Raw genomic sequence first — 56015 nt, forward strand, 5'->3', positions numbered from 1 at the left:
GGTTAATATTCCGCAGCCTGGTGGTGTGTGACGGATGGTGTGTGTTGTACGGCCTTAACGGATTGGCCGTGCTTCGAAACTGTCCCGGGAAATAGCCCCACCGTATAGACCGTACCCGAAACCGACACAGGTGGTCTGGTAGAGTATACCAAGGCGCTTGAGAGAAGTGTCCTGAAGGAACTCGGCAAATTGCCTCCGTACCTTCGGAAGAAGGAGGCCCTGTATGAGCGCAAGCTTTTGCAGGGGGCACAGGCCAGGGGGGTAGCGACTGTTTAGCAAAAACACAGGGCTCTGCTAAGTCGGCTTCAAGACGACGTATAGGGCCTGACGCCTGCCCGGTGCCTGAAGGTTAAGTGGAGGGGTGCAAGCTCTGAAATGAAGCCCAGGTAAACGGCGGCCGTAACTATAACGGTCCTAAGGTAGCGAAATTCCTTGTCGGGTAAGTTCCGACCTGCACGAATGGCGTAACGACTTCCCCACTGTCTCCAGGACATGCTCAGCGAAATTGAATTCTCCGTGAAGATGCGGAGTACCCGCGGTTAGACGGAAAGACCCCGTGCACCTTTACTGCAGCTTCAGAGTGGCATTAGGAAAGAACTGTGTAGCATAGGTGGGAGGCTTTGAAGCATTGGCGCCAGCCGGTGTGGAGCCATAGGTGAAATACCACCCTGTTGTTTTCTGATGTCTAACCTCGTTCCGTGAAGCCGGAACAGGGACCCTCTGTGGCGGGTAGTTTGACTGGGGCGGTCGCCTCCTAAAGAGTAACGGAGGCGCGCGATGGTGGGCTCAGGTCGGTTGGAAACCGACTGTTAGAGTGCAATGGCATAAGCCCGCCTGACTGCGAGACTGACAAGTCGAGCAGAGACGAAAGTCGGTCATAGTGATCCGGTGGTCCCTCGTGGAAGGGCCATCGCTCAACGGATAAAAGGTACGCCGGGGATAACAGGCTGATAACCCCCAAGAGCTCATATCGACGGGGTTGTTTGGCACCTCGATGTCGGCTCATCACATCCTGGGGCTGGAGCAGGTCCCAAGGGTTTGGCTGTTCGCCAATTAAAGTGGTACGTGAGCTGGGTTCAGAACGTCGCGAGACAGTTTGGTCCCTATCTGCCGTGGGCGTCGAAATTTGAGAGGAGTTGACCCTAGTACGAGAGGACCGGGTTGAACGTACCTCTGGTGTACCTGTCGTCGTGCCAACGGCGCAGCAGGGTAGCTATGTACGGACGGGATAACCGCTGAAAGCATCTAAGCGGGAAGCCTCCCTCGAGATAAGATTTCACAGGACGGTGAAAGACCATCACCTCGATAGATCGGATGTGGAAGTGCGGTAACGCATGGAGCTAACCGATACTAATCGTCCTATTCGCGCTTGAGAGCTCCACACCCCCAACATCAACGTTGGTGGCAGTGTCAGCCTCACCCAGATACAAGAGTGCATCGATTTTGACCCACACGCTCCCCGGCCCCACAGCCGGGAAGCGCGATACGCGACGCTTCATTGCCTGGTGGCCATAGCGTCGGTGAACCACCCGATCCCATCCCGAACTCGGCCGTGAAACCCGACCGCGCCAATGGTACTACTGCCTAAGCAGTGGAAGAGTAGGTCGCTGCCAGGCATTGAAGCCTCGCGTATCCAAAGAACCCATCCACATCGTCACAACACGCCCTCGGAGCCAAAAACTCCCGGCGCGGGGTGGAGCAGCCCGGTAGCTCGTCAGGCTCATAACCTGAAGGTCACAGGTTCAAATCCTGTCCCCGCAACCATCTTGATCTGTTCAGCCTCGAACGCTCCAGCGTTCGGGGCTTTTTTCTTTTTAGAGCCGTTTGTCATCTGACGGGCTCATAGCCTGCGTGGCGAAGGTAGTTGGCGCATTCGGCGGGCGGGAAGTCGTCGAGAAGGCGGCCGATGCGGTTCCACAGGCCATCTCGGGTTGACGTGACCCCCGCCTTTCATCCAGCGGCAACCAGAGACCGACCGGTGTTGTCGCGCATGAGCGCAGGTGAAGCAACGGGCGGGGTTAACCCCGCCCGTTGCTGTTCGAGCCCGGCAGCGAACGCAGCCGGGGTATCGTAGCCGAGCGAGGAGTGTGGCCGCTCGGTGTTGTAGTCGTCGACCCAGCGCGTCAGGATCGAGCGGGCCTGACCGATGGTGAAGAACAGCGTCTCGTTGAGCAGCTCATCGCGCATGCGACCATTGAAGCTCTCGACGAACCCGTTCTGCGTCGGCTTGCCCGGCGCGATGTAATGCCACTCGATGCCGGTATCGCCGGACCAGGCGAGCACCGCGTTGGAGGTCAGTTCGGTCCCATTGTCGCTGACGATCATCTTCGGCCTGCCACGCTCGGCGATCAGATCGGCCAGCTCGCGCACGACGCGCCGGCCCGAGATCGACGTGTCCACCACCGCCCGGAGGCATTCGCGCGTCACGTCGTCGACGATGTTGAGCACGCGGAACCGCCGGCCGGTGACGAGCTGGTCGTGCACGAAGTCCAGGCTCCAGCGCTGGTTCGGGAGCGCCAGCACCGGCGCGGGTGCCCGGCTGCCTGTAGCACGCCTTCGTCCTTTACGGCGACGCACCGTCAGTCATGCCGGGTCATCGATCCCCCGGATCGATGCCTGTTCCGGCACGATCCTCGCGGTAGAGCCGCTGGGTCTTCTTGCGGTTGATCGTGATGCCGTCCCGGCGAAGCAGGATGTGCAGCCGCCGATAGCCGAACCGCCGGCGCTGCTGCGCCAGCTCGCGCAGCCGCGACCGCAGGTCGCCATCATCTGCCCGGCACGAGCGATACCGCATGCTCGTGCGATCCGCTCCGACAACGGTACACGCCCGCCGCTCGCTCATCCCCAACGTCGCCTGGAGATGCGCGACCGCTTGTCGCTTCGCGGCGGGCGTCACCACTTTTTTGACAGCAGGTCTTTCAACCCCGCATTGTCGAGCATCGTGTCCGCAAGCAGCCGCTTGAGCCGGGCATTCTCTTCCTCGAGCGACCTCAGCCGCTTCGCGTCGGATACCTCCAGACCGCCGAACTTCGCCTTCCAGGCGTAGTAGGTCGCGCTCGACATGCCGTGCTTGCGGCACAGCTCCGTCACCACCGCACCCGCCTCGGCCTCCTTCAGGATCCCGATGATCTGCTCTTCCGAAAACTGCTTCCGCTTCATTCCGTCCGTCCCTTCAAGGGCCGGTCTCTAGGTCCAGGTGGATGAAGAAACGGGGGTCACGTCAGTCCCTCCTTAGAAGCGGAACTGCGCCGAGACGCCGACCAGTCGGAAGGAATTCTCGCTGACGATCTGGGCGGTGGTGTGATAAGCCGGGGTCGTAGCCGTCGCGGCCGCCTGGCCGATGGGAGAGTCGAACAGCAGCACCGGCTCGCGCACGTCGAACAGGTTCTTGGCGAAGATCGCGAATTCGAATCTGTCGTCCGCGGAGCGGAGGCCGACCCGGCTGCCGACGATCCAGTGCGGGCGGAAGGTCACGCGCTCGGTCGAGGTCGTGTCGTAGCGCACCCGCGACCGATAGGTGCCGTCGCTCCCGACGAAGAAGTTCAGCGCGCCGGTCACCGGCACTTGATACTGGCCGGCCAGCGACGCCTTCCACCGCGGGCTGTTGATCAGCTGCTGACCGCCCAGATTGCCGCCGTCGGTGCCGCGATAGCCGGCCGGATAGACGGCATGCGTGTAGGCCACGCCGGCATTGAAGGTCAGCCCCTCGAACAGCTCGCCAAACGCGGAGACCTCGACGCCCTTGCTGCGGACCTTGTCGATGTTCTGCGGCGTGCAGACCTGGCCCGCGGTCGCACTCGCCTGACAGATCTGCGCCTGATAATTCTTCACGTCGACGAGGAAGGCATTGAGGTCGTAGCCCCATTTGCCGGCGAACAGCGATCCCTTCAGTCCCAGTTCGTAGGCAGTCGGAATCTCGGGCTTGATGTAGATCGGAATCGCCGCAGGGGTCGAGGTGTCGTTGAAGGTCTGCCCCTTGAAGCCTTCGCTCACCGTCGCATACAGCGTCTGGCGCGGCGCGACGTCATACTGGCCGCCGAGGCGCCACGAGAAGTCGGTCACCCCGCGGCGCGCGCTGAAGACGCGGCCAGTGGTCGGGATATAGTTGGTCGCCGAGACGGTGTTGCGCGTCAGCCGCCCGCCGACGATCGCGCGCAGCGAACCGGCGAGGTGGATGGTGGCCTGTCCGAAGCCGGCGACGGACTCCGTCGAGGGCGTCTGGATATAACGCGTGACGACCGGCGCCGGCAAGAAGAACAGCGACAGAGCGCTGGTGTAGTCATACTTCTGCGAGAAGCGGCTGTAGAAGCCGCCCGCGACCCATTCGACCATATTGCCGGTCGGCGAGGTCAGTCGCAGCTCCTGCGAGTAGAGTTCCTGATTGCGCGGCGTCGGCCCGAACTTGATGTTCGCGAAGGGGACGGAGGGCGAGCTGGTCGGCAGGTGGTCGATCGTGCGTTGCGCCGTGTTGTCCGACGCGCGATAGGCGGAGATGGAGGTGAGCGTCAGGCCACCAATGTCGAGGTCGATCTGGCCCGAGAAGCCATAGAGGTCCTCGCGGACGAAGTCGGGCGTGGGCGTGCAGACGTCGGCGTTCTTGGGACCGATCGCAACGCCGCAATTGGCGAGGACGCGAAGCAGCGTCGGGTTGTTGGTCTCGCGGTAGGAGAAGAAGGGCGTGTTGTTCGCGACTGTTCGATTGTATTCGGCGGCTAGATTGATGGTGACGGCATCGTTCGGCTGCACCAGCAGCCGTGCGCGCAGGCCAAAATCGTCGTTGTCGCCATCCTTGCCGAGCAGGACGTTGCGGTTGAGGCCGTTGACGTTGTCGTAATGGCCCGCGAGGCGCAACGCGGCCTGATCGCCAAGCGGCACGTTAAGCGACAGCTGGTTGATCCACCGTCCGTAACGCGAGCCGGCGAAATCGTCGCCGGACACTTCCGTGCGGTACATGCCGGAAAATTCGCCGATCTTGGGCGCGGTCGTCGTGATGTTGATGACGCCGGCGGACACGCTCTGGCCAAACAGCGTTCCTTGCGGGCCGCGCAGCACCTCGACACGGGCGACGTCGAACAGGTTGAGTAGGGGAATATTGCCCTGCGGAACGCCATCGATGACGAGGCTGGTCGACGGCTCGCCCGACGAGGCGGTGATCGTCGTGCCGAGGCCGCGAATGAACGCGCCACCGCCGGGTGACTGGCCGGGTGCGCCGAACTCGAGCGCGGGGGCAACGCGCTTCAGATCGGTGACCGAGGTGATCTGCTGGCGCTCGAGCTGCGACTGGTCGACGACGGTGATGGCGATCGGCACGTCGCGCACCGACTGCGACCTTTTCTGCGCGGTGACGATGATGTCACCGTTCTCGACCTGATTTTCGGCCGCCGCGCCGGTGGTGACGGTGGTCGACTGATCCTGCGCCAGTGCCGGCGACGCGGCGAGCAACCCGGCGGCAGTCGAGGTCAGGAACATCGCGCGAAGCGCCATCATACATCCTCCCATGTTCGATCATAGCGCCATGATGCGCTCTTGATCAGAAGTACTATTCTAGTTCTTATTTGTCGTCAACGGCTGACGTCGCGTCTTCCGGTTCACCGGGGAGAGGCACGTCGCCCTCGGCGTGAGATGGCTGCCGGACGACGCGCTGATCGATCCGGCCGAATGCCTCGCCCGCCTGCATCGCGACGCGGTCGCCGAACAACAGAAAGGGCGTGCGCGGCGTGCCATGCGCGATCATCTCGATCGCGCGCCGCTCCGAGAGGCAGGTTGAGCCGACTCGTTCGTGGTCCGGGTTGGACACCGTGCCGGAACCGATGATCGTCCCCGCCGGAAGATCGCGGGTACGGGCGGCATGGGCGATCAGCTCATGAAAGCCAAACTCCATCGCGCTGCCATGTGGATGGCCGAATGGCTGACCGTTGACCTCGACCGTAAGCGGCAGGCAGACGCGTCCGTCGCGCCACGCTTCGCACAGCCCATCCGGCGTGACCGCGAAGGGCGCGACCGAACAAGCGGGCTTGGCCTGTATCCAGCCGAACCCTGTCTTCATCTCGACGGGCGCGATCGCGCGCAGCGACCAATCGTTGACGAGCAGGATCAGCCGGACATGCGCCAGCGCCTCGTCCGCGGTGCAGCCCATCCGCACGTCGCCGGTGACGACCGCGAATTCGCCCTCGAAGTCGATACCGTCGGCTTCGCTTGGGAACGGCACGTCCTCGCGGCCAGACATGAAACGGTGCGACATGCCCTGATACATGAGCGGGCGGTCGATTTCGATTGGGGGCAGGCCGAACGCCCGCTGCATCAGCGCGCCGTGCGTCGGAAAGGCGGAGCCGTCGAGCCATTGCCATGCGCGCGGCAGCGGCGCGAGCAGGGTGGCCGGGTCGAGCGGTTCGCCCTGACCCGCATCCAGCCGCTCCGCCAGCGCGCGCAACATCGGCTCGTTGTGCGCCCAGTCGTCGAGCGCGGTTTGGAGGCTCGTGCCTGCGGGAAGGCAGCGTTCGGCATCGCCGGACACCACGACCAGCGCACCGTCTCGGCTGCCATCGGCGCGTGTCGCGAGCCTCACTGGCCGTCCTCGAAGATCGCGACGGCGCGCGTCCAGCCGGCCGAGCCGCGCTTCACCTTTGCGGGGAAGCAGGAGACGGTGAAGCCGTGATAGGGCAGCTGGTCGAGGTTCGTCAGCTTTTCCATGTGGCAATAGCCGATGTCGCGACCCGCCTTGTGCCCTTCCCAGATCAGCGAAGTGTCGCCCGTTTCGGCGACCTTGCGCGCGGTCGCGGCGAAGGGCGCATCCCAGCTCCAGGCGTCGGTGCCGGTGACGCGCACGCCGCGCGTCGTCAGCCACATCGTCGCCTCATAGCCGATGCCGCACCCCTTGCCGAGGAAGTCGGGCCGGCCGAGCGCCGCACCGGCGGCGGTGTTGACCAGCACGATGTCGAGCGGCTGCACCGCATAGCCGATCCGGTCGAACTCGGCCGCCATCTCATCCGCGGTGACGACATGGCCATCGGGGAAGTGGCGGAAATCGAGCTTCACACCGGGTCGGAAGCACCAGTCGAGCGGCACCTCGTCGATGGTGATCGCCGGCCGCCCGCCAGCGATCAGCGCCTCGTCCATCGTCGGGTGATAATGCCACGGCGCGTCGAGGTGCGTGCCGTTGTGCGTGGTCAGCGTCAGTGTTTCCGACGCCGCGAAACCCTGGGCGCCGGGGATCTGTTCGGCAGTGACGCCGGGAAAGAAGGTCTGCACCTCCGCCACCGTCTGCTCATGCGTCTGATAGGCGATGCTGGGGCGCATGAAGGGGGGATCGGTCACTACTTCAGGATCGAGGGTGATCGACAGGTCCAGAAAGCGACGGGCCATGGTGGCGTCCTTCGTGATCGAGGGGTCAGCGTTTGGGGGTGGTCGCCAGCCGCCGGTTCTGCTCGCGCCAGCGTAGGAAGGCGTCGAACCAGCCGGCCGTCGACGTGCCCGGACGGCCGAGGCCGAAGCCATGGCCGGCCTGCTGATAGAGGTGGAACTCGACCGGCCGCTTGGCGCGATACCATGACGAGATGAGCCCCAGCGACGGGTCCATCAGGAAATCGTCGGCGGCGATCGCCACGAACATCGGCGGCGCGTCGGCGGGCACGTCGCGTGCGGTCATCCGCGGATAGATCGGCGCGATGAAGGCGGGGCGATCCGCCGGCGGCAGCTTCAGCACCGTGGTCAGGGTCAGGAATGCGCCGGCGGAGAAACCCATCATGCCGACGCGCGCCGGATCGATCCCATAGTCGTCGGCATGCGCGCGGACGTAGCGCAGCCCGGCTGCGGCGTCCTCCAATGCCCGGTCGGGCGTGTCGGCGGGAGGGGGGAAGGCGGAGGGCTTGCCCACCATGGCCGCGGCGACGCCGTCGCGGAACGCGTCGAAGGACGTCGGCGTCGGCAAGAGCCGATATTTCAGCACGAACGCCGCGATGCCGCGATCGGCGAGCGCCTGCGCCACCGCCCAGCCTTCGTTCTCGATCGCCAGTCCGCGAAAGCCGCCGCCGGGCGCAACGATGACCGCTTCGCCGGTGGCGAGGTTGGCCGGCGGGATGAAGGGCAGGAGCGTCGCCTGTCCGACGTTGCGGACCTGATAATAGCCGCCGTCGCGGAACCAGTTCTCCGCCGGCAGATCGCGTGAGCGTGGCGTGGACAACGTGATCTCACCGGCCTTCACCGGCGTCGGCGCCGGCGCGAAATGGGGCACTGGCACCTGCGCCGCGGCGGCGGCGAGCGGTGTTGCGATCAAGGCCGCCAGCGCCACATGGTTCATCATCCTGCGCATCGATTGCCCCTCCTTCTCGTCGTTTTTTTTCAGCGTGCTCAGGCGGTGTGACAGCCCAGCGTCTCGGCGAACCAGTCGGAAATCAGGTCGCGGCCATAGGCCATGTTGTCCGCGCCGACATGTTCGACGCCCCCTTCCCGGGGGGTGAAGATCACCTTTTCCCGGCGAGGCGAGTTGACGAGCTGGTCGTAGAGGTCGTCGGCATATTTCGGGCTGATCTGGCGATCGTTGACGCCGTGGGTGACGAGGAACGGCACCCTGATCCGGTCCATGTGGCCGTTGAGGTTCATCGCCTCCGACCGGCGCAGGAAATCCTGCTGATCGCTCGCGCCGAACGCCCAATGTACGTGCTTCCAGTAATGGGGAACCGGGTTCTCGCCCTCGCGGGCCATGCGCCTGTCCTGCACCTCGCGCCAATTGTGGTTTGCGCCCCAGACGGCGCCGCTTGCGAAGCGGGGTTCGTAGGCGACCGCGCGCGGCGCGAAATGACCGCCGAGCGAGATGCCGGTCATGCCGATCCGGGCAGGATCGACATCGTCCTGCGTTTCCAGCCAGTCCACCGCACGGCTCGCCCAGTGTTCGCTGTGCGGATCGACCGGCAGGTTCTGGAGGCGCAGCGCCTCGCCGGAGCCGGGCTGGTCGACGCAGAGCGTGGAGATGCCGCGCCGGGCGAGCTCCTGCGGCAGCCGCGTCCAGTATAGCAGCTCCTTGCAGCTATCGAGGCCGTTGCAGAACACCACCACCGGCTTGCGTCCTTCGCCCGGCGCACGGGTGAACAGCGCCGGCATGGTGCCGATCGCGAGCGGTATCTCGACCCGCTCGCGATTGAGCTGCCCGAGCTTTGTCGAGCGGGCGAAGGCGTCGAGGGCCGCGGCATAGGTCGCCTCCCGTCCCGGCGCGCCATGGCCCTGCATGCGCTCCGCCGTGATTAAGTACAGGCTGGCGCGTTCGAGCTTGTTGGAGGCGGAGAAGGCGCGGCCCTTAGCCTCGTCCTCGGCGGCGAGCGCGACCAGCTTCTCGCCCATCGCCGCCCATTGCTTCATGAAGGCGGGCGTGCCCGCATCCGCGCCGTTCGCGGCGGCGTCGCGGATCGGCTGGCACATGTCGATGATCTCGCCGAGCTGAGCGCCCGATTCCATCGCGATCGCGACCGACAGGTTCCAGATATAATTGGGAAAATATTCGAAGAGCGCCATCGTCGTTACACCACTGCCGCCTGCCACAGCCCGGCATCGGGCGATGGCTTGGGCATGGTCTGCGGGCCGCCATAGCCCGAGCCCCATTGGTCCATCTTCTCGGGCGAGGGCACATGGACGGTGTGCTCGTGGTGGTCGTCGTCGACCTCCTCCAGCTCCGACGTATATTCGACGACATTCTCGTTGGGCGTGGTAAAGTAGCTGAAGGTGTTGTTGCCCGCGGTATGGCGGCCCGGCCCCCATTTGATGTCGACCGCGTTCTTCTTCAGCCGGCCGATCCCGCGCATCATGTCGTCGAGCGTCAGCACGTCATAGGCGACATGGTTGAAGCAGGGCGGCCCCGGCAGGAAGGCGAGCCGGTGGTGCCAGCTGTTGCAGCGCATGAAGCACATGAAATCGCCCAGCCAGTCCGACACGCGGAAACCCAGCGCCCTTTCGTACCAGGCGACCAGCGCCTTGTGGTCGGGGGAATGCATGACGACGTGGCTGATCTTGACCGGGATCGCCTCGCCGCGGGTCACCTCGCGCTTGGCGCCGCGCTCGACATCGGCTGAGATCTGGAGCGTGAAGCCGTTGGGATCGAAGAAGCGGAAGCCATAGCCGCCGCCCAGCGTCTCCAATTCATGCGGTTCGCTGATGATCTTGCCGTCGTTCGCCTTCACCTGCTCGAACAAGGCGTCGACATCGCCGCGCGTCTCCGCCGCCCAGCCGATCACGTCGATCCGCTGCGTGGCGTCCTGGCGCAGGCGGACGACGTATTTCTCGTCAGTGCCGGCAGCGGCGAAATAGGCCATGCCGTCGTCGGACGGCACTTCGGTGAGGCCCCAGACCTCGCTGTAGAATCGGCGCTCGGCCTCCAGATCGGGGACGGCATAACCGACGAAACGGATTTCGGACACGCGGGCCATTGGCACTCTCCTCGGCTATTATAGAATTGCTATTCTAGTTGAAATGCAGGTCGATGTGGAGAGGCAAATCGTCGCTCGCCGTGCCGATCAGCAGGCGGTGCGAGCCGGACGGGCGATGCCACTCGCCATCGCGCCAGCGACGCAGGGCGAAGGGGTCGACATGGATCGACACAGACCGGCCATCACCGGCTGCGACCATTGCCTTGGCGAAGCCGGCCAGCGCGCCATCCTCGCGATAGACCTGCACGACCGCGGCGGTGTCGCGCGGACCGTCGTTGGCACAGTCTACGGTCAGCGTTGCGCCGCCCTCGCGCGTCGCCGCGCCGTGCACAGCCGTCGGACGCACACGGCCGTAGCCGAGGCCGCTGCCGAAGGCGTGAGCCGGGGCGATGCCCCGCGCGGTGAAGCCGCGATGGCCGACGTCCAGCCCTTCCGCATAGCGGACGCGTCCTTCGGCATCGGGAATTGCGTCGAAGGCGGGATAGTCCGCATCGTGTGCGGCGATGGTCAGCGGCAGCCGGCCGGAGGGTTCGCGGGCGCCGGTCAGTACGTCGGCCAGCGCGGGGCCGAAGGCTTCGCCGGGATACCAGATCACCATCAGCGCCGCCGCGCCATCCGCCATCGCTGAATCGAAGGCATGGGCGACGTTGACCGCAACCGCGACGCGCGGGTTGGCGGCGATCACCTTCGCCGCCAGCCGCTGCTGATCCGCGGGAAGGGCGTTGGTATCGCGGTCCTTGCTCTCCACGCCCGAGTCCGCGGTTTCGCCCAGAACGAGCAGCACCGCATCCGCCTCTTGCGCCAGCGCCTCCGCCTCGGCGAGCAAAGTCTCCGCGTCGCCGGGGGCACGCAGCCCGTACCACAGGCCCTGCGCGCGGGCCGGCTCGAAGCGCAGCTCGGCATCGATGCGTACCGGCATGCCCGCGACGAGATCGACATCGACCGTCTCGCTGTCGCCACCCTTGAGCACGCCCATGATGTCGGCCGGCGCGATATGGCGGTCGGCGGCGAAGATCTCGCGTCCGTCGAGCAGCAGGCGCACCGAGCCGGTGCCGCCGATATGCAGGCGGTGCGTGCCCGATACGGCGGGCGTGACGATCCCGCTCGCCCGCACCCCGCCGGCGCGGTCGAAGGCGCCCACGCCCGGCATTCCGCCGAACCAGGTCAGCGAGTTGGTGTTGCGCGTCTCGCTGCCCAGCGGCGCGGCGGTGAAATCATGGCCGGCGAAATAGTCGACGGTCATGCCCGGGGCCCCGTCGCCGGTCGCCTTCGCACGCATCGCCGGCAGCCGGGGCGAGGGATCGCAGCCGGGCGCGAAGCGGACCCTGTCGGCGCCGTAGGCGTTGGCCAGCGCGTCGAGCGCGGACACGGCATCGGGGCGCGGCGACACCTTGGCGAAGGTGCCGCCCTGAAGACAGGGCGCGGCGGCGTTGGGGCCGATCACCGCGAGCGTGCGGACGCTGCCCGGCGCGATCGGCAACAGGCCGCCCTCGTTGCGCAGCAGCACGAAGCTGGCCGCGGTCGCCTCGGTCAGGATCGCGTCACGGTCGCCTGGTTCGGGACCGGAATCGCCGCCTGCGTACAGACTCGCGGCCTCGGCGACGCGCCGCGCCGCGTCGGTCACCACATCGGCGTCCACCGCACCCGCGTCGATCGCCGCGGCCAGCTTCGCGCCGTAGAAACGGGCGGGGCCGGGCATTTCGAGGTCGAGCCCCGCCGCCATCGCCGGTGCGGTGGAGACGGTGCCGAACCAGTCGCTGACGGTGAAACCGCGATAGCCCCAGTCCCTGCGAACGATCGTCGTCAGCAGGTGCGCATGCTCCGCACAGTGCGTGCCGTTCAGCTTGTTGTACGCCGCCATCAGCCCGGCGCTGCCCGCCCGCGCGGCCATCTCGAACGGCAGCAGATAGATTTCGCGCAACGGCGCTTCGTCGATCTCCGCGCTGAATCGGTCGCGGGCGGTCTCGCTGTCGTTGCACACCAGATGCTTGGCGACGGCGCCGACACGCCGGCTCTGCAATCCGCCGAGCCATGCCACGCCGAGCGTGCCCGCGAGCAACGGGTCCTCACCGAACAGCTCGAAGGCGCGGCCGCCGGTGGGCGTGCGCTGGAGGTTGAGGTTGGGCGCGAGCAGCAGGTCGACACCCTGTCGCTTGGCCTCGCCGCCGACCAGCGCGCCGACCTTGGCGACCAGATCGCGGTCCCAGGTCGCCGCCAGCGCGACGGGGGCAGGGGTGAGGATCGAGATGTCGCGTTCGTCGACGCGCCCGCTCGCTATCCCCATCGGGCCATCTGCCATGCGCGCGGAGGGTGCGCCGGCGGCCGCGGCCGTCGACCACATGTCCCGCCCGACGGTCAGCGTGATCGCCTCGTCCCGGGTCATCGCGCGGCGCCCGCAAGGAACAGGATCTGCTCCGCCTGCAACGCGACCTGTCGCGTCAGCGCATTGTCGATCAGTCGCCCGTCCTCGTCGAAGGGCCGTTGCTCCGCGCTGTTCAAGGCGATGCCGATCGGTGTGGGCCAGCCACGCATCGCATGGACGATGCCGCGCAGCGCCTGAAGCGTGACGCCGCACGCCTGCCAGCCGGCGGCCGACACGACCAGGCCGACGGCGCGTCGATCGAAATAGACGCGGGTGTCCGCGTTCAGATCCTCGAGCAGGTCGATCGCATTCTTGACCAGCCCCGACACGCCGCCGTGATAACCGGGCGTGCCGATGACGAGGCCGTCGCATTCGCGAACCGCCGCCACGAAGTCGCGCTGTGCCTCCGTGCGCTCCGGGATTTCGGGTGCGAAATGCGGCAGCGCCGCGAGGTCCGCGCCGCCGAACATGCGCGTCGTCGCCCCGCGATCCTCACAGGCCGCAAGAACCGCCCGCACCAGCCGCTCGCCGGAGGAGCCGGGGCGGGTGGTGCCGCCGATGCCGACGACGCGCGGGCCGCTCATCGGCCGTTGCCAAGCGCGGGCATGACCTCGCGCGCCAGCAGGTCGAGCGTGCGATTGCCCCATTCCAGCCGCTGCGGCGTCACCGGGCCCGTGGTGGTGCCGCACAGGATGTTGCCGATGCCGAGTTCGGCGTAAGGCTGAAGATGCTCGCGCACCGTCTTCGCGCTGCCATACAGGCACCAGGTCGCGATCCAGTCCTCCGTCAGCGCCTGTGGGGTCTTGTCGGTCTTGGTGTTGGCGGCATCGACCTCGGCCTTGTCGCCGTACAGCTTCTCGCGATCGAGTGCCGCCTGATAGGCGGTCAGGATCTGTTCCAGCTCCTCGCGCGCCTGTTCGTCGCTCTCGGCGATATGGACGCACTGATAGGAATGCGTCGTCCAGGACAGCGCGTCGGCGACCGTCGCCTCGTCATGGCCGGCGGCCAGCAGCATGTCCCGATAGGCGGTGAAATATTTTGTGACGTGCTTCAGCGGCTCGGTGCCGCCGATGTTGGGTGGGGTGAAGGCCGGGATAAAGGCGGGCCAGCCATTCTCCGCGGCGCGGCGCGCGCTCGTCTCCTTCATCGCGACCGGCATCAGCCGGGCGTGACGCGGCGTGTAGGCGGCCGGCGCGATGCGTTGCAGCACCGTGCCCTTGTGCGGACCGTTCTCGAACTCGACCGGCGCGTCGGTCAGCTTCTTCGCCCACAGTTGCTCGGCGATCGCCAGGTTCGCCTCGGAGACGGCGGACGCCTCCTTGTAGTTGACGCCGAAGCCGATCATCTCCTCCGGCGTGGTGCCCGATCCGACGCCGACCAGGATCTTGCCGCCGGTCAGCTGGTCGAGGATGTTGATCCGTTCGACGAAGCGTACCGGACTGTGCAGCGGCACCGAGGTGACCGAAAAGCCGTAGTGCAGCCTGGGGAAACGCGCGGCAAGATAGGCCGCGAACATCATCGGGTCGCTGGCGACCGGCATATAGCCCGTGAAGTGATGGTCGGGCAGGAACACCGCATCGAAGCCCAGCGCCTCGGCACGTCCGGCATGATCGATATTGTCCAGGATGAACTGCCGGTCCTGCTCCGGCGCGGTGACGCGGCCATTCAGGAATACGGAAAAGCGCATATTGTCCTCCCCTTCTGTGCGCGGCGCTGTCACCGGCCTTGGTTGGCCGTAATTTATAGAACGAAAATTCTGATTAGCAAGCCTGTTCCGCCGACATGATTCGCCGGGCGTGGAAACGATCCAGCGCCGCTAACGGTAGCACGTTGACCAAGTGCGTCGAACAAAATAGAGTGACCATTACAAAATAGAGGACGAGGGTGTTCATGGAGCGCGAATCGGGGATACGGCCGCAGCGTCGGGCGGGGGCGATGCAGGGCATCACGCTGGCATTCGCGGGCTTCCTGCCGATCCTGTCGATCCTGTCGCTGGCCCCGGCAGTGCCGACCTTGATCGCGCACTTTCGCGACGTGCCCAATGCGGGGTTGATCGTGCCCTTGCTGGTCACCACGCCGGGACTGATGGTCGCGCTGTTGTCGCCGATCGCAGGGTTCATCGCCGATCGTTTCGGCCGCCGCCGGCCGATCCTGCTCGCGACCTTCTTCTATGCCTTCGCCGGCGCCGCGCCCGTTGTCTTCGGCGACCTGTGGGCGGTGCTGGTCTCGCGCGTGTTCGTCGGCCTTGCCGAGACGTTCGTGCTGGTGATCGTCAACGCGCTCTTCGCCGATTATTACGACGACCGGCAACGCCGGACGTGGATCACGGTGCAGGGGCTGCTCGGCCCGCTGCTCGGCGCGGCCTCGATCGCGAGCGCCGGGGCACTGGCCGGCATTCAGTGGAGCTACGTGTTCCTCGTCTACCTGCTCGCAGCTCCGATCTTTCTTGCGATGCTGTTGTGCTTCTTCGAGCCGGAGCGGACGCAGCATGGAGGTGGGACGACGGCGCGGGCTGGCAGCGCCTTCTCGTGGGGCACCGCCGCGGCCTATTGTTCGGTGACGATCTTCGCATCGATCATCTACTATGTCTTTACCGTCAACGGCGGCCTCGCGTTTCAGGCGATCGGCGTCGCCTCGCCCGCCAAGATCGGCGCGATCATGGGCGCGGCAGGGTTGGCGGTGCTGCCCGGCGCGCTGCTGTTCAACCTCCTGTCGCGGCGCTGGCCGGGCGAGCGGGTGATCGCCACCTTCCTGCTGCTGCTCGGTATCGGCACCGGCGGCATGGGCCTGTCGACGAATGTCGAGATGATGACCGTCTTCGCCTTCGTGCAGCAATTCGGTGCCGGCATGACCGTTGCCGGGCTGATCTTCTGGGTGTCGCGCCTGCTGCCGCCGCAACATCGCGGTCGCGGCTTCGGCCTCTGGACCTCCGCCTTCTTCGCCGCGCAGTTCATCAGTCCGGCGATCGTCGGCATCATCGGTGGCGCGGCGGGCGGGATCCTCGTCGCCTTTGCGGTGCTCGGCGGCCTCAGCATCCTGATGTCCGGCGTGATCCTGATGCTGGCGCACCGGCTGCCGCCGCCGCTCGCCTTCGAGCACGCCTGAGGGACGGCGAGAGGAGGACATCGCCATGCTGGCGCTGATCGGGGCGATCGCCATTGCGGGATTGCTCGCCGCCATCCTGTCGGGGCGTGTTTCGCCGATCGCGGCGCTGATCCTCGTACCGCTGGTGGCCGCCGCGATCGCGGGGCAGGGCAGCGCGATCCCCGGACAGATGATCGCGGGGATCGCTAAGATCGCGCCGGTTGCCGGCATGTTCGTCTTCGCCATCCTGTTCTTCGGCATCATGACCGATGTCGGGTTGCTTGCCCCGCTGGTCACGCTGACGCTCAGGATCGTCGGGGAAAGCCCGCCGCGGATCGCGGTGGGGACGGCGCTGCTGGCCTTGCTGATCCATCTCGACGGTTCGGGCGCGGTCTGCTTCCTCGTCACCATCCCGGCGCTTCGGCCACTCTACGAGCGGATCGGCATGGACCGGCGCGTGCTCGCCTGCACCGCGTCCATGGCGGCGGGGGTCAATTTCCTGCCCTGGACCGGACCGACGCTGCGCGCCTCGGCAGCGCTGAAGGTTCCGGTCGCCGAGTTGTTCCGGCCGATGATCCTCGTCCAGCTCTGCGGTCTCGCCTTCGTTCTCGCCGCTTCCTGGTGGCTGGGCAAGCGCGAGGAGCGGCGGCTCGCGACGATGGGTCCGGCGCGCCGCGCAGCGGCCGGCGATCCGTGCCACCATGACACTGCGCCGCCCGAAAGCGGCCTCCGCCGCCCGCAACTGCTGGCGTTCAACGCGGCGCTGACCCTCCTTGCGGTCGGGCTGATGATCGCGGGCGTGGTCGAGCCGGTCGTCGTCTTCATGGCGGCGACGGCGATCGCTCTTGTGGTGAACTTCCCCAATGCCGCCGACCAGCGCGCGCGGATCGACGCGCATGCCCATGCCGCGCTGCTGATGGCCGGCATCCTGTTCGCCGCGGGCGCTTTCACCGGGATCATGACCGGCTCGGGAATGATCGGCGCGCTGGCCGAGACGACCGGACGGCATGTCCCCCCGGCGATCGGTGGGCATCTGCCCGTCGTGGTGGGCGTGCTCGCCATGCCGCTCAGCCTCGTGTTCGACCCCGACAGCTTCTATTTCGGCGTGCTGCCGGTGATCGCGCATGTCGCCGAGCAATTCGGCACGCCGGGCGTCGCGGTCGGCCGTGCCGCGTTGCTGGGCCAGATGACGACCGGCTTTCCGATCAGCCCGCTGACTCCGGCGACCTTCCTCGTCGCGGGACTGAGCGGGATCGAGCTCGGCGCCCACCAGCGCTTTGCCATTCCGTGGCTGTTCGCGGCCAGTCTGGTGATGGTCGCCGCCGCCTTGTTGCTGGGAGCTTTGCCGTTATGAGCGCGTCACCTATCGTCCGTATCGGTGCGGGCGCCGGCTTCGCGGGCGATCGGATCGAACCCGCGATCGAGTTGCTCGAACACGGACAGCTCGATTTCATCGCCTTCGAATGCCTTGCCGAACGTACCATAGCGCTGGCGCAGGAGCGGCGGCGTGCCGACCCCGACCATGGCTATGACCCGATGCTGCTCGAGCGGATGCGCCGCGCGCTGCCGGTCGCGCGCGCCAGAGGTACGCGGATCGTCACCAATGCCGGCGCCGCCAACCCGATCGCCGCAGCGCATGCGGTGGCGGAGTTGGCGCGATCGCTGGGCCTCGGCGGCTTGCGGATTGCAGCGGTGACGGGAGACGACGTGCTGCCGCTCGTGCGGGGCGCCTCGCTGCCGCTCATCGACCCTCCCGGAACGAGCGGCGATCTAGGTCCGATCGTGTCGGCGAACGCCTATCTGGGTGCGGCGCCGATCGCCGTCGCGCTCGATCGGGGTGCCGATATCGTCATCACCGGGCGCGTCGGGGATCCGGCGCTGTTCATCGGCCCGCTGGTCCATGCCTTTGGCTGGTCGCTCGACGATCACGCGCTGATCGGGCGGGCGACGGTGATCGGCCATCTGCTCGAATGCGCCGGCCAGCTGACCGGGGGCTATTTCGCGGACGGGGATCGCAAGGCGGTGCCGGACCTCGCGCGGCTCGGCTTTCCCTTGGCCGAGGTCGCGGCGGACGCCAGCGCGATCGTCACCAAGGTGCCGGGCACGGGCGGTATCGTCTCGCTCGCCACCTGCAAGGAGCAATTGCTGTACGAGATCCTCGACCCCGCCGCCTACCACCAGGCCGACGTCATCGCCGATTTCACCTCCGTGCGACTGAGCGAGGCGGGGCCGGACAGGGTGGCGGTGTCGGGCGGCGGCGGCCGGCCGCCGAGTGGCGAGTTGAAGGTGACGATCGGGTATGATGACGGCTTTGTCGGTGAAGGCCAGATCTCCTATGCCGGGCGCGACGCCGCGACGCGTGCACGCATGGCGCTCGACATCGTGCGCGAGCGGCTGGCGCTGACCGCGGTGCCGTTGCGCGAAAGCCGGTTCGACCTGATGGGCGTGGACTCGGTCGATTTCACGGCCGGCGAAGGCGCCCCGCGCGAGGTGCGCATCCGCGTGGCCGGCCGCACCGACACTGCCGAGGCCGCGGCGGCGATCGGCGCGGAGGTGGAGGCGCTCTATACCAACGGCCCGATGGGCGGCGGCGGCGCGACGCGCTCGGTCCGCCGGGTAGTCGCCGCGGCGTCCGCGCTCGTCCCCGCTACCGCGGTGCAGACCGCCATCACGATGATCGAGGCGTGACATGCAACTAGGTGAACTTGCCCATATCCGCACCGGCGACAAGGGCGACACGTCGCAGATCAGCGTGATCGCCTTCGATCCCATGCGCTATCCGGCGCTGGCCGCGGGCATGACGACCGACCGCGTACTGGCTCATCTATCGGCCCTGAAGGTTCGCCGCATCACCCGCTACGAACTGCCCGCCCTCGGCGCTTTGAATTTCGTGCTGGAAGGCGCACTGAGCGGCGGCGTCACCCGCTCGCTCGCGCTCGATCCGCACGGCAAGTCGCTCGGCGCGCAGTTGCTCGATCTGGAGCTCCCCGACGGCGGGTGATCAGTCGCGCAATACGGCGCTCGCCTCCGCCTGCCGGACGAGCCGGTCGGCGTCCGCCTGCAACAGCCAGCCTGCGACGACCTGCTCCGCCGCCACCGTGCGGACCCGCGCCACGAACCCGGCATGCGTGCCGTAGCGCGCCTCCAGCGAGGGTCGGTGGTCGTTGCGCTCGCGACGCTCGCCTTCCGTTTTCGCGAATGGAATGAAGCCCCCCGCAAAGCCGCAAGCCTCGCCCGCGCCATAGCCCTTCGCCAGCACGTTCCAGCCGGTAAAGGTGCCGGTCGGCACCAGCAGCTGCACCGCCGGCACGCCCGCGGTCTCGTTGCCGTCGGCATTCACACGGGGCACCCGCTGCGGGATCGTACCGCGCACCCGCGGCGGCTGGGTCGCGACACCGCTCAGATCGCGCGCAACGAGATGCGGGCCGAAATCGTAGGCGGGCATCGTGTTGAGCTTGCCGTCCGGCGTGGGCGCACCCGGAATGCCTTGCCAGCCCATCGCCGCCGCATTCGCCGGCACCAGATCGCCTGCCGCCAGCGTCGGATACCGGCTGGCGGGCGGTTCCTTGCCGGTGCTGACCCAGTCGGCCAGCGCCTTCAGCAACGCGCGCCGGTTCGTCTCGGACTCGATCGGGTTGAAGGGCAGGGTGCAATAGGGGACACCCGGATATTCCGGCCGCGGCTCGCCTGCAACCGGGAAGCCGCCGACGCGCGAGCCGCCGTGCGTGGTCGACGGAAAGTAATAGCGGCGCACGTTCGCGGGCAGGGGGATGTCCGCCTTTGCGTCGGTGCCGATCAGGTCGGGCGACATGCGCAGCCCCCAGAATTCGGCGGACCCGAACGTCTCGACGATCTTCGGGCAGGTCGCGCTGGCGGAGCAGCGATCGAGCAGGCTGGTGGTGCCGAGGCCGCGCGCGCGATCGGTGTAGCGGCCCCACCAGAGCGTGCCCTCGCTGCCCGGCTCGAACGGCCCGGACGCGCCGCCCGGCACCCCGAAGCGCAGGTTCATCGGCAGCAGGCGGCCGGCGATGTTGGGATTGATCCCGTCGAACACGCGGCCGCCCCGGTCGGAGGCGTTGAAGCCGAGCAGGATGAACGTGCGCAGGAAATTGCCCGACTGCGACGTGCCGGTCCCGAGCGACCAGCGCACCAGCCCCGCGACCGGATTGGGTGTGCCGGCATCGTCGGCACGCGCGTGGCGCAGGAAGCTGTTGAGATCGCGAACCGCGGCGAAGCCGGTGCCGAGTACCTTGGGGTCCTTGCCCTCGTAGCGAAGCGTATAGGCCTGACCCGGATCGAACCCGGCGCGCAGGCAGAGCTGCGTCGGATCGGGCGTGCCGGGAAAGGGTGTGGTCCGGCAGTCGGCGAACGCCCAGTCGGCCGCTGCGACCGGCGTCGGCCGCTCGCTGTCGCTGCGCTGGCGGGTCAGCGTCGCGCGCCGCGTGTCGAGCGTCGTCGGTAGGGGGCGCGGCACGCCGATCCCGATCCCGCCGACGATCGCCGTGCTCGACCTGCCCGCGGTAATGTCGGTCAGGCGTTGCAGCACAGGTCCGGTGAGGCCGGGCGCCACCGGCGCGATCAGCGTCTGCCGGCCGGCTTGCGGCGCGATGTCCCCCTGCCACCCGCTGACGACGCGAATGTCGCCGCCCGCATCGGCCGCCACATCGCCATTGCCGCGGTTGGGCACGTCATACCACAGGAAGCCGCTGGCGCGCTTCGGGTCGGCGGGCATCGCGATCGCGAAGGTCGCCGAATAGGCGACCTTGCCATTGGGCAGCCGAAGCGCCCTGTTCAGGTCGGTGATGATCGCGTCATGGCGATCGGCGGGGTCGACTTCGCCCTCATAATGGCCGCGCAGGATGCGATAGGCGGGCGCTCCGGCCCGGACCGCGGCGACGTCGGTCCTGCTCTCGACGATGAAGCGGGTCAATCGGGCATCCGCCGTTCCAGACGCCAGTGTGACCGCCGCCGCCGATAATACTAGGACGCCGCGGCCGGCCTTCACCCTGCGGTCGGTGCGCCTGCTTCCAGCCGATTTCGCCATAGCCCGGTCCTCTCCGTCCCGATGTGCGGGATTATCAGAACCACCGCTCTACTATGAAGGGGCGGGTGTCAAGCGGCGCGCTGTCCCGCGCTGGCCGAATGCAGATACGCGAGGATCATGTCCGCCAGATCCGCCTTCAGCAGTGTCCAGTCGCCCTCGCCGGCCGCCTCGATCGAGGAGCCGAAGCCCAGATAGCGCGCCAGCGAGGCGTAGAGCATCCGGAACGCCGCATCGACCGCGCGGTCGGGGTCGGGATGCAGGATCGCGGCGCGGTGTTCGAGAAAGGCATCACGTACCGCGGTGGCGGTGCGGTTGTAGCTGCCCTTGCCCAGCGCGGCGACGGTCGGATCGTTGCTCGCCCGCAGCATGAACGGCCGCATCTCCGCGGAAAACTCCCGCAAGGCTTCGGCGATACGGTCGACGATCGCAGGCACGAAAGCCTCGAACGACATCCTGCGCTCGCGCACCCCTGCGATCCCGAGAAGCATATTCGAGTCGACCCGGTGCAGCACGCGGATCTGCACCGCGTGGACCATGTCGTCCTTGCTGTCGAACCGGCAATAGATCGACCCGATCGAAACCTTGCCGACCTTTGCCACCTCATTGAGCGTGAAATCGTCCGACCCGCGCTCCGCCATCAGTTGCTCGGCGGTGGCCAGCATCCGCTCGAAGCTCGCCTTGCTGCGCCCCTGCTGCGGCACACGGATCTTCGCCTGCACGACGTCCTGATTTTTCATGCCCCTCCCTTAGCGCAAAATTCGACGGGCAGCGCGCAAAAACCTGAACTCGGAATTCGATGTGGCCCGGTGAAGCTTCAGCGCTGTGTTGTCCCTGCGGAAAACGCTCGCTGATCGACCGGCATGGCGAGTAAGGAAGCGGGTGAAATAGGCTGGATCGGCGAAGCCCAGTGCATAGCCGACCTCGGCAACGGACAAATTGGTATAGAGCAGAGCCCGCTTCGCACCGAGCATCGCGCGTTCGTCCAGTAACGCTGTGTGCGACATCGCGGCGACGCGGGCGCAGGCGGCTTTCGCTTGTCCCCAGCGCCTGCGCATAGGCGGCGATCGGCTCCCGCTGACGCAAGCGCTTGTCGATCCGTGCGCGAAAGCGGACGACCATCATTGGTGAGGACCCGCCAGATGCAGCGATCCGCCGTCCGGCTGACCAGCCGCTCGGAGCGCCGCGATTAAACCCGACAGCAATGTTGCATCGACAGCGGCGCAGTCGCAGTCGCTCGCCATCTGCAGCGGTTCAACATCACTGCCGTCGCCGGCGGCCCGTTTGTCGATCGCTAAAGGGAAGCGAGCGGGGCGCGGGTGATCCCGTCGCTGGAAGTCGGACTACACGACGCGCCGTCTCTCGATCGGATCCGGCAGCTCGCCCGATCCGGTGCGATCAAGATGCTCGGCGAGATCACCACGCAATATGAAGGTGTGTCGCCCGACGACTCCCGGCTGGAATCCTATTGGGCGCTCGCCGAGGAGCTCGATCTGTCGGTCGGCATCCACATGGGTCCCGGGCCGCCCGGCGCGGCGTATCTGGGGGCGCCCGGCTATCGCATGAGCCTCGGCGATCCGCTGCTGCTGGAGCCGGTGACGTTGCACGCCGATCCTCGCGAGATCACGATTGGCGAGCAGTTGCAGGGTGGATCGGGTATGCGCTCGGAGCCGATCTATCGGCATCGGTTCGCCAGCGCCGCGATGCGCGATCGGTTCGGTCGCTGGCTCCAGGCCAGCGACAACCTTCATGTGCTAGAGGGCCTCGTGCAGCTCGCCTACAGCGAGGGGACGAAGGCGCTCAGCCTTGAGCTTGATAGGCTGGCGGCCGCTCCGGTCGCCGCGGCGAAGCGGAACAAGGGTCGCACAATGACGGCAGCGTGACGCCGCTTGCTTCCTCCTCGCCCGACTTGCATCGGGCGAGGACAGCGGCCCCGCTGGGCCAAGGCCTTAAGCACTTTGCATCTTGTATGGCGTCTTTTGCTGTAGCTGCACAGGCATCGGCATTTCGTCGATTACGTGCGATCAGCGGTGCTCGTAACGACCCTCGTCTTGCCCAAGCGAAAGCGCGTTCTGCGGTGGCCAAATCCTGTCCCCGCAACCAAACAAAACATACGTCCGGCGCCTTCGGGCGCCTCTTGTTGTTTCGAGCCTTATCCTACCCCCGCATTTGGAGCGATCAGACGTTCTTACCGCATCTCCGGCTGATCGACCATGCGGGATGTGGAGGATCTGCGCCGTCAGCCGTGAACGACCAGATCGAGACCGCGCCCTTCCTGACGGGGCGCCGCCGTGATCGGCTCGATCAGGCTTCGGATCGCCTGCCGGGCGTCGCCAGCCCCGATGCCGGGTGCGTCCAACGCCTCGGTGACGCGCTCGACGTTCCGCCTGCCGCTTCAACCAGGCTGGGATGCACCGCAATCGCGGGAACGATCGCGCCCCTTCCGGGCCTCTGCCGATTTCGCCGCGCCCGGCCAGCGCCGCCGCGAGTTGAGCCCTCACCTTCGCATCGTCGTGCGCACCATCCTCCTTCACATCGGTCAGTCGCCCGACACACATCATGACGGTGGAACGCCGGCTCGCCGCGCGTTCGCGTGGGCGTTCTCGGTCGCCGCCCTCCGCGCCTCGCGTCCCCGACGCTCGCCACGCTCCCGCGACACGACTGATTTGTCACACCTTGTTTCCGGTGCTCTACAAGCGTAATACACGCCGCGTGGGAAGGGGAGCAATGACGTACGTGAGCGGCAATCTGCAAGGGGAACGACTGGCGATCGACGATTCGTCGGAGGCGACGGTGGTCGGGCGGCGTCGGCGCTGGATGATCCTGCTGGGCGTCGCGGTGATCGTGATCGCGGCGGTAGCGTGGTTCGCGACGCGGGGCGACAAGGCCGCGCCGCCGCCCGCCGCGGCGGATCAGGCGCCCAGCGTCACCGTCATCGTCCCCGGCGCGCAGTCGGTCGCGCGGACCGTGGCGGCGACCGGGTCGCTTGCCGCCAAGCGCGAGATGCCGGTCGGCGTAGCCGGCGAGGGCGGGATGGTCGCGCAGGTGCTGGTGGAGCCGGGCCAGTGGGTCCGCGCGGGTCAGGTGCTCGCGACGATCGATCGGTCGGTCCAGGCGCAGACCGCCGCCAGCCTCGCCTCGCAGATCGGCGTCGCCCGCTCCGATTTGACCCTGGCACAGGCCGAGCTGGAGCGCGCCGAGCAGCTCGTCGACCGTGGCTTTATTTCGAAGGCCGACGTCCAGCGTCGTATCGCGACGCGCGACGCGGCGCAGGCACGGTTGCGCGTGGCGCAGGCGACGCTGTCCGAGCAGCGTGCCCGCAACGCGCGGCTCGATATACGCGCCCCGGCGGCGGGGCTGATCCTGACGCGCGGGGTCGAGCCGGGACAGATCGTCAGCTCGGCCAGCGGCGTCCTGTTCCGCATGGCGCGCGAGGGGCAGATGGAAATGCGCGCGCAGCTGTCGGAAAGCGATCTGCAGGCGATCCACGTCGGTTCGTCGGCGCAGGTGACGCCGGTGGGCGAGCAGCGCAGCTTCGCGGGACGCGTGTGGCAGGTGGCGCCGGTGATCGACCCGCAGTCGCGACAGGGCATCGCGCGTATCCAGCTGTCGTATGACCCCGCGCTGCGTCCGGGCGGTTTCGCCTCCGCGACCATCGTGGCGGGCGGTGCGACCCAGCCGGAACTGCCGCAATCGGCGCTGCTGAGCGATACCCGAGGCAATTACGTCTATATCGTGGACGCGCAGAACCATGCGCAGCGTCGCGACGTGACGTTGGGGACGGTCACCGCGGACAAGGTGGCGATCGCCAGCGGGCTGAGCGGCGACGAGCGGGTCGTTCTGGCCGCCGGCGCCTTCCTGAACCCCGGGCAGCTGGTGAAGCCGGTCGTCCAGAACAAGCGCGGCTGAGGAGCGCGGCGGTCATGGATTTCCGCAATATCTCCGCCTGGTCGATCCGGAACCCGGTTCCCTCGATCGTCCTGTTCATGATGCTGACGGTCGCGGGGATCGTCAGCTTCATCCGCATGGACATCAACCAGGAACCCGACATCGATTTCCCCGCGGTCATCATCCAGATTTCGCAGCCGGGCGCCGCGCCCAGCGAGCTGGAGACGCAGGTGACGCAGCGGGTCGAGGCGGCGGTGCGCACGCTGGAGGGTGTCGACGAGATCCAGTCGACCGTGTCGGAGGGTACATCGAGCACGTTCGTCCAGCTGGCGATCGGAACGCCGGTCGACCGCGCGGTGAACGAGGCGCGCGATGCGGTGACGCAGATCCGCGCGAACCTGCCCGAAGGCATCCTGGAGCCGCAGGTCCAGCGGGTGAAGATCAACGACAACGATCTGGGCAGCTTCACCGCGATCGGCACCGACATGACGCTGGAGCAGCTCAGCTGGTACATCGACAATACGGTGGCCAAGGAGCTGCTGTCGGTGCCCGGCATGGGATCGGTCGAGCGCAACGGCGGGGTCAGCCGCGAGATCCGCGTGATCCTGGATCCCGCGAAGCTCGCCGCCTACGGCCTGACCGCGAGCCAGATCAATCAGCAGCTGGCGCAGGTGAACCTGAACGCCGCGGGCGGCCGTGCGGAGATCGCCGGGGCGGAGCAGTCGGTACGCGTGCTGGGCAATGCCGATACCGCCTATACGCTCAGCCAGTTGCAGATCGCGGCGGGGGGCGGGCGTACGATTCGCCTGACCGATGTCGCGACGGTGCGGGATCTGTATGCCGAGCAGCGCAGCAGCGCCGCGGTGGACGGCCATGCCGCGCTCAGCTTCGACTTCAAGCGCGCGAAGGGCGCGTCGGACGTCACCGTCTTCCGCGAGGCGAAGGCCAAGCTGGACGCCCTCGAGAAGCGCAACCCCAGCGTCCACTTCAAGGTGCGGATCGACGGATCCAAATACGCGCTGGAGCAGTACAAGTCCGCGCTTCACGCCATGATCGAGGGCGCGATCCTGGCGGTCGTCGTGGTCTTCCTCTTCCTGCGCGACTGGCGCGCCACGATGATCTCGGCGCTGGCGATCCCGCTCTCGGCGATCCCCGCTTTCTGGTTCATGGACCTGATGGGGTTCACATTGAACGAGATGACGCTTCTGGCGCTCAGTCTCGTCGCGGGCGTACTGGTGGACGATGCGATCGTCGAGATCGAGAACATCGTACGCCACATGCGCATGGGGAAAAGCGCGTTCCAGGCCTCGATCGATGCCGCCGACGAGATCGGGCTGGCAGTGCTGGCCACCACCATGGCGATCGTCGCGGTGTTCCTGCCGGTCGGGCTGATGCCCGGCGTGTCCGGGCAGTTCTTCAAGAATTTCGGTCTGACGGTCGTGGTCGCGGTGCTGATGAGCCTCGCCGTCGCGCGGCTCATCACCCCGATGATCGCGGCCTATTTCCTGAAGGCCGGCGGGGTCGCGGAGCATGGCGGCGGCCGACTGCTGCGCATGTACGAGCAGGTGCTGGTGTGGACGCTCGACCAGGGCAAGGCGTCCGCGATCCGCGGGCGCGGCGGCATACGGCGCGTGACCGGGTATCTGCGCGACCACCGCGTGTGGACGGTCGGCATCGGCGGGCTCGCCTTCCTGCTGACCGTGTTCCTGTTCACGCAGATCCCGATGACGTTCCAGCCATCGGTCGATCAGCCGCGCAGTGCGGTGACGATCACCATGCCGCCGGGTGCGACGCTGGCCACGACGCAGGTGGCGGTGGACCGGGTCTACGGCTTGCTGCGCAACCAGCCGGAGGTGGACACGCTCTATACCCGTACCAACGTCGGCAGCGGCCGGGTGGTCGCGGTGCTGAAGGAGAAGCGCAAGACGACCTCGACCGAGTTCGAGCGCCGCCTGGCGCCGGATCTAGCCAAGATCCCGGATGCGCGCGTCAACTTCCAGTCGCAGTTCGGTTTCGGTGACAACAACCGCGACGTGTCGATCACGCTGGGCGGTGACGACCCGGTGGTGCTGCGCAGGACCGCGGATGCGCTGGTGAAGCAGATGGCGACGATACCGGGGCTGCTCGCGCCGCGCATCGCGGGCGATCTCAACCGTCCCGAGATCCTCATCAAGCCGCGGCTGGAGCTGGCCGCGCAACTGGGGGTGACGACCGCGGCGCTGTCGAATGCGGTGCGGATCGCGACGCTGGGCGACCTGGACCAGAACAGCGCGCGCTTCTCGCTGAGCGATCGACAGGTGCCGATCCGCGTCGCGCTCGCCGAAAGCGCGCGCGCGCGGCTAGACACGATCCAGAACCTGCCGGTGGCGACGCAGAGCGGCGGTTCGGTGCCGCTCAGCCTGGTGGCGGACATCGGCTTCGGCTCCGGCCCGACGAAGATCCAGCGCATCAACCAGCAGCGCCAGCTGACGATCGGCGCAGACCTCGCCCCCGGCGTGGTGACCAGCAATGCGATGAAGAAGGTCAACCAGCTGCCGCAGATGAAGAACCTGCCGATCGGGGTGCAGCAGCTGACCGTCGGCCAGGCGAAGTGGCAGATGGAGATGCTCGTCAACTTCGTCTTCGCGGTGATCGCGGGCGTCTTCCTCGTCTTCTCGGTGCTGGTGCTGCTGTATCGCCGGCTGCTGCCGCCGCTGGTCAACATGGGGTCGCTGCTGCTCGCCCCGCTCGGGGGGTTGCTGGCGCTGATGGTGGCGGGACAGCCGCTGTCGATGCCGGTGTTCATCGGGCTGCTGATGCTGCTGGGCATCGTCGCCAAGAACTCCATCCTGCTGATCGACTTCGCGCTGGAGGAGATGGCGGCGGGAGTGGCGCCGCGGGCGGCGATCGTGGATGCGGGGCACAAGCGCGCGCAGCCGATCGTCATGACCACGGTGGCGATGGTGGCGGGCATGGTCCCCACCGCGCTGTCGCTGTCGGGCGACGGGGCATGGCGCGCGCCGATGGGGATCACGGTGATCGGCGGGCTGACGCTGTCGACGCTGCTGACGCTGCTGATCGTGCCCGCCGGCTTTTCGCTCGCGATCGGGATCGAGCGGCGTGTCGGGCCATGGCTGGGGCGGCGCCTGCTGACCTATCGTCCCGGCGACGACGGCGCGCGCGTGATCGATCGCGACGCGCCGGCGGGCGCGATCGCGGCACCGCACGGCCGCATCGGTTTCCGCGACGAGGGCGCGAATCCCGCCGAATAGGGAGCCGATCCGCCCGCCGCCGGTTTTTGCCGGCGTCGTCGAGGTGAGGAGAGCGGTGATGTGGCGTTCGATCGTGCTGGGTGCGGTGGCGGGAATGCGCGCGATGACGCCGCTCGCGGTGGTCGCGAACGCCGTCCGGTCGGCGGAATTGGGGCGTGGCGGCGGCATGCTGCCGCGTCTGATGGCGCGTCCGCTGCTCTCGGCCGGGGCGCTGGCCCTCGCGGCGGGCGAGATGGCCGGCGACAAGATGGCGTCCGCACCGGATCGTATCGTCACCAGCGGGATGATCGCGCGCACCGCGACCGGCGCGCTGGCAGGGGCAGCCGCCGCGCCGCGTGATCGACGCGCGCTGGGCGCCGTGCTGGGCGCGACCGCGGCGATCGGCGCGGCATACGCGACCTTCCACCTGCGCATCATCGCGCAGCGCCGCTACGGGCAGTCGGCGACAGGCGCGATCGAGGACGCGCTCGCGCTGGGCGGCGCGGCGCTGGCTGCGCGAATCTAGCCTTCCACGCTGCCGATCGGCATCCCCGGCGGTACCGTGATCGCCGTGGAGCGATCGGCCAGGGCGGCGGCCAGCCGCTCCTCGTCGCGTACCAGCCGCGCGGTGGACAGCGCCCAGGCCCGATCGGCCGGGTCGGCGAAGCGGGCGCCGGCTTGCCTCGCCGCCCAATCCTGCAACGCCTGATCGATCGCGGTGCGCGCCTCGCTACCTGTCGCCGGGGCGACGGCCGCGCGGGCGAGTTCGAGGACGATCCGGGTACCCGTCGCGCGGCGGACGGCGGCGAGGCGGGGGTCGGTAGAAGGCTGTCCGGCGATGGCGAGCAGGCGTTCGGCGACCGCGCCAGGGGAGGGCATATCCCGCAGGCGACGGTGCTGATCGGCCAGTCGCGCCAACCGCTCGGGGGCGAGCAGCGCGTCCAGCGTCACCTGCGCCGACACCTGCGCCGCGACGAGCGGATCGAACACCGCGCTGCCGGCCATCCGCATCACCTCGATATCGGTCTGCCGGTCGCTCTCGCCCGACCAGCCTGCCGACAGCTGCGCGATCAGCCGGTCGGGAATGTCGAGCGCGGCCGGGCTGAGCGTGGCGAGCAGCGCGTCCAGCGCGCCCCGCTGCACGTCCGGGGCGACGGGTGCGGCCTCGCCCCCCGCACCGCCGGCGACCGCATAGGTCGACAGCACCCCGCCGAGCGATTTCGCCGTCGCCTCGACCTGATAGCGATGGAGCAGCCAGACGGGGACGAACTTGCGCCGCAGCGCCGCGACGGGCTCGCCGGCCGAGAGCGCGGCCGGGCCGAAACGCGCGATGGCGGCGGCGCGGACCCGCATCATGCGGTTCAGCTCGGCGGTCGGATCGGCGCCGTCGTCCCACAGGCTGCCCCAGGGCTGCGACGCGGCGACGTTGCGCGCATTCTCGTCCGAGACGAAGCGCAGGCCCCGCCGCTCGGCTGCGTCGGCCTTGGCGCGCGCGGCGGCATCCGGGGCCGCGCCCGTCGGGTCGCCGTACAGCCAGTCGATGGCATAATCGTCCCACGCGCCCAGCCCGACACCGTATGCGTCCGACAGGTCGGGCGCACCGTCGACCAGCCCGATGCGCGGCGCGGGATAGTCCATGACCGAGGCGCGATCCTGCGTGCTGCCGGCGAAATTGTGGAGCAGCCCCAGCGCATGGCCGACCTCGTGCGCGGCGAGCTGGCGGATGCGCGCGAGCGCCACCACCGCGGGATCGTTCGCGCCGCCCTTTCCGGTACCGGCGGCCCCGACCAGACCTTCGTAGATCAGCATATCCTGCCGCACCCGAAGCGATCCGAGCAGCACAGAGCCCTTCAGTATCTCGCCCGTGCGCGGATCGCTGACCGCATAGCCGTAGGACCAGCCGCGCGTTGCGCGATTGACCCAGTTGACCACGTTGTAGCGCATGTCGAGGGGGTCGGCGCCCGCGGGCAGGATCTCGACCCGGTAGGCATCGATATAGCCCGCCGCCTCGAACGCGCCCTTCCACCACGATGCCCCCTCCAGCAACGCGGTGCGGATCGGCTCGGGCGCGGCATTGTCGATATGGAAGACGATCGGCTTCCTGACGCGGGAGCGCGGCGCCGCGGGATCGACCTTTTCCAGTCGGAAGCGGTTGGCGAGGTTGCGCACCACCTGCCCGCCCAGCGGCGCGGCGAAATCCAGGATCTGCGTCGAGAAGCTGCCGCCGCGCGGGTCGAAGGCGCGCGCGACATAGCCGGGCGCGGGGAGCGCGACGAAGCTGTGGCGCACCACCAGCGTAACCTGTCGCGGATCGGGCGCGATGTTGCGCACCTCCGGCCCGGGCGTATCGCTGGCAAAGGTCTGCCGCGCCTCGAACTCCAGGTTGAGGGGGAAGGCGCGCACCGCTTCCGGGTCGGCGGCGCTCAGCGTATCGACCAGCTTCCACCCCTTCTCGCCGGCGGTGTTGAGCTGGGCGGCGATCCCCTTGGTATCGCGCGCCAGGAAGGGGGCGATATCGACCAGCAGGCGACCGTCCGCCGCTTGAGTCAGGTCGCCCAGCCACAGCGTCGAGGTGGCGAAGGCATCGGCCGCTGCCGCCTGTTCGCCCGCCGCGGCGCCGGTCGCGCGGAAGCGGGGGTTCTCCAGCTCGAACGCGATCTTCTTGCCCAGCCGCCGCATGACCAGGATCTGCGCCGGCCCCGGCTGCGCGCGGTCCAGCCCGATCGGCGCCGAGCCGAGCCCCGTGCGCAGCGCGGTGGTGTAGAGCAGTCGGGCGGCGATGCCGTCGCGCCCGGCCGGCGGCAGCGAGAGCAGGATGCGCCCGCCGTTGCGATCGACATGGACCGGCAGCAATCCGTCGAGGCGCTGCGTGCCGGCGAGCGGATCGGCCCGCTCCGCCGCCGCTCCGCGTGCCTGCGCCTGCGCTGCGACCGGCACGCTCGCGGCACCTATCATGATAGCCAAACGGATCATCGCCCACCCCCTGATGCACCATCGTAGAGGGGGCGACTCGCGATCGGCAAGGCGCCTTCGCGCACGATCTTTCCGCGGGGTGGCGCGTTCAGGCTGCGTTCCGCTGCCGGGCAGCAGACGGCGATCCGTGATGATGGGAGGACAAGATGCGTTCGATGACGGCGTTGGTGATGATGGCGACGGCGGCGGTGCCGGCCGTGGCGGCGGCGCAGGTGCAGGTGCCGACCGCGATGGTCGTGCCCGACGGCACCGTGCTGGACGTCATGGCAACCGGGCGCACCACCCGGACGCCCGACGTCGCAACCGTCCGCGCCGGGGTGGTGACGCAGGATGCGACCGCCGCGACCGCGCTGTCGCAGAATGCACAGCGGATGGCCGCGGTCATCAGGGCGCTGAAGGCGGCGGGCATCGCCGACCGCGACATCGCGACCAGCAATGTCGGGCTGTCGCCGCAATATCGCTATGCCGACAATCAGCCGCCGGTCATCACCGGCTACCAGGCGTCGAACACCGTGTCGGTCACGTTCCGCGACGTGAAGAAGGCCGGTCCCGTGCTCGACGCGCTGGTCCGCTCCGGCGCGAACCAGGTCGATGGGCCGGCGATGTCGCTGGCCGACCCCGACGCCGCGCTGGACGAGGCGCGCAGCGATGCGGTGGCGCGCGCGCGCGCGCGCGCCACGCTCTATGCGCGCGCGGCGGGGCTGAACGTGGCGCGGATCGTATCGATCGAGGAAGCGGGCGAGAATGACGGCGGGCGTCCCCAGCCGCCGGTGATGATGCGGGTCAGCGCGATGGCGCAGCGCGATTCGTCGACGGTGGTGATGGCGGGCGAAACCGATGTCACCGCGACGGTACGCGTGCGGTTCCTGCTGAAATAGAGGTGTCGCCGGCGGGCGGCGCAGGCCTCCCGCCGGCTTCGGCAAACAGGACGGGACGCCAAGGCAAACGGAAACGGCCGCCCGGTTGCCCGAGCGGCCGCTCCATCCTTCGCGTCGAAGGAACCGTTAGCGCACGCGGCCGCGGCGCACCAGGTTCACGATCGCGAGCAGGATGACCGCACCCAGCAGCGAGACCAGGAACGAGTAGATCGTGAGCGGCGCATTGTTGATCGAGCCGCCGCTGAACAGCAGGCCGCCCAGGAAGGCACCGACAACACCGACGACGATGTTCAGAAAGATTCCCTGCTGCGCATCGGTGCGCATCAGGATGCTGGCGAGCCAACCAATGACGCCGCCGACGATCAGCCAGATGATGAGACCCATTTCCATTCTCCCCTGCGACGCGCCCGGACAGTGAAGCGCTGTGACAGGAAAGACTCACGACACCCGGTTATTGTTCCGGGCGCGTAGCGGGTTATCAATATTTCTGCTGGCGTTCGTACAGCGTCTTGTAATGCTGAATGCGCGTGACGCGCAAGCCCGGCATGCCGGACCGATCGATCGCGCGCTGCCAGCCGGCGAATTCCTCCACCGTCAGGCCATAGCGCTGGCACACTTCGTCGACGCTCAGCAGGCCGCCGTTCACCGCAGCGACCACCTCCGCCTTGCGACGCACGACCCATCGGGTCGTGTCCGCGGGCGGCAGCGTGTCGATCGTGAGCGCCTCGCCGAGCGGGCCGATCACTTTCGCGGGGCGGATCTTTTGGTTCTCGATCATTCCTAACCTCGGGTTCGGGGCGGGGGGCCCCCTCTCCATCAACTGTCCACCTGCTACGGGTGCCGGGTTGAACGCGCTCTAAAACAGCGCGGTAAACAGTCTCTTCATGGCTCGCGCCAACCGTTCAGGGCAGCGGCCGCCGCCGAATTGAAGGCGCCATTGGACGCACCCGAATCGGCGCCGCCCGCACCCAGCGTGCGCGCCACCTGCGCGGTGCGCGACGTCTGCTGACGCGCGCGCAGCGTGCTCAGCAGCGAGGGGGAAGGCGTGTCGGGATCGGTCATCGCGCCGTGTCGTCCATCACAATTCGGGTCATCGGAGATGGCGGTGTACGCATGCGCTGCTGAAGGTCGCGTAAAGCCCGGTGCAACGGTTCGTTTACACGGGTTTACGCCGCGCCGGCCTAGCGGGTATGATGCGGGCATCATGGATGCGGTGGATTTTCAGCTGGGCGCGGGGGCGCGGCGCATCGTCGTGGCGATGTCGGGCGGCGTCGACAGCTCGGTCGTGGCCGCGCTGGCGGCGGCGACGGGTGCCGAAACGATCGGCGTCACGCTCCAGCTCTACGACCATGGCGAGGCGACGAAGCGCGCCGGCGCCTGCTGCGCGGGCCGTGACATCCGCGACGCGCGCGCGGTGTGCGACCGGCTGGGGATCGCGCATTACGTCTTCGACCACGAATCCCGTTTCCGCACGCAGGTGGTCGATCGCTTTGCGGACGATTATCTCGCCGGGCGCACCCCGATCCCGTGCGTCCAGTGCAACATGGGGCCGAAATTCACCGATCTGCTGGCGCTGGCGCGTGACCTGGGGGCGGATTGCCTCGCCACCGGCCATTACGTGCGCCGCGTGATGGGGGCGGACGGCGCGGAATTGCACCGCGGCAGCGACCCGGCGCGCGACCAGAGCTACTTCCTGTTCGCCACGACCGCGCAACAGCTCGATTTCCTGCGCTTCCCGCTGGGCGCGTTGCCGAAGCGGCGGGTGCGCGAGCTTGCGACCGAACTGGGGCTGCTGGTCGCGGACAAGCCCGACAGCCAGGACATCTGCTTCGTGCCCGATGGCGATTATGCGTCGCTGGTGAAGACGTTGCGCCCGGAGGCGGCGGCGGGGGGCGACATCGTCGACGTGGCGGGGCGCAAGCTGGGGGAGCATCGCGGGCTGGTGCATTACACCGTGGGCCAGCGCCGCGGGCTCGACCTAGGCGGCGCGCCGGAGCCGCTGTACGTCGTCCGGCTCGATCCGGCGGAGCGACGCGTCGTGGTGGGGCCGCGCGCCGCCCTGGCGGTGTCGGCGGCGCGGCTGGAGGCGATGAACGTGCTGGGTCCGCTGGACCGGCCGCTGACCGCCAAGGTGCGCTCGATGGCGAAGCCGGTGCCCGCACGCATGGCCGGCGATCGCCTCGTCTTCGATGCGCCCGAATATGGCGTCGCGCCGGGGCAGGCGGCGGTGCTGTACGACGGCGACCGCGTGCTGGGCGGCGGCTGGATCGCGGAGACGGACGCCGCGGCGATCGCGGCCTGATCGCGCAAAGAAAGAGCCCGGCGACGGATCGGCCGGGCTCAGGTTCGTCCAGGGAGCATTCCAGACGGTATCGGAGCGCCGCGGCGGGCGGCGCGAACCGGGTCAGAGCGTGTTGGCGACGCTCGTGTTCTCTTCGACCGGCGGGTCGACGGGCGACAGGTCGCCGCCGTTGCCGGTCGCAATGAGGTTGGCGTCGACGGGGACCTCGTCGGTGACGATCGTGTCGTTGACCGCGGCTTCGTCGGCCGCGGCGCCGTTGTTGGCGATGTTGGTGCCGCAAGCAGCCAGAGACAGCGCGAGGCCCGATGCGGTCAGCGCGGCAACGATCGTCTTCATCGGTCACGATCCCCTTCGTCGTTCCCGAATCAATCTACACCTATTCGGTGGGATATCAACCCCGGAGAGTCAGGGGAGCAGGAACGTCCCCTCGATCGTGGTCACGCACCCCCCGCGCAGGATGACGCGGTCGCCCTCCAGCCGGCAGCCGACATGCCCGCCGCGCGTGCTGGCCTGAAAGGCGGAGAAGGCGTCGCGGCCGAGGACCCGTGCCCAATAGGGGGTGATGACCGCGTGCGCGGAGCCGGTGACCGGGTCCTCCGGAATGTCGTAGAAGTCGGTGAAGACGCGGCTGACGACCTCCGCCGTGTCGCCCCGCGCGGTGACGATGTGGACGATCGGCCCGAGCGCGGCGACCGCGCGGCCATCGGGCCTGGCGGCGCGCACCGCGGCCTCGTCCGCGACGACGATCACGGCATAGCCCTTCTCGTGCCACAGCGTCTCGATCGCCTCGACGCCCAGCACCTCGACGATCCCCGGCAGCGGTTTGGCGACCGGCGCCCAGGCGGGCAAGGCCATGGCATAGCCGGCGGCGGCGCGCGCCACCTCCAGCACCCCGGCCTGTCGCGTGCGGAACGTCACCCGGTCACGCGTCGTATCGGACGACAGCACGACGTGCCCGCTCGCCAGCGTCGCATGGCCGCACAGCGCCACCTCCGCCGCGGGGGTGAACCAGCGCAGCTCGAAATCCGCCGCCCCGCTGTCGTCGGGCACGAGGAAGGCGGTTTCGGAAAGGTTGTTCTCCTGCGCGATCGCCTGAAGCGTGGCATCGTCGAGCCAGCGCGTCAGCGGCATCACCGCCGCCGGGTTGCCGGTGAACGGCGCCTCCGCGAAGGCGTCGACCTGGGTAAAGGGAATCCGCATCGCCTACAGCCGCTTCGAGAACCAGTGAGGGGTGACGTCCGCCTCCACCAGCGGATTGTCGGTATCGACATGCCCCTCCGGATCGAGGTGGATCAGCGTCTCCACCCGCGGAAAGGTGTCGCGCAGCGCGATCTCCACCCGCTCGACGATGGCATGGGCGTCGCGCACGGTCAGGTCCGGGTCGACCTCCATATGGAATTGCGCGAAATCGTGGCTGCCCGAGCGGCGGGTGCGGAAATCGTGGATGCCGCGGATGCCGGGCTGGCGCGCGGCGACCTCGACGAAGGCGGCGCGCTGATCGTCGGACCATTCCTTGTCCATCAGCATGTCGATCGCCTGGCTCGACGCCTGGAACGCGCCCCAGGCGAGCCACGCCGCGATCGCGATGCCGAACACCGGGTCCGCGCCCGATACGCCCAGATACTGGTCGAGCACCAGCGCGCCGATGACCGCGGTGTTGAGCAGGACGTCGGACTGGTAATGGACGTTGTCCGCCAGGATCGCGACCGAAGCGGTACGGCGGATGATGCTGCGCTGATAGGCGAGCAGCACCATCGTCGCGACGATCGCCACGCCCGACACCGCGATGCCCAGCCCCGCATCCTCGTTGACGGCAGGGTTGGAGAAACGCTCGATCGCGCGCCACGCGATGCCGATCGCGGACGCGGTGATGAGCACCACCTGGAACAGCGCCGCCAGTGCCTCCGCCTTGCCATGGCCGAAGCGATGATCCTGATCCGCGGGCTCCGCGGCCAGCTTCACGCCGTACAGCGTGACGAGGCTGGCGAGCAGGTCGAGCCCGGTATCCGCCAGGCTGCCCAGCATCGCCACCGACCCGGTGTGCCATGCGGCATAGCCCTTCAAGACCAGCAGCGCGCACGCCATCGCCACGCTGGCCAGCGCGGCGCGCATGGCGAGGGGAATGACGCGGCGGCGTTCGTCCTGCGTCATGGGTACAGCAACCCTTCGTTCCAGTCGCCCGCCGCGGTGCGCGTGAAGAGGCGTCGCTCGTGCAGGCGGTGCGCGCGATCCTGCCAGAATTCGATCCGTTCGGGCGCGACGACATAACCGCCCCAGAAGGGCGGGCGGGGAACGTCGCCGCCCTCGAACCGCGCCTTCGCCGCCTCGAACCGCTTTTCGAAGGTGGCGCGTTCGTCCAGCGGGCGCGACTGGTCGGAGGCCCATGCCCCCAGTTGCGAGTCGCGCCCGCGGGTGGCGAAATAGGCGTCGCTCTGCGCATCGGTGGCCGTCGTCACCGCGCCCTCGATGCGGATCTGGCGGCGCAGCGACTTCCAGTGGAAAAGCAGCGCGGCCTGCGCATTGGCGGCGAGGTCATCCGCCTTGCGGCTGCCGCGGTTGGTGTAGAAGACGAAGCCGTCGGGGCCATGCCCCTTCAGCAGCACCATCCGCACCGACGGGCGCCCCTGCGCATCGGCGGTCGCGAGCGCCATCGCGTTCGAATCGTTGATCTCGTGCTCGCGCGCCTCGGCGTACCAGGTGTCGAACAGGGCGAAGGGATCGTCGGCCATCCCGACCCCTTACTCCCTGGCGGCGGCGGCGTCATCCATGGTGGTCGGCCGCCCCGCCAGCAGCAGGGCCCCGCCCAGCGCATCGCCCGCCGGCGGCGTCAACCGCGCGACGGTGCGCGCGCGCAGCCACGGCTGGAGCCGCGCCGACAGCCCGCCCATCAGCGAGCAGGCCGGCGCGCCGCGCTCGAAGATCGTCTCGACGAAGCGCTCGACATGCCCCGCGGCATCCTCGACGATCGAGCGCGCGATGGCGTCGCCCGCTTCGGCATGGTCCATCACCAGCGGGGCGAGCGCGGCATAATCGCGCGGGGTGGCGCGATCCATCCACGCGATCGCCTGTGGAATGGCATGGCCGAAGCGGTCCGCGACCGAGAGCGCCAGCGCCGTGCGCTCGCTGCGCCCGTCGAGCGCGCGCAGCGCATGGCGGACGGCGGACAGCCCCAGTGCCGCCCCGCTCCCCTCGTCCGAAATCGGAAAGCCGTAGCCGCCGATCGCGAAGTCGATGCCGCCGACGCGGACCTGCGCGATGCTGCCGGTGCCCAGGATCAGGATCGCGCCGTCGCGTCCGCGGTGGGCGCCCAGATTGGCGATCACCGCGTCGCTGGCGAAGGCGATGTCGGCAAAGGGGAAGTCGAGCGCGCGCAGCGCCTCCAGCGCGCCGGGCCGCGAGATGCCCGCGATCCCCATGCCGGCGTGGATCGTCGCCACCTGCGCCGCGTCGAGTCCCGCCTGCGCGATCGCCTGCCCGATCGCCTCGTCGAGGACGAGGCGGAGCCGCTCGATGCCGATGCGCGCATTGGCGGGGCCGGTCAGCCCCTCGCCCAGCACCAGCCCGCGCGCATCGGTCAGGCGCGCGCGGCAGTGGCTGCCGCCCGCATCCACGCCCAGGAAGAAGCCCGTCGTCGTCATGCCCATGTTCCTGCCGCGATGGCGTGTCCGGGTGCAAGCGCCAACGCCCCGCCGGCCATGAATAAGGCGGGCCAGACCATAACCGCGCGCCATCATCGCGGGATTGACGCGCTGCCGCCATGCGCGGACGGTTGCCGCCTGACCAATGCCGGAGCCTGCATGACCGATCCCCTTGCCCCCGCCCGCACCGATCGGCGCGGCATGGCGCTGTACGGATTGCTGGGGTTCGCGGCGGGGCTGCCCTTCTACATGTTCTCGACCGTGCTGACGCTGCGGTTGCAGGCGCACGGCGTCGCGCTGGCGGTGATCGGCTTCTTCGCCTGGGTGCAATTGCTGCCGACGCTGAAGTTCGTCTGGGCGCCGCTGCTCGACCGCTACGACATTCCCGGTTTCGGGCGCTTCTGGGGGCGGCGGCGCGGGTGGATCATGCTCGCCTCGCTCGGCATCTTCACCGCGATGGTGGCGATGGCGCTGACCGCGTCGGACGCGAGCCTGGCGGTCACCGCGCTGTTCGCGGTGCTGCTCGCCTTCTGGACGACGACGCTGGAGGTGGCGGCGGATGCCTGGCGTATCGAGCTGTATCCGACGCAGGACGAACAGGGGCCGATCGTCGCCGCCAATCTGTGGGGGTATCGCAGCGCCATGGTGGCGGCGGGATCGGGCGCGTTGCTGGTCGCCGATTCGGGCGGGTGGACCGCGGCCTATCTGCTGATCGCGGTGGCGGCGTTCCTGCCCTTTCCGCTGCTCGCCGCGATGCGCCCGGATGCCCGTCACGGCGGCGGCCGCGGGGTTGCGCTCGCGACCGGCATCGCGGCGAGCGCGGCGATCCTGCTGGCGGCGGCGGCGGTGACGGCGGCGGTCGGCTGGGTCGTGCTCGACCTGGCGGTGCGCGCCGGCATCGATGCGAAGAGCAACGTGACGCCGTACGTGCTGGCGCTGTGCATGCTGCCGTTCCTGCTGATGGCCGCGGCGCTCCCGAAGATCCGTCGCGCCGCGCCCGATTCGGCGTTGCGGACGTCGACGGTGCTGGGCCCGTATGTCGACTTCTTCTGGCGCTACGGCTTTGCGGCGCTGATCCTGATGGCGTTCGTCTCCATCTATCGCATGGGCGACGTGCTGGCGCTCAACCTGTCGAAGCCGATGATAAAGGGGCTGGGCTATTCGCTGACCCAGATCGGGAAAGCGGACAGCGTCGTCGCACTGGGGGCGAGCATGATCGGCGTCGGGCTGGGCGGCTGGCTGGCGACGCGGTGGCGGATGACGTGGCTGCTGGCACTCGGCGCGCTGGTCGCGGGGCTGGGCAATTTCGCGTTCGTCTGGCTGGCGCAGCAGCGCGTCGACGAGGTGATGCTGTACGTCGCGACCGCGGCGGACCAGTTCGGGAACGGCTTCGCGGGCACCGTCTTCGTCGTCTATCTCTCGCTGCTCGTGAACCCGCGCTATCCCGGCGCGCAATATGCCTTCCTGACCGGGTTCGCCTTCCTGCTGCCGCGGCTGCTCGCCGGGGCGGGGGGCGTGATGGTCGAGGCGATCGGCTATGACGGTTTCTTCCTTCTCTCCGGCGCGCTGAGCTTCGCGGCGGTGCTGTTCCTGCCGGCGCTCGCGCGCATTTCCCCGCGAAAGGACGACCGATGATCGATCAGGTGGCGGACGCCGCCTTCGCCCCCGCGCAGGCCTATCTCGCGGCGGGGCGGATTCCCGGCGCGACGCTGGGGGTGGTGACGACGGACGGCGCGCGCGCGGTGCGGGTGGCGGGGCTGGCGCGACGCGTGCCGTCGCCCGAGCCGCTGACGCGCGCGCACTGGTTCGACCTCGCCTCGGTCAGCAAGGTCATCGCGACCACGACCTTCGTCCTGCGGCTGGCGGACGAGGGGCGGATCGACCTCGACCGGCCGCTGACCGATGCGATCCCCGACCTGCGCCAATATGACGTCGCCAACGCCGCCGAGCGGCGGCTGACGTTCCGCGACTGCCTGGTCCATCGCACCTTCCTGCCGGCGGTCGAGCCCATCTACACCTATGGCGACGATCCGGCGCGGCTGCGCGCGTTCGTGCTCCAGCGGGAATGGAAGCATGGCCCGCCGGTCTATTCCGACATCAACTTCATCCTGCTGGGCATCGCGATCGAGCGGATCACCGGCGCCGGGCTCGACGCACAGCCGCTGGGCGCCGGGCTGAGCTGGGGGCCGCCGCCCGGCCCGGCGGTGGCGACCGAGCATTGCGCCTGGCGCGGCCGCGTCCTGCAGGGAGAGGTGCATGACGAAAACGGCTTCGCGATGGGCGGGCGGACCGGCCATGCAGGGCTGTTCGGCACGGTCGACGGCGTGCTCGATTACGCGCGATCGCTGCTGGACGGCAGCGGCGCGTCCCCGGCGGCGATCGCGGCGATGCGCCGGCCGGTCGAGGGGCATCGCACGCACGGGTGGGAGATCCGCTTTCCCGGCTGGTCGGGCGGGCAGGCGTGCTCGCCGGGGACGATCGGGCACACCGGCTTCACGGGGACGGGGCTGTGGATCGACCAGGATCGCGGCCTCGCCTGGACGCTGCTGACCAACCGCGTCCATCCGACGCGGCATGTCGACAGCGGCATCTTCACGCTTCGCCCCGAGACGGGCGAGGCGCTGATCGGCGCATGGGATTCAGCGATCTAGGGGAATGGTGCCCAAGGGCGGGATCGAACCACCGACACTACGATTTTCAGTCGTATGCTCTACCAACTGAGCTACTTGGGCGCACCGCGACAAGCGGTGAGGCGCGGTCCCTAGTCGGTGTCGCGGGCGCTGTCCAGCCCTTCCGTGTCATTCGCCGACGGACCGGGGATGCGATAGCCCTCGCCCAGCCATTGCAGCAGGTCGCGGTCCTTGCACCCGCGGCTGCAGAAGGGCGTGTGCGCCGGGTCGGTGGGGGCGCGGCAGATCGGGCAGGCGTTCTTCATCGGTCGAATATAGGCGTGCGCCCGGTGCGCTGCACCAGCAGGTCGAGCCAGTCGGCGCGCGATTCGATCCGCTCGCGCACCGCGCCGGGCAGGCGGTGGCGGTTGGGGGCCGAGACGGGCGCGCGTTCGATCACGCGCAGCGCCGCGCGGGCGGCAGCGCCGACCGGATCGTCGCGCAGCCGTTCGGGCAGCGAGACGCGCGGGCGCGGGCGGACGATCTGGAGGAAGCCGAAGCCGTTGACCGCGGTCCGCTCGAACGGGAGCGGCAGCGCGGCGTCGATCGCGGCGGCGACCGCCTGGCGGGCGGCCTTGCCGGTGACGGTCGGGAAATCGACGCCGATCGATCCGCCGATGCCGTGGCGGCGGATCGCCTGCGCGGTGGCGGTGGCGGCGGCGATCGCGAGCGCGTCGGCCGCGATGTCGCCGTCGACGTCGAACAGCGTCATCGCAGGGGTGGGCGTCATCCGCAGCACGCCGCCCGGAAAGGGGATCTCGCCGCCGGTCGCCTCCTCCAGCACCTCCGACCAGCCCGCGGCCTCCAGCGCGTCGGCCTCATGCGCGCGCAGGCGGCGGACCGGATGCGCGGTCGCGGCGATGCGGGCGAGCAGGTCGGGGCCGGGGGCGGGGGGCAGGTCGGTGGCGAGCCCGCGGGCGCGCTTGGCGCGGCCCGGCTCGGGGATCGCCTCGCGGGTGATGTCGACGGTCAGCGCCGCGCCCAGCGTGACGCCGGGGGGCGCGCGGTCGAGCATCACCTCGCGTCCGTCGGGCAGGGTGGCGACGGTGCGCTCGGTCAGGCGGGCCGGCGAGACGGTGCCGACGCGCAAGGTTTCGGGTAGTTCGATCCGCGCGGCGAGGATGCGCTCGTCCTCGACCAGCGCGGCGCGGGCCTCGCCCACGCCCTCCTCGTACAGCCACTCAGCCAAAGGCGACGCCGGCGGTCGCGAGCAGCGCGCGGGTCTCGAACAGCGGCAGGCCGATCACGCCGGAATGGCTGCCCTGGAGGAAGCGGACGAAGGCCTCCGCGCGCCCCTGGATCGCATAGCCGCCCGCCTTGCCGAGCCCTTCGCCGCAGGCGACATAGGCGTCGATCTCGGCCGGGGAGAGCGGCTTGAACGCGACGATCGTGTCGGCGAGGCGGGTGCGGACATGGCCGTCCGGCGCGATCACGCATACCGCGGACAGCGCGTGGTGGCGCCGCCCCGACAGCAGCCGCAGCAGCGTGCGCTGCACCTCCTCGGTATCGGCGGGAGGGAGGATGCGGCGCCCCAGCGCGATCGTGGTGTCGCCCGCCAGCACCGCCTCGCCCGCGGTGCGGGGGACGGCGCCCGCCTTCTCCTCCGCCAGCCGCAGCGCGTATGCGCGCGGCAGTTCGCCGGCGCGCGGCGTCTCGTCGATCGCGGGCGCATGGACGCGCGCAGGCACGACGCCGATCCGCGCGAGCAGATCGCGTCGCCGCGGGGAGGAGGAGGCGAGGACGAGGTCGGTCACGAACGTCCGCCGTCAGCGGCGGCAGTGCATCTCAGGACGGGCCGGGGCCGCCGCGACCGGGCATGAAGCGGTAGGTGATCCGCCCCTTGGTCAGGTCGTAGGGGGTCAGTTCGACCAGCACCTCGTCACCGACGAGCACGCGGATGCGATTCTTGCGCATCTTGCCCGCGGTGTGGCCCAGGATCTCGTGATCGTTCTCGAGCCGGACGCGGAACATCGCGTTGGGCAGCAGTTCCACCACCTGCCCGCGCATCTCGAGGAGTTCTTCTTTCGCCAAACGGTGTCTCTTTCGCGTTGAATGCGCGCGCCCATAGCCGAGACGACGGGAAAAGGGAAGGCGAGCGCGGGGGGTGCCGACGCGTCGGGGCGCGGCTGCGCTGGCGATATGGGGTGGGGAGGCGGCGAGAGCAAGCGGCGTCCGTCATGCGCGATGACGGACGCCGAAGTTGCGGGCGTCAGCCGCCGTGGGAGGCGAGCGCCGCGAGCAGGAGAAGGGCGACGATATTGGTGATCTTTATCATCGGATTGACCGCGGGACCGGCGGTATCCTTGTACGGATCGCCGACCGTGTCGCCGGTCACCGCCGCCTTGTGCGCCTCCGATCCCTTGCCGCCGTGGTTGCCGTCCTCGATGTATTTCTTGGCATTGTCCCACGCGCCGCCGCCCGAGGTCATCGACAGCGCGACGAACAGCCCGGAGACGATCACGCCCAGCAGCATCGCGCCCAGCGCCGCGAAGCCGGACGCCTGCCCGTCGACCGCGGTGACGACGAGGTAGAGCGCGATCGGCGACAGCACCGGCAGCAGCGACGGCACGATCATCTCGCGGATCGCGGCGCGGGTGACCAGGTCGACGGTGCGGCCATAATTGGGGCGGCTGGTCCCCTGCATGATACCGGGGTTGTCGCGGAACTGCCCGCGCACCTCCTCCACCACCGCGCCCGCCGCGCGGCCGACCGCGGTCATGCCGAACGCGCCGAACAGATAGGGCAGGAGCGCACCGAGCAGCAGCCCGACGATGACGTACGGATTGCCGAGCGAGAAATCGACGGTCAGGTCGGGAAAATACGTCTCCAGATCGGTCGTATAGGCGCCGAACAGCACCAGCGCGGCGAGGCCGGCGGAGCCGATCGCATAGCCCTTCGTCACCGCCTTGGTCGTGTTGCCGACCGCGTCGAGCGCGTCGGTCTTGTGCCGCACCTCGTCGTCCAGCCCGGCCATCTCCGCGATGCCGCCGGCATTGTCGGTGACGGGACCATAGGCGTCGAGCGCGACGACCATCCCCGCGAGCGCCAGCATCGAGGTCGCCGCGAAGGCGATGCCGATGATCCCGGCCAGCTTGTAGGTGGCGACCACCGCGACGACGATCACGATCGTCGGCAGCGCGGTCGCCTCCAGCGAGATGGCGAGCCCCTGGATCACGTTGGTGCCGTGGCCGGTCTCGCTCGCCTTCGCGATCGACTTGACCGGGCGATAGTTGGTGCCGGTGTAATATTCGGTGATCCACACGATCAGCCCGGTCACGGCAAGGCCGATCATCATGCACCAGAACAGGTCCATGCCGGTGAAGCCCGAGGCGGTCGGCAGGCCAGCGACCGCGGTATCCGCGGGCGTGGTCGACCCGGCGAGCGGCGCGGCGCCCGCCCCGCCATCGAGGAAGCCGGCGCCGCCGATCACGGTGTTCATGTCGCCCAGCGCCCAGCTGGTGGCGAACCAGATCGCCGGCACCGACAGGATCGCCGAGGTCCAGAAGCCCTTGTACAGCGCGCCCATGATCGATCCGCTCTTGCCCAGCCGGACCATGTACGTGCCGATGATCGAGGTGACGATGCAGACCCCGCCGACCGCCAGCGGCAGGCCCATCAGCCGCGCGAGTTCGGCGGCATCGGCCTGGATCAGCAGCGCGATCGAGACCATCGTCACGCCCAGCGTCACGACATAGGTTTCGAACAGATCGGCCGCCATGCCCGCGCAGTCGCCGACATTGTCGCCGACGTTATCCGCGATCACCGCGGGGTTGCGGGGGTCGTCCTCCGGGATGCCGGCCTCCACCTTGCCGACCAGATCGGCGCCGACGTCGGCCGCCTTGGTGAAGATGCCGCCGCCCAGCCGCGCGAAGATCGAGATCAGCGACGCACCGAACGCCAGCGCGGTCAGCGCCTCGACGATGGCACGGTCGTTGGGCAGCAGCGCCGCCGGCCCGGTCAGGTACCAGAAGAAGCCCGCGATCGCGAGCAGGCCCAGCCCGGCGACCAGCATGCCCGTCACCGCACCGGAACGGAACGCCATGGTGAGGCCACCCTGCAACGACGTGCGCGCGGCCTCCGCGGTGCGGACGTTGGCGCGCACCGAGATGTTCATGCCGACGAACCCGGCCACCCCGGAGAGCACCGCGCCGATGACGAAGCCGACCGTCGACAGCGTGCCCAGCGTGAACAGCAGCACGACCGCCACCACCGCGCCGACCACCGCGATCGCGGTATATTGCCGGGTCAGATACGCCTTCGCGCCCTCCTGGATCGCGCTGGCGATATCCTGCATCCGCTCGTTGCCGGGCGATGCGCTGAGAACCTGTCGGCTGGTTACGAAGCCATAGAGTACGGCGATGACGCCGCAGACGATGGCAAGGGTGACGATCGTCATGCCTTACATCCCTCCTGTTGCCGCGGCATCCGGTCTGCTGCCGGTCGTCCGCTGGTGACGGGAGGCTAACATGCGCCTGCGTCAGCGCAACCCGTGCTGATAACCGAGCGTGGCGGGTAGCGGCACCGAATGTCCCTCATGGCTCAGGGTCAGCCCGGCGCCGGGCGCGAAAGTGCCGACGCGAGTCGCGGGAACGGGCAGCGCCACATCGGGCGCCGCGGCGAACAGCAGCTCGTAATCGTCGCCGGCGGTCGCGGCGGTCATCGGATCGGTGACGCCGGGGGCGAGCGGGACGGCGGACAGGTCGATGGCGATCGCCAGCCCGCTGGCGGCGGCCATGCGCGCGGCGTCGATCAGCAGCCCGTCGGACACGTCCATCATCGCATGGACGAGCGGGGCGAGCGCGCGCCCCTCCGCCAGCCGCGGCACCGGACGTCGGTAGCGCGCGAGCAGCGCGCGGTCACCGTGCCCGGCGCGCGCGATGCAGAGCCCGGCGCCGGCATCGCCGATCGTACCCGTGACGTACAGCGCGTCGCCCGCGCGCGCGCCGGATCGCGGCGGCGCGGCGGCATCGGTGCCGAAGGCGGTGACGCTCAGCACGCGCGGGGCACCCGGCGCCAGCGAGACGGTGTCGCCGCCGATCAACGGGCAGGCGAAGGCGGCGAGCACCTGGCCCAGACCCGCGACGAAGGCGGCGTCCCACGCATCGTCGCGCAACGGATAGTTGAGCAGGATCCCCTCCGCCCGCGCTCCCTTGGCGGCCAGGTCGGAAAGGTTGGTGGCGACGAGCTTCCATGCGACGTCGGCGGCCGGGTCGGCGGGGAGGAAGTGGATACCCTCCACCAGGGTATCGGTGGTGACGGTCAGGCCGGCGAGCGTGGCGGTGTCGTCGGTCAGGCCATGCGCGCCGGGGTGGAGCGGCAGCGCGCGCAGGCGGGCGATGAAGTCGGCTTCGGTCATTCGGCTTTCCTCCCCGTGCTCCGGCGAAGGCCGGAGCCGTGGCGAGCGGTAGCGCTGTGATCGACGACACTCCGGCCTGCGCCGGAGCACGCAAGCCTATTCCTCGCGCTTCGCCCCGTCGAGCAGCGTTTCGCGGCGGGCGGCGTCCTGCGCGTCGGCGGCCTTCTGCGCCTTCGTCCGGCCGAAGGCGGCGCGGTTGGTGGCGGCTTGCGCTTCCCTGGTGGCGCGCGCCTTCGCCTTGCGCGCGCGGTTGAGGTTGACGACCTCCGCCATCGTCAGCGGCGGACCTCCTTCGCGATGGCGTCGAGCAGGCCGTTGACGAAGCCCGACTCGCGCTTTTCGTAGAAGGCGTGCGCGACATCGACATATTCGCTGATCGCCGCCGCGACGGGGACGTCGGCGCGCGCGAGCAATTCGTAGGTGCCCGCGCGCAGGATCGCCTTCATCGGGCGGTCGAGGCGGTCGAGCGACCAGCCCTTGGCGAGCTTGTCCGCGATCAGCGCGTCGATCTCCTCGCGGCGCGCGTCGACGCCCTTCACCACGTCGTCGAAGAAGTCGATGTCGGCATCGGCATATTCGACGTCCTCGATCGTGGCGCCGAGGCGATGCTGGTGGAATTCGTGGAGCAGGGCGGGGATCGCGGTCCCCTCCATGTCATGCTGATAGAGCGCCTGGACGGCGGCGAGGCGCGCGGCGGCGCGAGCCTGTGTACGGGCGGGGGTACGTGCTGGGGGTCGGGACATGGCGGCGGCCCTTACGCGCAACCGCGCGGTTCGTCACCCCTCAGCGGTTGGTGCGGATGCGCAGCGCCACCGACCTGGCGTGCGCGGGAAGTCCCTCCGCCTCGGCCAGTGCGATCGTGGCGGGGCCGAGCTCGTTGAGCGCGGTTTCGTCCAGCTGGAGGAAGCTGGTGCGCTTCATGAAGTCGGTCACGCCCAGCCCGCTGGCGAACCGGGCGCGGCGGCCGGTCGGGAGGACGTGGTTGGGGCCGGCGACGTAATCGCCGATCGCCTCGGGCGTGTGGCGGCCCAGGAAGGCGGAGCCGGCGTGGCGCAGGCGGTCGAACAGCGCCTGCGGGTCGTCGCATGCGAACTCGACATGCTCGGGCGCGAGCCGGTCGACCAGCGGGATGGCGTCGGCCAGCGTGGGGACGATGACGATCGCGCCGTTATCCTCCCACGCCACACGCGCGGTCGCCTGCGTCGGCAAATCGGTGAGCTGGCGCTCGACCGCCTCGGCGACGCGGTCCGCGAAGGCGTCGTCGTCGGTGAACAGGATCGACTGCGTCGTGGTGTCGTGCTCGGCCTGGCTGAGCAGGTCGGCGGCGATCCAGTCGGGGTCGTTGGCGCCGTCCGCCACCACGACGATCTCGCTCGGGCCGGCGACCATGTCGATGCCGACGACGCCGTAGACCTGCCGCTTCGCCTCCGCGACCCACGCGTTGCCGGGGCCGGTGACGACGTCGACGCGCGCGATCCGGTCGGTGCCATAGGCGAGCGCGGCGATCGCCTGCGCCCCGCCGACGCGCCACACCTCGTCCGCCTGCGCCAGATGCGCGGCGGCCAGCACCAGCGGATTGACCTCGCCGTCGGGGTTGGGGGTGACGACGACCAGCCGGCCGACACCCGCGACGCGCGCGGGGATGGCGTTCATCAGCAGCGTGGAGGGGTAGGCCGCGCGACCGCCGGGGACGTAGATGCCCGCCGCATCGACCGCGCGCCAGCGCGCGCCCAGCCGCACGCCGGCGGCGTCGGTGAAGGCAGTATCCTCGGGGCGCTGCTTCTCGTGATAGGCGCGGATGCGCGACGCGGCGAGCTCCAGCGCGGTGCGCAGTTCGGGCTCCAGCGCCTCGAACGCGGCGGCGCAGGCGGCGGCATCGATCCGCCAGCCGGTGGCGTCCAGGTCGTGGCGGTCCAGCTTCTGCGTGAAGGCGCGCAAAGCGGCGTCGCCCTCGTCCCGCACCGCGCGGATGATGGTCGCGACGTCGCGCGCGACATCGGTCGCGGTTTCGCGGCGGTCGTCGACCAGCGCATCGAAACGCGCGGCGAAATCCGCGTCGGTCGTGGCGAGCCGGATCATGCCGCGCGCGCGCCCACCGCGGCGCGGAACGCCTCCACCAGCGGGAAGACGTGCGCGCGCGTCTTCATCGCGGCGCGGTTGACGATCAGGCGTGCGGAGACGGGCATGATCTCCTCCACCTCGACCAGCCCGTTGTCCCTGAGCGTACGGCCCGAGGAGACGAGGTCGACGATGCGGGTGGCGAGGCCGAGCGTCGGCGCCAGCTCCATCGCGCCGTTCAGCTTGATACACTCCGCCTGGACCCCGCGGCGCGCGAAATATCCGGCGGTGACATGGGGATATTTGGTCGCGACGCGGACATGGCTCCACCCGCGTGGGTCGTCGTGGGCGGCGAGTGCCGCGGGTTCGGCGACCGACAGGCGGCAATGGCCGATGTCGAGGTCGACGGGGGCGTAGAGCTCCGCATAGTCGAATTCGGCGAGCACGTCGGAGCCGACGATACCGAGCTGCGCGGCGCCGTGCGCGACGAAGGTGGCGACGTCGAACGCGCGCACCCGGATCAGCTCGATACCGGGGTCCTGCGTCGCGAAGCGCAGCGCGCGGCTGTCGGGGTCGCCGAAGGCGGCCTCCGGCACGACGCCGGCGGCGGCGAGCAGCGGCAGCGCCTCGCCCAGGATGCGTCCCTTGGGCACCGCGATTACGATCGGTTCAGCCATGGCGCGGGCTTTACGGGAGGGGGGCGGGGGGCGCAATGACCGCGATGACCGGAGGTGGATGTTGGCGAAGGAAGCGCAAAATAGGGAATCGTTCGAGATTCAGGCGCAATATTGCGAGGCGATGGCGGCGCCGCGGACCGCCGCGGCGTGCCGCGCGCTGGGGCGGACGCTGTCGCGCGACACCGCGACGGGGCGGCGGGTGCTCGACTGGGCGGGGGAGCCCGTGGCGGATGCGCTGGTGCTGCGGCTGGTCGGCGGGCTGCACGCGCTGCTGCGCCGCACCGGCGATGCCGACCTGGCGCGGATGTTTGCGGATGGTGACGACGAGGCGGCCGCACGCGCGGTCATGCGTCACGATGCGGCGCTGACGGCGTGGCTGGACGGGCCGCCGCAGACCAACGAGGCGGCGCGCTCGGCCGGGCTGATGACGGGGTTGCTCCATGTCGCGGACACCTTCGGCCCGCGGGTCGAGGTGCTGGAGATCGGGTCGAGCGCGGGGCTGAACCTGTTGATCGGGCGGATGCGGTTCGACCTGGGCGGGGTCAGCGCAGGGCCGGACGCGTCGCCGCTCGTCATCCGCCCCGAATGGCGGGGTGCGCCGCCGCCGGACGTGCCGATCGCGGTCGTCGGCGCGCGCGGCGTCGACATCGCGCCGGTCGACGTCGCCGATCCGGCGCAGGCCGAGCGGCTGGAGGGCTATGTCTGGATCGATGCGCAGGAGCGGCTGGCGCGGCTCGCCACCGCGATCGCGATGGTCCGCGCCGCGCCGGTCGAGCTGGCGCAGGGCGATGCCGCCGACTGGGTGGAGGCGCAGCTGGCCCGGCCGCAGGAAGCGGGGATCACCCGCGTGCTGATGCACTCCGTCGTCTGGCAGTATATCCCCGCGGCGGGACGCGAGCGGATCCGCGCCGCGATGGCGGCGGCGGGCGCGCGCGCGACGCAGGAGCGGCCGCTGGCCTGGGTGATGATGGAGCCCAACCGCGACCTCCACCGGCACGAGGTGCGGGTGCAGCGCTGGCCGTCCACCGACCCGATGGCGCTGGTCGCGCTGACGCACGCGCATGGCGCCTGGGTGGAGGGGCTGTCGCCGCCCTATGAGACGCGCGGCTATGTGATGCGGCGCGGCGCCTATGAGTGAGGCACGGCCGGCACGCGCGCCGCGGCGCGACGCCACGCGGCGGCGCGAGGCGCTGATCGCGGCGGCGGCGACCGCGTTCGATGAGCAGGGCTACGGCGTCGCGATGGAGACGATCGCGGATGCCGCCGGCGTCGGCCGCGCGACGCTGTACCGCAATTTCAAGGATCGCGAGGCGCTGGCGCTGGCGATCTTCGCGCGCGAGATCGATCGGCTGGAGGGGACGATCGACGCGCGCGCGCCGATCGCGGACACGATCGGGATGCTGGTGCGCGAGGGCGCGCGCGCCTCCGCGCTGTTCGCGCGGATCGCGCTGGAGCTGCGGATGGACGCGGCGCATCTCGCCGCGTTCCGTGCATTGGGCGAGCGGCTGGCCGAGGTCGTCGCGCCCGCGGTGGCAGCGGCGCAGGCGCGTGGCGAGCTGGCCGCGGAGGCCGGTGCGCACGAGGTGGTGCTGGCGGTGCGGATGCTGGGCGGGTTGCTGCGCCCGGTGCTGGCGGCGGACGAGCGCGAGGCGCAGCTCGCGAGCGCGCTGGCGATGGTCATGCGCGGGCTGATGCCGCGGGGGTGAGGGGCAACGACGGGTGGTGTGCGTGACCCTGCGCTCCTACCTGCGCAGAAAGGCGGTTGCCGGCTCCCTGTCTGATCCACCCCGGCGGAGGTGGAACCTTTGCAAAAACGGGTGCAACGACGCCGGGTCCACGCCGTGCTCCTGCGCAGGCAGGAGCTCAGGGCCAGGCAGAACAACGCCTGATGGGACCTGCAACCCTGGGCTCCTGCCTTCGCAGGAGCACGGTGTCGCCTTTTGCAAACGTCTCGCGGAGGCCGGGGTCCAGCAACGGACCGCTGGGATGACGCGCCGACGTTTCCCAACCGGATTCCGGCCTCCGCCGGGATGGTAGCAGTTTCGCGGGCGCGCGGGTCAGTCCGTCACCCCTGCATCCTCGCGTTCCAGCGCGGTAAGGAAGCGGTCGGCCCACCAGGTGACGTCGGTTTCCTGCACCCCGGCCATCAGCCGCTGCCACCGCGCGATGCGTTCGTCGCGCGACATGCGCAGCGCCTGGAAGATGGCGTCGGACACTTCCTCCGCGCTGTAGGGGTTGACCAGCAGCGCGTCGGTCATCTGCTCCGCCGCGCCCGCGAACCGCGACAGGACGAGGACGCCGGGGTCCTCCGGGTCCTGCGCCGCGACATATTCCTTCGCCACCAGGTTCATCCCGTCGCGCAAGGGGGTCACCAGCCCGATCTTCGCCGCGCGGTAGATGCCGGCGAGCTGGTCGCGCGGATAGCCTTGATTGACGTAGCGGATCGGCACCCAGTCGACATCGGCATATTCGCCGTTGATCCGCCCCGACAGCCCCTCCAGCGACTGGCGGATGCGCTGGTAGCTTTCGACCGACACCCGGCTGGGCGGCGCGATCTGGAGCAGGAAGACCTCCTTGCGCTCCTCCGGATGCTCGATCAGGAAGCGTTCGTAGCCGAGGAAACGCTCCTCCAGTCCCTTGGAATAGTCGAGCCGGTCGACCCCGACGATCATGTCGCGCCCCGTCGCCGAGTCGCGCATCCGGCGATAGGCGAGCCGCGCGGGAACGCTCTTCGACATCTCGGCGAAGGCGGCGGCGTCGATCCCGATCGGACAGGCCATCAGCCGCACCGAGCGGTCGCCGAACCGCGCGACGCCGTCCTCGATCGTCGCGTCCATCTCGTGCCGGGCGAAGTCGCAGAACGATTCCAGCCATTCCTCGGTATGGAAGCCGATCAGGTCGTAGGCGAACAGCGCCTCCACCAGTTCGCGCGCGTTGGGCAGCGTCGCCAGCAGGCGGCGCGGCGGCCAGGGGATGTGGAGGAAGAAGCCGATCCGGTTCCGGCACCCGCGCGCGCGCAGCTCCGCGCCCAGCGGGAACATGTGATAGTCCTGGATCCAGACGACGTCCTCCGGCTCGATCAGCGGGCGGACGGTATCGGCGAAGCGCTGGTTCGTGCGCTGATACCCGCCGGCGAACTCGCGCTCGTATTCGGCCAGGTCGATGCGGTAGTGGAACAGCGGCCACAGCGTCCGGTTGGCGTAGCCGTCGTAATATTCCTGGACGTCCTGTTCCTCCAGGTCGACGGTGGCGGTGGTGACGCCGTCGTTGCGCTGGAAGTTGATGTGGCCGGTGAAATGGTCGGTCTGCTCGCCCGACCAGCCGAACCACAGTCCGCCGCGCTCGCGCAGCGCCGCGGCCATCGCCACCGCCAGCCCGCCCTGCGCCCCCGAGGTCGACCCGGTGGGGGCGCTGACACGATTGGAGATGACGATCAGTCGACTCAACGAATATGACTCCACGGTTTGCTCAGCATGCCGGCGCAGTTGATCATGCCGACGAGCGAATAGGTCTGGGGGTAATTGCCCCACAATTCGCCGGTGGCCGGATCGATGTCCTCCGACAAGAGCCCGGCGGCGGTGCACCGGGACAGCATCTCCTCGAACAACGCACGCGCCTCGTCGCTGCGCCCGGTCAGGAACAGCGCCTCGATCAGCCAGAAGGTGCAGAAGTTGAACGCGGTTTCGGGCAGGCCGAAATCGTCCTCGGTATCGTAGCGCAGCATGGTGGAGCCGCGGCGCAGCCCCTTTTCGATCGCGGTCAGCGTATCGACGAAGCGCGGATCGTCCGCCGCGAGGAAGCGCAGGTCGAGCAGCTGGAGCACGCTGGCGTCCAGATCGTCGCCGCCGAAGGTCGCCGACATGCGCCGCGTATCCTCGCGCCAGGCCGCCGTCTCGATCCGCTGGCGGATGATGTCGGCGCGCTCGGCCCACATCCGCTGCCGCTCGGGCAGGTTCAGCTTGCCCGCCGCATTCGCCAGCCGGTCGCATGCCGCCCAGCACATCGCGCTGGAATAGGTATGGACGCTCTGGCGGGTGCGCAGCTCCCACAGCCCGGCGTCGGGCTGATCGTAATAGGCCCAGGCGCGGTCGCCGACGCGCTCCAGCGATTCGAAATCCTCCAGCCCGGCGAGGCGGAAGAGCCGCTGGTCGAAGAAGGCGTGGACGCTGCACAGCACGATCTGGCCATAGGCGTCGTGCTGGATCTGCTCGGCCGCCTGGTTGCCGACGCGCACCGGCCCCATGCCGCGATAGCCGGGCAGGTCGGGGGCGACCCGCTCGGGCAGTTCGGGCTCGCCCAGTACGCCGTAGAGCGGCTGGATATGGCTGGCGGCGTCGCCGTGGGTGGCCTCGTCGACGATGTTGCGCAGATAGCCGAGATAGCCCTCCAGCACGTCGAGCGCGCCGAGCCGGTTGAGCGCCTGCACCGTGTAATAGGCGTCGCGGATCCAGCAGTAGCGATAGTCCCAGTTGCGCTGCGACCCGGCGTGTTCGGGGACGGAGGTGGTCAGCGCGGCGACGATCGCGCCGGTCTCCTCATGCTGGCACAGCTTCAGCGTGACGGCGCAGCGGATGACGACGTCCTGCCATTCGAGCGGCACGGCGAGGCCGCGGACCCAGGCCTGCCATTCCTGCGTCGTGCGGTACAGCATCAGGTCGACCGTGCTGGCGAGGTCGCCCTGGAAGCTCTCGTCCGGGCCGAGGAAGAAGTGCAGCGGCCCCTCGACGCGGAACGACCGCTCCGCCTGGACCATCGCGATCGGCGCGGTGGTGGTGAGGCGCAGCGCCAGCGTGTCGAGCAGCAGCCGGACGTGGTTGGAGCCGCCCACCTGCTCGCGGCAGCCGCCGCCCCAGCCGCAGGTCGGGCGCAGCGACACGCGCACCCGCGGGCTGCCCGCGACGGGGCGCACGATGCGTGCGAAGGCGACCGGGCGATAGGTCCGCCCCTCCCGCTGGAAGCGGGGGCAGAAGTCGATCACCTCGATTGCGCCGCCGTGCGCGTCGGTGTGGCGCGTGACCAGGATCGGGGTGTTGCGGATATATTCCTGCTCCACCGACACGCCGTCCTCCAGCGTGATGCCCCAGTAACCCGCGGTCAGTTCCTCTCCGCCCAGCAGCGCGGAGAACAGCGGGTCGCCGTCGACCCGCGGCACGCAGCCCCAGACGAAGCGCCCGCTGCGGTCCACCAGCGCGCTGACCTGGCAATTGCCGATCGGCCACAGGTCCAGCGTCGTCGTCATCGTGCCTCCTGCGCAGGGGAAAGCGTGTCGAGCCAGGCGAGCGCCGCGGCGACGTCATCGACGCGGTAGCCGGCGGCGGTGTCGCGGGGCGCGCCGACGAGCACGCCCGCGCCGCCCAGCGCATGCGCGGCACGAAACCCGGCTTCGTCGGTCACATCGTCCCCCATGAAGACAGGACGCGTATCGCGGCGCGCTGGTTCCGCCATCAGCAGATCGACCGCCGCGCCCTTGTCGCGTCCCTTCACGCGCAGCTCGACCACCATCTTGCCATGCTGGACGACGAGGTCGTGCGCGGCGGCCAGATCGTCGGCGAGCGCGGCGGCCTCCTCGCCCGCCTCCGGTGCGCGGCGGTAATGGAGGCCGACGCCGAAGGGCTTGTCCTCGACCAGCAGCCCGGGATGCGAGCGCGCGAGCGCGCGCGCGGCGTCCAGCACGGCGTCGAGCGCGGGCGGGCGGTCGGGGGCGGTGACGGTGCCGTCGACCTGCGCGATCTCCAGCCCGTGGCTCCCCGCGACCGGCCATGCCGCGGGGGCCAGCAGCGCGCGCACCTCCGCCACGGGGCGGCCGGTGACGATCGCGACGCGGCCGTCGAGCGCGCGTGCGAGACGCTGGAGCAGGGCGGGGACGCGCGCGGCGACCTCCACCGCATCGGGCGAGTCGGCGATCTCGACGAGGGTCCCGTCGAAATCGAGGAACAGGCTGGCGCCGGCCAGCAGGTCGGGCGGGGGCGGGGCGAGGGTCAGGTCCGACATGCGCCGCTACGTGGCGCGGCGCGGCGCGGGGTGCAAGCTTGCTGACCGGCACCCCCGTTCGTCTCGAGCAGGGATCGAGCTTGTCGAGAGCCCATGTCGAGAGACATGCGCGACGTGGCGACCTCTCGATACGCCGTCTCGACGGGCTCGACGGCTATTCGAGGCGAACGGGAGGTGGCGATCACCCCAGCGTGGAGACGTCCACCGTCAGCCGGGGGACCGCCGGCGCGACCTCGCCTGCGGGCACCATCGCGCCGCTGCGCCAGCGCTCATAGGCGGCGAAGAAGTCGGTGAAGGGGCGCTCCAGCTGGGCCAGCCGGGCGGCGGCGAAGGCGGGGAGCGCCGCGGGCGTGACGGTCTGCGCCTCGCTCAGCACCTGCGCGGCGGCGGTGCAGAAGGCGTCGCGCGCGAAATCCTGCGCGAAGAAATTGTAGAGCCGGGTCGCCTGGTCGTCGTAGCGGTCGCGCCAGTCGCCGCCGCCGGCCTTCGTCTCGCGCTCCAGCGCGGTCTGCGCGGAGGCGAAGGCGGTCTTCTGCCGCCCGAGCAGCGCGTTGTAGTCGGCGACCATCGTCGCTTCCAGAGGACCGCGACAGGCGAGCGCGGCGACGTTCAGCGCGCTGCGCAAATGCCAGACCGCCGCGGCGGGCGTCAGGTTGCGGTTGGGCGTCGCCCAGCTGCCGTCGGGCAGGCGCCCGGGGATCGCCATGCCGGGGCGTCCGCCCGCGGGCATGGGGGCCGGGGTCAGCATCACCGGCGGCGGGGCGGGGGGCACGACCAGCGTCGGCGCCTTCGCGCACGCGGCCAGGACCAGCAACGCCGCAAGCGGCAACCAACGCTTCACCACGACCACCCCCTTTACACGCTGCGGGCATGGCCCCGCGTCTAGGCAAGTGGTGAACCCCGCGGCAACCCCGTTGGTTCAGGCGGCGCGGCGCTGCATGCCCGCGAGCAGGTCGCGCGCGGCGCGCTGCGCGTTGGCGATCTCGCGCGCGGTCATGTCCTCGGAGATTTCGGCGCGCGCGGCCAGCGCCGCCTCGATACCGCGGACGGCGGCGAGGTTGAACCACTTGTGCGCCTCGACCAGGTCGAGCGCGGCGCCGGCGGTGCCGGTGGAATAGGCGACGCCGAGGTCGTAGGCGGAGTCGCCGCAGCCGCGGCAGGCATCGGCGATGCGGCGGTCGAGCAGCGCGGTATCGATGTGCGTTACCATGTCGAGAGACCCTGTTGATCCATTTCTGGACACCGGGTTTCGCGCATTCGCCCTCACCAAATGGTTAACTGGCGACAAGTGATTCTTACAATTATTTGTTACGATAACGGATCGACGGAAAGGTTGTCGATCAGGCGCGTATGCCCGATCCGCGCGGCCGCCAGCAGCTGGCGGCGCCGGCCCGGCGCGGGCTCCGGCGCCAGCGTCTCGGCATCGACCAGCGACACGTAATCGACCGCGAAGCCT

The 56015-nt window shown here is 69.2% G+C and carries 51 protein-coding genes, 2 tRNA genes, 2 rRNA genes and 1 pseudogene (2 of these 56 cut by a window edge); 17 read left to right on the top strand and 39 right to left on the bottom strand.

The genetic code is table 11. The features are described 5' to 3' along the window. From PGN23_RS02955 to PGN23_RS02965, 3 genes are all read left to right on the top strand, one after another. Positions 1–1374: ribosomal RNA gene (locus tag PGN23_RS02955) — 23S ribosomal RNA — on the top strand; it begins 1448 nt to the left of the window's first position. Between the two features lie 127 nt (positions 1375–1501). Beyond that, a 5S ribosomal RNA gene (rrf, locus tag PGN23_RS02960) occupies positions 1502–1616 on the top strand. 71 nt (positions 1617–1687) lie between these two features. After that, a tRNA-Met gene (locus tag PGN23_RS02965) sits at positions 1688–1764 on the top strand. A gap of 186 nt (positions 1765–1950) precedes the next feature. On the opposite strand, the pseudogene PGN23_RS02970 reads toward PGN23_RS02965, so the two are convergent. The 10 genes and pseudogenes from PGN23_RS02970 to PGN23_RS03015 form a co-directional block, all read right to left on the bottom strand. Beyond that, positions 1951–3159 (bottom strand): annotated as a pseudogene (locus PGN23_RS02970) (IS3 family transposase). A gap of 72 nt (positions 3160–3231) precedes the next feature. Continuing rightward, on the bottom strand, positions 3232–5487 hold the full coding sequence (locus tag PGN23_RS02975; RefSeq protein WP_335301350.1) for a TonB-dependent receptor: 2256 nt from the start codon (positions 5485–5487) through the stop codon (positions 3232–3234). A gap of 64 nt (positions 5488–5551) precedes the next feature. Then, positions 5552–6565 (bottom strand): fumarylacetoacetate hydrolase family protein, encoded by a 1014-nt coding sequence (locus tag PGN23_RS02980; RefSeq protein WP_335301351.1) that lies wholly within the window; start codon positions 6563–6565, stop codon positions 5552–5554. Then, a complete protein-coding gene (locus PGN23_RS02985; protein WP_335301352.1) occupies positions 6562–7362 on the bottom strand; it encodes a cyclase family protein in 801 nt (266 codons plus the stop codon). Before PGN23_RS02985 ends, PGN23_RS02980 begins: the two co-directional genes overlap by 4 nt. A gap of 25 nt (positions 7363–7387) precedes the next feature. Next, positions 7388–8308: an alpha/beta hydrolase gene (locus PGN23_RS02990; protein ID WP_335301353.1), complete on the bottom strand. Its 921-nt coding sequence runs from the start codon at positions 8306–8308 to the stop codon at positions 7388–7390. A 38-nt stretch (positions 8309–8346) separates the two neighbouring features. Then, positions 8347–9504: an alpha/beta hydrolase family protein gene (locus PGN23_RS02995; protein ID WP_335301354.1), complete on the bottom strand. Its 1158-nt coding sequence runs from the start codon at positions 9502–9504 to the stop codon at positions 8347–8349. Positions 9505–9509: 5 nt separating this feature from the next. Beyond that, complete coding sequence (locus PGN23_RS03000; protein WP_335301355.1) at positions 9510–10412, bottom strand: VOC family protein; 903 nt, start codon at positions 10410–10412, stop codon at positions 9510–9512. 34 nt (positions 10413–10446) lie between these two features. Further along, the gene (locus PGN23_RS03005; RefSeq protein ID WP_335301356.1) at positions 10447–12795 is read right to left on the bottom strand and encodes a glycoside hydrolase family 3 protein; all 2349 of its coding nucleotides are present in this window, start codon (positions 12793–12795) and stop codon (positions 10447–10449) included. After that, positions 12792–13358 carry an NADPH-dependent FMN reductase gene (locus PGN23_RS03010; RefSeq protein ID WP_335301357.1) on the bottom strand — a complete coding sequence of 189 codons (567 nt, stop codon included), beginning with the start codon at positions 13356–13358 and terminating at the stop codon, positions 12792–12794. The genes PGN23_RS03005 and PGN23_RS03010 overlap by 4 nt, the downstream gene beginning before the upstream one ends. After that, positions 13355–14461, bottom strand: a complete 1107-nt coding sequence (locus PGN23_RS03015; RefSeq protein WP_335301358.1) for an LLM class flavin-dependent oxidoreductase — start codon at positions 14459–14461, stop codon at positions 13355–13357. Before PGN23_RS03015 ends, PGN23_RS03010 begins: the two co-directional genes overlap by 4 nt. A 203-nt stretch (positions 14462–14664) precedes the next feature. On the opposite strand from PGN23_RS03015, the gene PGN23_RS03020 reads away from it, so the two are divergent. From PGN23_RS03020 to PGN23_RS03035, 4 genes are read left to right on the top strand one after another with little or no spacing between them, the layout of a single operon-like run. Beyond that, the gene (locus PGN23_RS03020) at positions 14665–15879 is read left to right on the top strand and encodes an MFS transporter (RefSeq protein ID WP_335301359.1); all 1215 of its coding nucleotides are present in this window, start codon (positions 14665–14667) and stop codon (positions 15877–15879) included. A gap of 25 nt (positions 15880–15904) precedes the next feature. After that, positions 15905–17212, top strand: coding sequence for a CitMHS family transporter (locus PGN23_RS03025; RefSeq protein ID WP_335301360.1), 1308 nt, complete (start codon positions 15905–15907; stop codon positions 17210–17212). Beyond that, on the top strand, positions 17209–18546 hold the full coding sequence (locus tag PGN23_RS03030) for an acyclic terpene utilization AtuA family protein (protein ID WP_335301361.1): 1338 nt from the start codon (positions 17209–17211) through the stop codon (positions 18544–18546). The genes PGN23_RS03025 and PGN23_RS03030 overlap by 4 nt, the downstream gene beginning before the upstream one ends. A 1-nt stretch (position 18547) precedes the next feature. Continuing rightward, entirely contained in the window at positions 18548–18859 is a 312-nt protein-coding gene (locus PGN23_RS03035) for an AtuA-related protein (RefSeq protein WP_335301362.1), read from the top strand. On the opposite strand, the gene PGN23_RS03040 is transcribed toward PGN23_RS03035, so the two are convergent. The 3 genes from PGN23_RS03040 to PGN23_RS03050 all read right to left on the bottom strand — a co-directional run bounded on the left by PGN23_RS03040 (position 18860) and on the right by PGN23_RS03050 (position 21957). Then, complete coding sequence (locus PGN23_RS03040) at positions 18860–20788, bottom strand: alpha/beta hydrolase domain-containing protein (RefSeq protein WP_335301363.1); 1929 nt, start codon at positions 20786–20788, stop codon at positions 18860–18862. A gap of 182 nt (positions 20789–20970) precedes the next feature. Continuing rightward, positions 20971–21639 (bottom strand): TetR/AcrR family transcriptional regulator, encoded by a 669-nt coding sequence (locus PGN23_RS03045; RefSeq protein WP_335301364.1) that lies wholly within the window; start codon positions 21637–21639, stop codon positions 20971–20973. 9 nt (positions 21640–21648) lie between these two features. After that, positions 21649–21957: a helix-turn-helix domain-containing protein gene (locus tag PGN23_RS03050; protein WP_335301365.1), complete on the bottom strand. Its 309-nt coding sequence runs from the start codon at positions 21955–21957 to the stop codon at positions 21649–21651. Positions 21958–22218: 261 nt separating this feature from the next. Here PGN23_RS03050 and PGN23_RS03055 point away from each other — a divergent pair, with 261 nt between their 5' ends. The 4 genes from PGN23_RS03055 to PGN23_RS03070 all read left to right on the top strand — a co-directional run bounded on the left by PGN23_RS03055 (position 22219) and on the right by PGN23_RS03070 (position 28543). Then, positions 22219–22782: a hypothetical protein gene (locus tag PGN23_RS03055; protein WP_335301366.1), complete on the top strand. Its 564-nt coding sequence runs from the start codon at positions 22219–22221 to the stop codon at positions 22780–22782. Positions 22783–23626: 844 nt separating this feature from the next. Then, entirely contained in the window at positions 23627–24808 is a 1182-nt protein-coding gene (locus PGN23_RS03060; protein ID WP_443019712.1) for an efflux RND transporter periplasmic adaptor subunit, read from the top strand. Positions 24809–24822: 14 nt separating this feature from the next. Further along, positions 24823–28038 (top strand): efflux RND transporter permease subunit, encoded by a 3216-nt coding sequence (locus PGN23_RS03065; protein WP_335301367.1) that lies wholly within the window; start codon positions 24823–24825, stop codon positions 28036–28038. Between the two features lie 58 nt (positions 28039–28096). Beyond that, complete coding sequence (locus PGN23_RS03070; protein ID WP_335301368.1) at positions 28097–28543, top strand: DUF4126 domain-containing protein; 447 nt, start codon at positions 28097–28099, stop codon at positions 28541–28543. Here the strand turns inward: PGN23_RS03070 and PGN23_RS03075 are convergent. Next, on the bottom strand, positions 28540–30990 hold the full coding sequence (locus PGN23_RS03075; protein WP_335301369.1) for a zinc-dependent metalloprotease: 2451 nt from the start codon (positions 30988–30990) through the stop codon (positions 28540–28542). The two genes, PGN23_RS03070 and PGN23_RS03075, sit on opposite strands and share 4 nt — an antisense overlap. 146 nt (positions 30991–31136) lie before the next feature. Between PGN23_RS03075 and PGN23_RS03080 the strand changes: the two genes are divergently transcribed. Then, positions 31137–31868, top strand: a complete 732-nt coding sequence (locus PGN23_RS03080; RefSeq protein WP_335301370.1) for an SIMPL domain-containing protein — start codon at positions 31137–31139, stop codon at positions 31866–31868. Positions 31869–31994: 126 nt separating this feature from the next. Here the strand turns inward: PGN23_RS03080 and PGN23_RS03085 are convergent, their stop codons facing one another. The 3 genes from PGN23_RS03085 to PGN23_RS03095 form a co-directional block, all read right to left on the bottom strand. Further along, positions 31995–32252, bottom strand: a complete 258-nt coding sequence (locus tag PGN23_RS03085) for a GlsB/YeaQ/YmgE family stress response membrane protein (protein WP_335301371.1) — start codon at positions 32250–32252, stop codon at positions 31995–31997. 94 nt (positions 32253–32346) lie between these two features. Then, positions 32347–32646, bottom strand: coding sequence for a CtrA inhibitor SciP (sciP, locus tag PGN23_RS03090; protein WP_335301372.1), 300 nt, complete (start codon positions 32644–32646; stop codon positions 32347–32349). Positions 32647–32750: 104 nt separating this feature from the next. After that, the gene (locus PGN23_RS03095; RefSeq protein WP_335301373.1) at positions 32751–32930 is read right to left on the bottom strand and encodes a hypothetical protein; all 180 of its coding nucleotides are present in this window, start codon (positions 32928–32930) and stop codon (positions 32751–32753) included. A 142-nt stretch (positions 32931–33072) separates the two neighbouring features. Between PGN23_RS03095 and mnmA the strand changes: the two genes are divergently transcribed. Then, complete coding sequence (gene mnmA / locus PGN23_RS03100; RefSeq protein ID WP_335301374.1) at positions 33073–34170, top strand: tRNA 2-thiouridine(34) synthase MnmA; 1098 nt, start codon at positions 33073–33075, stop codon at positions 34168–34170. A 102-nt stretch (positions 34171–34272) separates the two neighbouring features. Here the strand turns inward: mnmA and PGN23_RS03105 are convergent, their stop codons facing one another. The 5 genes from PGN23_RS03105 to PGN23_RS03125 form a co-directional block, all read right to left on the bottom strand. Beyond that, positions 34273–34506, bottom strand: coding sequence for a hypothetical protein (locus PGN23_RS03105; protein ID WP_335301375.1), 234 nt, complete (start codon positions 34504–34506; stop codon positions 34273–34275). 69 nt (positions 34507–34575) lie between these two features. Further along, entirely contained in the window at positions 34576–35370 is a 795-nt protein-coding gene (locus PGN23_RS03110) for a PhzF family phenazine biosynthesis protein (protein WP_335301376.1), read from the bottom strand. Between the two features lie 3 nt (positions 35371–35373). Next, positions 35374–36321, bottom strand: coding sequence for a cation diffusion facilitator family transporter (locus PGN23_RS03115; protein ID WP_335301377.1), 948 nt, complete (start codon positions 36319–36321; stop codon positions 35374–35376). Then, the gene (pdxH, locus tag PGN23_RS03120) at positions 36318–36899 is read right to left on the bottom strand and encodes a pyridoxamine 5'-phosphate oxidase (RefSeq protein ID WP_335301378.1); all 582 of its coding nucleotides are present in this window, start codon (positions 36897–36899) and stop codon (positions 36318–36320) included. The genes PGN23_RS03115 and pdxH overlap by 4 nt, the downstream gene beginning before the upstream one ends. Before the next feature lie 9 nt (positions 36900–36908). Further along, positions 36909–37808 carry a BadF/BadG/BcrA/BcrD ATPase family protein gene (locus PGN23_RS03125; RefSeq protein ID WP_335301379.1) on the bottom strand — a complete coding sequence of 300 codons (900 nt, stop codon included), beginning with the start codon at positions 37806–37808 and terminating at the stop codon, positions 36909–36911. Between the two features lie 159 nt (positions 37809–37967). Here PGN23_RS03125 and PGN23_RS03130 point away from each other — a divergent pair, with 159 nt between their 5' ends. Both PGN23_RS03130 and PGN23_RS03135 read left to right on the top strand, forming a co-directional pair. Then, a complete protein-coding gene (locus PGN23_RS03130) occupies positions 37968–39443 on the top strand; it encodes a permease (RefSeq protein ID WP_335301380.1) in 1476 nt (491 codons plus the stop codon). Next, positions 39440–40459: a serine hydrolase domain-containing protein gene (locus PGN23_RS03135; RefSeq protein WP_335301381.1), complete on the top strand. Its 1020-nt coding sequence runs from the start codon at positions 39440–39442 to the stop codon at positions 40457–40459. The genes PGN23_RS03130 and PGN23_RS03135 overlap by 4 nt, the downstream gene beginning before the upstream one ends. A gap of 5 nt (positions 40460–40464) precedes the next feature. Here the strand turns inward: PGN23_RS03135 and PGN23_RS03140 are convergent. The 11 genes from PGN23_RS03140 to hisG form a co-directional block, all read right to left on the bottom strand. Beyond that, positions 40465–40540: transfer RNA gene (locus PGN23_RS03140), tRNA-Phe, on the bottom strand. 29 nt (positions 40541–40569) lie between these two features. After that, positions 40570–40743: a DNA gyrase inhibitor YacG gene (locus tag PGN23_RS03145; protein WP_335301382.1), complete on the bottom strand. Its 174-nt coding sequence runs from the start codon at positions 40741–40743 to the stop codon at positions 40570–40572. Continuing rightward, positions 40740–41666 (bottom strand): ribonuclease, encoded by a 927-nt coding sequence (locus PGN23_RS03150; RefSeq protein WP_335301383.1) that lies wholly within the window; start codon positions 41664–41666, stop codon positions 40740–40742. Before PGN23_RS03150 ends, PGN23_RS03145 begins: the two co-directional genes overlap by 4 nt. Then, the gene (locus PGN23_RS03155; protein ID WP_335301384.1) at positions 41659–42231 is read right to left on the bottom strand and encodes a Maf family protein; all 573 of its coding nucleotides are present in this window, start codon (positions 42229–42231) and stop codon (positions 41659–41661) included. The genes PGN23_RS03150 and PGN23_RS03155 overlap by 8 nt, the downstream gene beginning before the upstream one ends. Before the next feature lie 31 nt (positions 42232–42262). Next, the gene (gene infA, locus PGN23_RS03160; RefSeq protein ID WP_022685627.1) at positions 42263–42508 is read right to left on the bottom strand and encodes a translation initiation factor IF-1; all 246 of its coding nucleotides are present in this window, start codon (positions 42506–42508) and stop codon (positions 42263–42265) included. A 178-nt stretch (positions 42509–42686) separates the two neighbouring features. Further along, positions 42687–44873 carry a sodium-translocating pyrophosphatase gene (locus PGN23_RS03165; protein WP_335301385.1) on the bottom strand — a complete coding sequence of 729 codons (2187 nt, stop codon included), beginning with the start codon at positions 44871–44873 and terminating at the stop codon, positions 42687–42689. An 81-nt stretch (positions 44874–44954) separates the two neighbouring features. Further along, entirely contained in the window at positions 44955–45833 is an 879-nt protein-coding gene (gene thiL / locus PGN23_RS03170) for a thiamine-phosphate kinase (protein WP_335301386.1), read from the bottom strand. Positions 45834–45929: 96 nt separating this feature from the next. After that, positions 45930–46106, bottom strand: coding sequence for a DUF4169 family protein (locus PGN23_RS03175; RefSeq protein WP_335301387.1), 177 nt, complete (start codon positions 46104–46106; stop codon positions 45930–45932). 2 nt (positions 46107–46108) lie between these two features. Further along, positions 46109–46576, bottom strand: a complete 468-nt coding sequence (gene nusB / locus PGN23_RS03180) for a transcription antitermination factor NusB (protein WP_335301388.1) — start codon at positions 46574–46576, stop codon at positions 46109–46111. Positions 46577–46616: 40 nt separating this feature from the next. Continuing rightward, positions 46617–47912: a histidinol dehydrogenase gene (gene hisD, locus PGN23_RS03185; RefSeq protein WP_335301389.1), complete on the bottom strand. Its 1296-nt coding sequence runs from the start codon at positions 47910–47912 to the stop codon at positions 46617–46619. After that, positions 47909–48568, bottom strand: a complete 660-nt coding sequence (hisG, locus tag PGN23_RS03190) for an ATP phosphoribosyltransferase (RefSeq protein ID WP_335301390.1) — start codon at positions 48566–48568, stop codon at positions 47909–47911. Before hisG ends, hisD begins: the two co-directional genes overlap by 4 nt. 61 nt (positions 48569–48629) lie before the next feature. On the opposite strand from hisG, the gene PGN23_RS03195 reads away from it, so the two are divergent. Together PGN23_RS03195 and PGN23_RS03200 are read left to right on the top strand one after the other, a co-directional pair. Beyond that, positions 48630–49706: a DUF2332 domain-containing protein gene (locus PGN23_RS03195; RefSeq protein WP_443019741.1), complete on the top strand. Its 1077-nt coding sequence runs from the start codon at positions 48630–48632 to the stop codon at positions 49704–49706. Next, on the top strand, positions 49699–50274 hold the full coding sequence (locus PGN23_RS03200; protein ID WP_335301392.1) for a TetR/AcrR family transcriptional regulator: 576 nt from the start codon (positions 49699–49701) through the stop codon (positions 50272–50274). Before PGN23_RS03195 ends, PGN23_RS03200 begins: the two co-directional genes overlap by 8 nt. A 351-nt stretch (positions 50275–50625) precedes the next feature. On the opposite strand, the gene otsA is transcribed toward PGN23_RS03200, so the two are convergent. From otsA to panC, 6 genes are all read right to left on the bottom strand, one after another. Then, positions 50626–52014, bottom strand: a complete 1389-nt coding sequence (gene otsA / locus PGN23_RS03205; protein WP_335301393.1) for an alpha,alpha-trehalose-phosphate synthase (UDP-forming) — start codon at positions 52012–52014, stop codon at positions 50626–50628. After that, a complete protein-coding gene (locus PGN23_RS03210; protein WP_335301394.1) occupies positions 52011–53807 on the bottom strand; it encodes a glycoside hydrolase family 15 protein in 1797 nt (598 codons plus the stop codon). Before PGN23_RS03210 ends, otsA begins: the two co-directional genes overlap by 4 nt. Beyond that, positions 53804–54559, bottom strand: a complete 756-nt coding sequence (gene otsB / locus PGN23_RS03215; RefSeq protein ID WP_335301395.1) for a trehalose-phosphatase — start codon at positions 54557–54559, stop codon at positions 53804–53806. Before otsB ends, PGN23_RS03210 begins: the two co-directional genes overlap by 4 nt. 181 nt (positions 54560–54740) lie before the next feature. After that, a complete protein-coding gene (locus tag PGN23_RS03220; protein ID WP_335301396.1) occupies positions 54741–55400 on the bottom strand; it encodes a hypothetical protein in 660 nt (219 codons plus the stop codon). 78 nt (positions 55401–55478) lie between these two features. Continuing rightward, a complete protein-coding gene (locus PGN23_RS03225; RefSeq protein WP_335301397.1) occupies positions 55479–55769 on the bottom strand; it encodes a hypothetical protein in 291 nt (96 codons plus the stop codon). 98 nt (positions 55770–55867) lie between these two features. Further along, positions 55868–56015, bottom strand: the 3' portion of a protein-coding gene (gene panC / locus PGN23_RS03230) for a pantoate--beta-alanine ligase (protein WP_335301398.1). Its footprint extends 698 nt past the window's final position; 148 of the gene's 846 nt are visible here — the last part of the coding sequence; its start codon lies off the right edge, out of view; it ends in the stop codon at positions 55868–55870.

Origin of the sequence: Sphingomonas adhaesiva (assembly GCF_036946125.1) — a bacterium.
GTDB lineage: Bacteria > Pseudomonadota > Alphaproteobacteria > Sphingomonadales > Sphingomonadaceae > Sphingomonas > Sphingomonas adhaesiva_A.

Coding starts and splice junctions, on each gene's coding strand:
- PGN23_RS03125 (WP_335301379.1), bottom strand. CDS start 37,808: ATGACGACGACGGGCTTCTTCCTGGGCGTGGATGCGGGCGGCAGCCAC.
- PGN23_RS03010 (WP_335301357.1), bottom strand. CDS start 13,358: ATGAGCGGCCCGCGCGTCGTCGGCATCGGCGGCACCACCCGCCCCGGC.
- PGN23_RS03135 (WP_335301381.1), top strand. CDS start 39,440: ATGATCGATCAGGTGGCGGACGCCGCCTTCGCCCCCGCGCAGGCCTAT.
- PGN23_RS03045 (WP_335301364.1), bottom strand. CDS start 21,639: ATGAAAAATCAGGACGTCGTGCAGGCGAAGATCCGTGTGCCGCAGCAG.
- PGN23_RS03115 (WP_335301377.1), bottom strand. CDS start 36,321: ATGACGCAGGACGAACGCCGCCGCGTCATTCCCCTCGCCATGCGCGCC.
- PGN23_RS03035 (WP_335301362.1), top strand. CDS start 18,548: ATGCAACTAGGTGAACTTGCCCATATCCGCACCGGCGACAAGGGCGAC.
- otsB (WP_335301395.1), bottom strand. CDS start 54,559: ATGTCGGACCTGACCCTCGCCCCGCCCCCGCCCGACCTGCTGGCCGGC.
- PGN23_RS03095 (WP_335301373.1), bottom strand. CDS start 32,930: ATGACCGATCCCGACACGCCTTCCCCCTCGCTGCTGAGCACGCTGCGC.
- PGN23_RS03015 (WP_335301358.1), bottom strand. CDS start 14,461: ATGCGCTTTTCCGTATTCCTGAATGGCCGCGTCACCGCGCCGGAGCAG.
- PGN23_RS03110 (WP_335301376.1), bottom strand. CDS start 35,370: ATGCGGATTCCCTTTACCCAGGTCGACGCCTTCGCGGAGGCGCCGTTC.
- PGN23_RS02985 (WP_335301352.1), bottom strand. CDS start 7,362: ATGGCCCGTCGCTTTCTGGACCTGTCGATCACCCTCGATCCTGAAGTA.
- PGN23_RS03000 (WP_335301355.1), bottom strand. CDS start 10,412: ATGGCCCGCGTGTCCGAAATCCGTTTCGTCGGTTATGCCGTCCCCGAT.
- hisD (WP_335301389.1), bottom strand. CDS start 47,912: ATGATCCGGCTCGCCACGACCGACGCGGATTTCGCCGCGCGTTTCGAT.
- sciP (WP_335301372.1), bottom strand. CDS start 32,646: ATGATCGAGAACCAAAAGATCCGCCCCGCGAAAGTGATCGGCCCGCTC.
- PGN23_RS03075 (WP_335301369.1), bottom strand. CDS start 30,990: ATGATCCGTTTGGCTATCATGATAGGTGCCGCGAGCGTGCCGGTCGCA.
- PGN23_RS03105 (WP_335301375.1), bottom strand. CDS start 34,506: ATGAAGACGATCGTTGCCGCGCTGACCGCATCGGGCCTCGCGCTGTCT.
- PGN23_RS03065 (WP_335301367.1), top strand. CDS start 24,823: ATGGATTTCCGCAATATCTCCGCCTGGTCGATCCGGAACCCGGTTCCC.
- PGN23_RS03030 (WP_335301361.1), top strand. CDS start 17,209: ATGAGCGCGTCACCTATCGTCCGTATCGGTGCGGGCGCCGGCTTCGCG.
- PGN23_RS03085 (WP_335301371.1), bottom strand. CDS start 32,252: ATGGGTCTCATCATCTGGCTGATCGTCGGCGGCGTCATTGGTTGGCTC.
- PGN23_RS03200 (WP_335301392.1), top strand. CDS start 49,699: ATGAGTGAGGCACGGCCGGCACGCGCGCCGCGGCGCGACGCCACGCGG.
- PGN23_RS03080 (WP_335301370.1), top strand. CDS start 31,137: ATGCGTTCGATGACGGCGTTGGTGATGATGGCGACGGCGGCGGTGCCG.
- thiL (WP_335301386.1), bottom strand. CDS start 45,833: ATGACCGAAGCCGACTTCATCGCCCGCCTGCGCGCGCTGCCGCTCCAC.
- PGN23_RS03070 (WP_335301368.1), top strand. CDS start 28,097: ATGTGGCGTTCGATCGTGCTGGGTGCGGTGGCGGGAATGCGCGCGATG.
- PGN23_RS03025 (WP_335301360.1), top strand. CDS start 15,905: ATGCTGGCGCTGATCGGGGCGATCGCCATTGCGGGATTGCTCGCCGCC.
- mnmA (WP_335301374.1), top strand. CDS start 33,073: ATGGATGCGGTGGATTTTCAGCTGGGCGCGGGGGCGCGGCGCATCGTC.
- hisG (WP_335301390.1), bottom strand. CDS start 48,568: ATGGCTGAACCGATCGTAATCGCGGTGCCCAAGGGACGCATCCTGGGC.
- PGN23_RS03005 (WP_335301356.1), bottom strand. CDS start 12,795: ATGACCCGGGACGAGGCGATCACGCTGACCGTCGGGCGGGACATGTGG.
- PGN23_RS03225 (WP_335301397.1), bottom strand. CDS start 55,769: ATGGTAACGCACATCGATACCGCGCTGCTCGACCGCCGCATCGCCGAT.
- PGN23_RS03020 (WP_335301359.1), top strand. CDS start 14,665: ATGGAGCGCGAATCGGGGATACGGCCGCAGCGTCGGGCGGGGGCGATG.
- PGN23_RS02990 (WP_335301353.1), bottom strand. CDS start 8,308: ATGCGCAGGATGATGAACCATGTGGCGCTGGCGGCCTTGATCGCAACA.
- PGN23_RS03050 (WP_335301365.1), bottom strand. CDS start 21,957: ATGCGCAGGCGCTGGGGACAAGCGAAAGCCGCCTGCGCCCGCGTCGCC.
- PGN23_RS03165 (WP_335301385.1), bottom strand. CDS start 44,873: ATGACGATCGTCACCCTTGCCATCGTCTGCGGCGTCATCGCCGTACTC.
- PGN23_RS03175 (WP_335301387.1), bottom strand. CDS start 46,106: ATGGCGGAGGTCGTCAACCTCAACCGCGCGCGCAAGGCGAAGGCGCGC.
- PGN23_RS03060 (WP_443019712.1), top strand. CDS start 23,627: ATGACGTACGTGAGCGGCAATCTGCAAGGGGAACGACTGGCGATCGAC.
- PGN23_RS02995 (WP_335301354.1), bottom strand. CDS start 9,504: ATGGCGCTCTTCGAATATTTTCCCAATTATATCTGGAACCTGTCGGTC.
- pdxH (WP_335301378.1), bottom strand. CDS start 36,899: ATGGCCGACGATCCCTTCGCCCTGTTCGACACCTGGTACGCCGAGGCG.
- nusB (WP_335301388.1), bottom strand. CDS start 46,576: ATGTCCCGACCCCCAGCACGTACCCCCGCCCGTACACAGGCTCGCGCC.
- PGN23_RS03145 (WP_335301382.1), bottom strand. CDS start 40,743: ATGAAGAACGCCTGCCCGATCTGCCGCGCCCCCACCGACCCGGCGCAC.
- PGN23_RS03130 (WP_335301380.1), top strand. CDS start 37,968: ATGACCGATCCCCTTGCCCCCGCCCGCACCGATCGGCGCGGCATGGCG.
- PGN23_RS03210 (WP_335301394.1), bottom strand. CDS start 53,807: ATGACGACGACGCTGGACCTGTGGCCGATCGGCAATTGCCAGGTCAGC.
- PGN23_RS02975 (WP_335301350.1), bottom strand. CDS start 5,487: ATGATGGCGCTTCGCGCGATGTTCCTGACCTCGACTGCCGCCGGGTTG.